55 protein-coding genes and 2 pseudogenes (1 of these 57 only partly in view) are annotated in these 55,041 nt (G+C 71.5%); 26 read left to right on the top strand and 31 right to left on the bottom strand.

Features of this window, described 5'->3' with window-relative positions; all coding sequences use genetic code 11:
• Window positions 1–148: 148 nt before the first annotated feature.
• The 3 genes from ACFTZC_RS32035 to ACFTZC_RS32045 form a co-directional block, all read right to left on the bottom strand.
• Window positions 149–2,413: an ATP-binding protein gene (locus ACFTZC_RS32035; RefSeq protein WP_382895656.1), complete on the bottom strand. Its 2,265-nt coding sequence runs from the start codon at window positions 2,411–2,413 to the stop codon at window positions 149–151.
• Window positions 2,410–3,087 carry a DUF4255 domain-containing protein gene (locus ACFTZC_RS32040; RefSeq protein ID WP_382895658.1) on the bottom strand — a complete coding sequence of 226 codons (678 nt, stop codon included), beginning with the start codon at window positions 3,085–3,087 and terminating at the stop codon, window positions 2,410–2,412. The genes ACFTZC_RS32035 and ACFTZC_RS32040 overlap by 4 nt, the downstream gene beginning before the upstream one ends.
• 252 nt (window positions 3,088–3,339) lie before the next feature.
• Window positions 3,340–3,978 (bottom strand): LuxR C-terminal-related transcriptional regulator, encoded by a 639-nt coding sequence (locus tag ACFTZC_RS32045; protein WP_382895660.1) that lies wholly within the window; start codon window positions 3,976–3,978, stop codon window positions 3,340–3,342.
• A gap of 116 nt (window positions 3,979–4,094) precedes the next feature.
• On the opposite strand from ACFTZC_RS32045, the gene ACFTZC_RS32050 reads away from it, so the two are divergent.
• Window positions 4,095–7,088, top strand: coding sequence for a LuxR C-terminal-related transcriptional regulator (locus ACFTZC_RS32050; RefSeq protein WP_382895661.1), 2,994 nt, complete (start codon window positions 4,095–4,097; stop codon window positions 7,086–7,088).
• A gap of 101 nt (window positions 7,089–7,189) precedes the next feature.
• The gene (locus tag ACFTZC_RS32055) at window positions 7,190–7,510 is read left to right on the top strand and encodes an antibiotic biosynthesis monooxygenase family protein (RefSeq protein ID WP_382895663.1); all 321 of its coding nucleotides are present in this window, start codon (window positions 7,190–7,192) and stop codon (window positions 7,508–7,510) included.
• Between the two features lie 7 nt (window positions 7,511–7,517).
• On the opposite strand, the gene ACFTZC_RS32060 is transcribed toward ACFTZC_RS32055, so the two are convergent.
• The 3 genes from ACFTZC_RS32060 to ACFTZC_RS32070 all read right to left on the bottom strand — a co-directional run bounded on the left by ACFTZC_RS32060 (window position 7,518) and on the right by ACFTZC_RS32070 (window position 10,259).
• A complete protein-coding gene (locus tag ACFTZC_RS32060) occupies window positions 7,518–8,594 on the bottom strand; it encodes a MerR family transcriptional regulator (RefSeq protein WP_382895665.1) in 1,077 nt (358 codons plus the stop codon).
• Window positions 8,595–8,768: 174 nt separating this feature from the next.
• Entirely contained in the window at window positions 8,769–9,545 is a 777-nt protein-coding gene (locus ACFTZC_RS32065; RefSeq protein WP_382895667.1) for a hypothetical protein, read from the bottom strand.
• A gap of 123 nt (window positions 9,546–9,668) precedes the next feature.
• On the bottom strand, window positions 9,669–10,259 hold the full coding sequence (locus ACFTZC_RS32070) for a TetR/AcrR family transcriptional regulator (protein WP_382895668.1): 591 nt from the start codon (window positions 10,257–10,259) through the stop codon (window positions 9,669–9,671).
• A gap of 189 nt (window positions 10,260–10,448) precedes the next feature.
• Between ACFTZC_RS32070 and ACFTZC_RS32075 the strand changes: the two genes are divergently transcribed.
• Window positions 10,449–11,171: an alpha/beta fold hydrolase gene (locus ACFTZC_RS32075; protein WP_382895669.1), complete on the top strand. Its 723-nt coding sequence runs from the start codon at window positions 10,449–10,451 to the stop codon at window positions 11,169–11,171.
• 88 nt (window positions 11,172–11,259) lie between these two features.
• Here ACFTZC_RS32075 and ACFTZC_RS32080 read toward each other — a convergent pair whose 3' ends face one another.
• Both ACFTZC_RS32080 and ACFTZC_RS32085 read right to left on the bottom strand, forming a co-directional pair.
• Entirely contained in the window at window positions 11,260–11,772 is a 513-nt protein-coding gene (locus ACFTZC_RS32080; protein ID WP_382895671.1) for a hypothetical protein, read from the bottom strand.
• A 113-nt stretch (window positions 11,773–11,885) separates the two neighbouring features.
• Window positions 11,886–12,008, bottom strand: coding sequence for a hypothetical protein (locus tag ACFTZC_RS32085; protein ID WP_382895673.1), 123 nt, complete (start codon window positions 12,006–12,008; stop codon window positions 11,886–11,888).
• Between the two features lie 330 nt (window positions 12,009–12,338).
• Here ACFTZC_RS32085 and ACFTZC_RS32090 point away from each other — a divergent pair, with 330 nt between their 5' ends.
• From ACFTZC_RS32090 to ACFTZC_RS32100, 3 genes are read left to right on the top strand one after another with little or no spacing between them, the layout of a single operon-like run.
• Entirely contained in the window at window positions 12,339–12,596 is a 258-nt protein-coding gene (locus ACFTZC_RS32090) for a hypothetical protein (protein WP_382895675.1), read from the top strand.
• Window positions 12,571–13,104: a DUF6879 family protein gene (locus ACFTZC_RS32095; RefSeq protein WP_382895677.1), complete on the top strand. Its 534-nt coding sequence runs from the start codon at window positions 12,571–12,573 to the stop codon at window positions 13,102–13,104. Before ACFTZC_RS32090 ends, ACFTZC_RS32095 begins: the two co-directional genes overlap by 26 nt.
• Before the next feature lie 27 nt (window positions 13,105–13,131).
• Window positions 13,132–13,995 (top strand): helix-turn-helix domain-containing protein, encoded by an 864-nt coding sequence (locus tag ACFTZC_RS32100; protein WP_382895679.1) that lies wholly within the window; start codon window positions 13,132–13,134, stop codon window positions 13,993–13,995.
• On the opposite strand, the gene ACFTZC_RS32105 is transcribed toward ACFTZC_RS32100, so the two are convergent.
• A complete protein-coding gene (locus tag ACFTZC_RS32105) occupies window positions 13,895–14,854 on the bottom strand; it encodes an AraC family transcriptional regulator N-terminal domain-containing protein (RefSeq protein ID WP_382895681.1) in 960 nt (319 codons plus the stop codon). The two genes, ACFTZC_RS32100 and ACFTZC_RS32105, sit on opposite strands and share 101 nt — an antisense overlap.
• Before the next feature lie 149 nt (window positions 14,855–15,003).
• On the opposite strand from ACFTZC_RS32105, the gene ACFTZC_RS32110 reads away from it, so the two are divergent.
• Entirely contained in the window at window positions 15,004–16,014 is a 1,011-nt protein-coding gene (locus tag ACFTZC_RS32110) for an aldo/keto reductase (protein ID WP_382895683.1), read from the top strand.
• A gap of 150 nt (window positions 16,015–16,164) precedes the next feature.
• Here the strand turns inward: ACFTZC_RS32110 and ACFTZC_RS32115 are convergent, their stop codons facing one another.
• Both ACFTZC_RS32115 and ACFTZC_RS32120 read right to left on the bottom strand, forming a co-directional pair.
• Window positions 16,165–16,596, bottom strand: a complete 432-nt coding sequence (locus tag ACFTZC_RS32115) for an ester cyclase (RefSeq protein ID WP_382895685.1) — start codon at window positions 16,594–16,596, stop codon at window positions 16,165–16,167.
• 155 nt (window positions 16,597–16,751) lie between these two features.
• On the bottom strand, window positions 16,752–18,005 hold the full coding sequence (locus ACFTZC_RS32120) for an ROK family protein (RefSeq protein ID WP_382895687.1): 1,254 nt from the start codon (window positions 18,003–18,005) through the stop codon (window positions 16,752–16,754).
• A 246-nt stretch (window positions 18,006–18,251) separates the two neighbouring features.
• Here ACFTZC_RS32120 and ACFTZC_RS32125 point away from each other — a divergent pair, with 246 nt between their 5' ends.
• Genes ACFTZC_RS32125 through ACFTZC_RS32140 form a run of 4 tightly spaced genes read left to right on the top strand, consistent with a single transcriptional unit; the run spans window position 18,252 to window position 22,786 of the window.
• On the top strand, window positions 18,252–19,163 hold the full coding sequence (locus ACFTZC_RS32125) for a carbohydrate ABC transporter permease (RefSeq protein WP_382895805.1): 912 nt from the start codon (window positions 18,252–18,254) through the stop codon (window positions 19,161–19,163).
• A 40-nt stretch (window positions 19,164–19,203) separates the two neighbouring features.
• A complete protein-coding gene (locus tag ACFTZC_RS32130; protein WP_382895807.1) occupies window positions 19,204–20,145 on the top strand; it encodes a carbohydrate ABC transporter permease in 942 nt (313 codons plus the stop codon).
• Between the two features lie 11 nt (window positions 20,146–20,156).
• A complete protein-coding gene (locus ACFTZC_RS32135) occupies window positions 20,157–21,530 on the top strand; it encodes an ABC transporter substrate-binding protein (protein ID WP_382895689.1) in 1,374 nt (457 codons plus the stop codon).
• A gap of 56 nt (window positions 21,531–21,586) precedes the next feature.
• Window positions 21,587–22,786: a Gfo/Idh/MocA family protein gene (locus ACFTZC_RS32140; protein WP_382895691.1), complete on the top strand. Its 1,200-nt coding sequence runs from the start codon at window positions 21,587–21,589 to the stop codon at window positions 22,784–22,786.
• A gap of 78 nt (window positions 22,787–22,864) precedes the next feature.
• Here ACFTZC_RS32140 and ACFTZC_RS32145 read toward each other — a convergent pair whose 3' ends face one another.
• Window positions 22,865–23,272, bottom strand: a complete 408-nt coding sequence (locus ACFTZC_RS32145) for a RidA family protein (RefSeq protein ID WP_382895809.1) — start codon at window positions 23,270–23,272, stop codon at window positions 22,865–22,867.
• Between the two features lie 103 nt (window positions 23,273–23,375).
• On the opposite strand from ACFTZC_RS32145, the gene ACFTZC_RS32150 reads away from it, so the two are divergent.
• Entirely contained in the window at window positions 23,376–23,756 is a 381-nt protein-coding gene (locus tag ACFTZC_RS32150) for a winged helix-turn-helix transcriptional regulator (RefSeq protein WP_382895693.1), read from the top strand.
• A gap of 67 nt (window positions 23,757–23,823) precedes the next feature.
• Here ACFTZC_RS32150 and ACFTZC_RS32155 read toward each other — a convergent pair whose 3' ends face one another.
• The 5 genes from ACFTZC_RS32155 to ACFTZC_RS32175 form a co-directional block, all read right to left on the bottom strand.
• Window positions 23,824–24,108, bottom strand: coding sequence for a hypothetical protein (locus ACFTZC_RS32155; protein WP_382895695.1), 285 nt, complete (start codon window positions 24,106–24,108; stop codon window positions 23,824–23,826).
• A 137-nt stretch (window positions 24,109–24,245) separates the two neighbouring features.
• On the bottom strand, window positions 24,246–25,661 hold the full coding sequence (locus tag ACFTZC_RS32160; RefSeq protein ID WP_382895697.1) for a PTS ascorbate transporter subunit IIC: 1,416 nt from the start codon (window positions 25,659–25,661) through the stop codon (window positions 24,246–24,248).
• 342 nt (window positions 25,662–26,003) lie between these two features.
• Window positions 26,004–26,288, bottom strand: coding sequence for a PTS sugar transporter subunit IIB (locus ACFTZC_RS32165; RefSeq protein WP_382895699.1), 285 nt, complete (start codon window positions 26,286–26,288; stop codon window positions 26,004–26,006).
• A complete protein-coding gene (locus tag ACFTZC_RS32170) occupies window positions 26,285–26,749 on the bottom strand; it encodes a PTS sugar transporter subunit IIA (RefSeq protein ID WP_382895701.1) in 465 nt (154 codons plus the stop codon). The genes ACFTZC_RS32165 and ACFTZC_RS32170 overlap by 4 nt, the downstream gene beginning before the upstream one ends.
• Window positions 26,750–26,778: 29 nt before the next feature.
• Entirely contained in the window at window positions 26,779–27,507 is a 729-nt protein-coding gene (locus ACFTZC_RS32175) for a GntR family transcriptional regulator (protein WP_382895703.1), read from the bottom strand.
• A 238-nt stretch (window positions 27,508–27,745) separates the two neighbouring features.
• On the opposite strand from ACFTZC_RS32175, the gene ACFTZC_RS32180 reads away from it, so the two are divergent.
• From ACFTZC_RS32180 to ACFTZC_RS32200, 5 genes are all read left to right on the top strand, one after another.
• The gene (locus tag ACFTZC_RS32180) at window positions 27,746–29,818 is read left to right on the top strand and encodes a transketolase family protein (RefSeq protein WP_382895811.1); all 2,073 of its coding nucleotides are present in this window, start codon (window positions 27,746–27,748) and stop codon (window positions 29,816–29,818) included.
• The gene (locus ACFTZC_RS32185; protein ID WP_382895705.1) at window positions 29,815–30,483 is read left to right on the top strand and encodes an HAD family hydrolase; all 669 of its coding nucleotides are present in this window, start codon (window positions 29,815–29,817) and stop codon (window positions 30,481–30,483) included. The genes ACFTZC_RS32180 and ACFTZC_RS32185 overlap by 4 nt, the downstream gene beginning before the upstream one ends.
• Before the next feature lie 175 nt (window positions 30,484–30,658).
• Window positions 30,659–31,696, top strand: a complete 1,038-nt coding sequence (locus ACFTZC_RS32190; RefSeq protein ID WP_382895813.1) for a PucR family transcriptional regulator — start codon at window positions 30,659–30,661, stop codon at window positions 31,694–31,696.
• A 183-nt stretch (window positions 31,697–31,879) separates the two neighbouring features.
• On the top strand, window positions 31,880–32,395 hold the full coding sequence (locus ACFTZC_RS32195; protein ID WP_365814715.1) for a hypothetical protein: 516 nt from the start codon (window positions 31,880–31,882) through the stop codon (window positions 32,393–32,395).
• Between the two features lie 201 nt (window positions 32,396–32,596).
• Window positions 32,597–34,063, top strand: a complete 1,467-nt coding sequence (locus ACFTZC_RS32200; protein WP_382895707.1) for a flotillin family protein — start codon at window positions 32,597–32,599, stop codon at window positions 34,061–34,063.
• A 121-nt stretch (window positions 34,064–34,184) separates the two neighbouring features.
• Here the strand turns inward: ACFTZC_RS32200 and cynS are convergent, their stop codons facing one another.
• The 3 genes from cynS to ACFTZC_RS32215 all read right to left on the bottom strand — a co-directional run bounded on the left by cynS (window position 34,185) and on the right by ACFTZC_RS32215 (window position 36,060).
• Window positions 34,185–34,628 (bottom strand): cyanase, encoded by a 444-nt coding sequence (cynS, locus tag ACFTZC_RS32205; protein ID WP_382895709.1) that lies wholly within the window; start codon window positions 34,626–34,628, stop codon window positions 34,185–34,187.
• 243 nt (window positions 34,629–34,871) lie between these two features.
• Window positions 34,872–35,054, bottom strand: a complete 183-nt coding sequence (locus ACFTZC_RS32210; protein WP_382895711.1) for a CsbD family protein — start codon at window positions 35,052–35,054, stop codon at window positions 34,872–34,874.
• Window positions 35,055–35,199: 145 nt separating this feature from the next.
• Entirely contained in the window at window positions 35,200–36,060 is an 861-nt protein-coding gene (locus ACFTZC_RS32215) for a helix-turn-helix transcriptional regulator (protein WP_382895713.1), read from the bottom strand.
• 490 nt (window positions 36,061–36,550) lie between these two features.
• Between ACFTZC_RS32215 and ACFTZC_RS32220 the strand changes: the two genes are divergently transcribed.
• Both ACFTZC_RS32220 and ACFTZC_RS32225 read left to right on the top strand, forming a co-directional pair.
• Window positions 36,551–37,390 (top strand): glycosyltransferase family 2 protein, encoded by an 840-nt coding sequence (locus ACFTZC_RS32220; protein ID WP_382895814.1) that lies wholly within the window; start codon window positions 36,551–36,553, stop codon window positions 37,388–37,390.
• A gap of 385 nt (window positions 37,391–37,775) precedes the next feature.
• Window positions 37,776–38,348 carry a dihydrofolate reductase family protein gene (locus ACFTZC_RS32225; RefSeq protein WP_382895714.1) on the top strand — a complete coding sequence of 191 codons (573 nt, stop codon included), beginning with the start codon at window positions 37,776–37,778 and terminating at the stop codon, window positions 38,346–38,348.
• Between the two features lie 19 nt (window positions 38,349–38,367).
• Here ACFTZC_RS32225 and ACFTZC_RS32230 read toward each other — a convergent pair.
• Window positions 38,368–38,603 (bottom strand): annotated as a pseudogene (locus ACFTZC_RS32230) (cupin domain-containing protein); the annotation flags it as partial.
• Between ACFTZC_RS32230 and ACFTZC_RS32235 the strand changes: the two are divergent.
• A pseudogene (locus ACFTZC_RS32235) lies at window positions 38,593–39,279 on the top strand (LysR family substrate-binding domain-containing protein); the annotation flags it as partial. The pseudogenes ACFTZC_RS32230 and ACFTZC_RS32235 overlap by 11 nt on opposite strands.
• 74 nt (window positions 39,280–39,353) lie before the next feature.
• On the opposite strand, the gene ACFTZC_RS32240 reads toward ACFTZC_RS32235, so the two are convergent.
• Entirely contained in the window at window positions 39,354–39,971 is a 618-nt protein-coding gene (locus tag ACFTZC_RS32240; protein ID WP_382895716.1) for a TOPRIM nucleotidyl transferase/hydrolase domain-containing protein, read from the bottom strand.
• A gap of 284 nt (window positions 39,972–40,255) precedes the next feature.
• Between ACFTZC_RS32240 and ACFTZC_RS32245 the strand changes: the two genes are divergently transcribed.
• Window positions 40,256–40,804, top strand: a complete 549-nt coding sequence (locus tag ACFTZC_RS32245; RefSeq protein WP_382895718.1) for a hypothetical protein — start codon at window positions 40,256–40,258, stop codon at window positions 40,802–40,804.
• A 172-nt stretch (window positions 40,805–40,976) separates the two neighbouring features.
• Window positions 40,977–41,438 carry a pyridoxamine 5'-phosphate oxidase family protein gene (locus ACFTZC_RS32250; RefSeq protein WP_382895720.1) on the top strand — a complete coding sequence of 154 codons (462 nt, stop codon included), beginning with the start codon at window positions 40,977–40,979 and terminating at the stop codon, window positions 41,436–41,438.
• Window positions 41,439–41,448: 10 nt separating this feature from the next.
• On the opposite strand, the gene ACFTZC_RS32255 is transcribed toward ACFTZC_RS32250, so the two are convergent.
• The 4 genes from ACFTZC_RS32255 to ACFTZC_RS32270 form a co-directional block, all read right to left on the bottom strand.
• Window positions 41,449–41,946 (bottom strand): GNAT family N-acetyltransferase, encoded by a 498-nt coding sequence (locus ACFTZC_RS32255; protein ID WP_382895815.1) that lies wholly within the window; start codon window positions 41,944–41,946, stop codon window positions 41,449–41,451.
• 119 nt (window positions 41,947–42,065) lie between these two features.
• Window positions 42,066–42,548 (bottom strand): hypothetical protein, encoded by a 483-nt coding sequence (locus ACFTZC_RS32260; RefSeq protein WP_382895722.1) that lies wholly within the window; start codon window positions 42,546–42,548, stop codon window positions 42,066–42,068.
• A complete protein-coding gene (locus ACFTZC_RS32265) occupies window positions 42,545–43,246 on the bottom strand; it encodes a SigE family RNA polymerase sigma factor (RefSeq protein ID WP_382895724.1) in 702 nt (233 codons plus the stop codon). The genes ACFTZC_RS32260 and ACFTZC_RS32265 overlap by 4 nt, the downstream gene beginning before the upstream one ends.
• 110 nt (window positions 43,247–43,356) lie before the next feature.
• The gene (locus tag ACFTZC_RS32270) at window positions 43,357–43,776 is read right to left on the bottom strand and encodes a hypothetical protein (protein ID WP_382895726.1); all 420 of its coding nucleotides are present in this window, start codon (window positions 43,774–43,776) and stop codon (window positions 43,357–43,359) included.
• A gap of 216 nt (window positions 43,777–43,992) precedes the next feature.
• Here ACFTZC_RS32270 and ACFTZC_RS32275 point away from each other — a divergent pair, with 216 nt between their 5' ends.
• Both ACFTZC_RS32275 and ACFTZC_RS32280 read left to right on the top strand, forming a co-directional pair.
• Complete coding sequence (locus tag ACFTZC_RS32275) at window positions 43,993–44,637, top strand: LysE family translocator (RefSeq protein WP_382895727.1); 645 nt, start codon at window positions 43,993–43,995, stop codon at window positions 44,635–44,637.
• 135 nt (window positions 44,638–44,772) lie between these two features.
• Entirely contained in the window at window positions 44,773–45,765 is a 993-nt protein-coding gene (locus ACFTZC_RS32280; RefSeq protein WP_382895729.1) for an ABC transporter substrate-binding protein, read from the top strand.
• Window positions 45,766–45,780: 15 nt separating this feature from the next.
• On the opposite strand, the gene ACFTZC_RS32285 is transcribed toward ACFTZC_RS32280, so the two are convergent.
• From ACFTZC_RS32285 to ACFTZC_RS32305, 5 genes are all read right to left on the bottom strand, one after another.
• A complete protein-coding gene (locus tag ACFTZC_RS32285) occupies window positions 45,781–47,172 on the bottom strand; it encodes a lysine N(6)-hydroxylase/L-ornithine N(5)-oxygenase family protein (protein ID WP_382895817.1) in 1,392 nt (463 codons plus the stop codon).
• Between the two features lie 82 nt (window positions 47,173–47,254).
• Window positions 47,255–49,009, bottom strand: coding sequence for a pyridoxal phosphate-dependent decarboxylase family protein (locus ACFTZC_RS32290; protein ID WP_382895731.1), 1,755 nt, complete (start codon window positions 49,007–49,009; stop codon window positions 47,255–47,257).
• A gap of 104 nt (window positions 49,010–49,113) precedes the next feature.
• Complete coding sequence (locus ACFTZC_RS32295) at window positions 49,114–50,523, bottom strand: diaminobutyrate--2-oxoglutarate transaminase family protein (RefSeq protein ID WP_382895733.1); 1,410 nt, start codon at window positions 50,521–50,523, stop codon at window positions 49,114–49,116.
• A gap of 155 nt (window positions 50,524–50,678) precedes the next feature.
• On the bottom strand, window positions 50,679–51,917 hold the full coding sequence (locus ACFTZC_RS32300; protein WP_382895735.1) for an alanine racemase: 1,239 nt from the start codon (window positions 51,915–51,917) through the stop codon (window positions 50,679–50,681).
• A gap of 184 nt (window positions 51,918–52,101) precedes the next feature.
• Window positions 52,102–53,208, bottom strand: a complete 1,107-nt coding sequence (locus ACFTZC_RS32305) for an alpha/beta hydrolase-fold protein (RefSeq protein ID WP_382895737.1) — start codon at window positions 53,206–53,208, stop codon at window positions 52,102–52,104.
• Window positions 53,209–53,516: 308 nt separating this feature from the next.
• Between ACFTZC_RS32305 and ACFTZC_RS32310 the strand changes: the two genes are divergently transcribed.
• The gene (locus ACFTZC_RS32310; RefSeq protein ID WP_382895739.1) at window positions 53,517–54,650 is read left to right on the top strand and encodes an LLM class flavin-dependent oxidoreductase; all 1,134 of its coding nucleotides are present in this window, start codon (window positions 53,517–53,519) and stop codon (window positions 54,648–54,650) included.
• Window positions 54,651–54,652: 2 nt separating this feature from the next.
• Window positions 54,653–55,041, top strand: partial view of an FMN reductase gene (locus ACFTZC_RS32315; RefSeq protein ID WP_382895740.1) — the 5' portion only. Its footprint extends 304 nt past the window's final position; the window shows 389 of its 693 coding nt (coding positions 1–389); it begins with the start codon at window positions 54,653–54,655; the stop codon falls past the right edge of the window.

The raw sequence follows: 55,041 nt of genomic DNA on the forward strand, positions 1-55,041 counted from the left end.
GTTCTCACTCCGGCCGCCGCCCCTTCCGTCGCTGTCCGGATGTCCGGGGCTCCGGGGCTCCCGGCTCCCGGCTCCCGGCTCCCGGCTCCCGGCTCCCGGCTCCCGGCTCCCGGCTCCCGGCTCCCGGCTCCCGGCTCCCGGCTCCGGACTACCAGTCCCCGCCGTCCAGCACCAGCCGGCCCGCCTTGCGGTACTCGCGCTGCGCGCCCGTCAGCAGGTCGCCGGTGGCGACGGGTTCGCCCCGTCCGGCCGCCGCGTACGCCGCCGTCACCACCGCGCTGCGGATCGAACCGCCCGCCAGCTCGAAGTCCTTCGCGCACGGGGTCGGATCGATGTCGTCGGCGCACGGGACATGCTTGAGGCTGTGGCGCCAGAGCGCGAGGCGCTGCTCGGGGTCGGGGAACGGGAAGTCGATGACCAGATCCAGGCGGCGCGTGAACGCCTCGTCGATGTTGCCGCGCAGGTTGGTGGTGAGCAGGGCGATACCGTCGAAGGACTCCAGCCGCTGGAGAAGGTAGGCGCTCGACATGTTCGCGTACCGGTCGTGCGCGTCCTTCACCTCCGAGCGCTTGCCGAAGACGGCGTCGGCCTCGTCGAAGAGCAGAACCGCGTCCGTACGGTCGGCCTCCGTGAAGATCCGCTCCAGGTTCTTCTCCGTCTCGCCGACGTACTTGTCCACGATCGACGAGAGCTGTACGACGTAGAGATCCAGGCCGAGTTCGGCGGCGACCACCTCCGCGGAGAGGGTCTTTCCCGTACCGGACCCGCCCGCGAACAGCGCCAGCACGCCCCGCCCGCGCCCGCCGCCCGCGCTGAGCCGCCAGTCGCCGAGGACCCGGTCGCGGTGGCGGGAGCGCAGGGCCAGTTCCCGCAACTGTCCCAGCGGCCGTTCGGGCAGGACGAGATCGTTCCAGGTGACGTCGGGGCGGATCCGCCGCGCGTGCTGTTCGAGGCCGGACGCCGACTGCTGACGCGCGGCGAGCCGGACATGCTCCGCCGACAGCGGGGAACCGTCGAAGTCGGCGAGGTCGTGCGCGGTGCGCGCCGCGCGGCGGATCCCCTCGTTGCCGAGCCGGTAGGCGGCGACGACGGGTGCCAGATCGAACTCCAGCTCCGTCCCGGACTCCGGAGGTCCGGTCAGCGCGTCCGTCCACGCCTCCAGGTTGCCGGTCCGCTGCCGGGGCGTGTCCAGCACCAGGGGCTCGCCGCCGGGCTCCCCGCCGTTGTACCAGCGCGGGTCGTACGGGCGGGTGCTCGTGAACACCACCGTCACATCGGCGACCGCCAGCGACCGCACCAGTTCGTGCGGATGCTCGGGGAGCGAGGTGACGACGACGGCCGAGCCGGACAGCCGCGCCTCGCGGAGGAGTTCCGCGAACGGAATGTCGATCTTCGGCGGGGTCTCCCCCTGCTGCCGCTCGCCCTGCGACCACTCCCACGCGCCCGGCAGGAGATGCATCGCCGGGATCCCGGCCGCGTCCAGGGCGGCAGTGGCGCAGGCCAGGCCCTCCCCCTCGCGGTGTTCCCGCAGATAGACCGCGCAGTGACTCACCGTGAGACGCCCGGCCAGCCGGGAGACCACCCGGCCCGCGCCCGAATCCGGGTCGGCGCCGGGACCGTACGCGGACGGGCGGCCCTCCCTGAAGGGCAGCGGCCGCACCACCCTGTCCAGGGCCGCGTCCGGGGTGTCGTCACCCAGCAGATGCGCCACCACCCGGTCGGGAACGCGCAGGTTGCGGCTGAGGAAGGGGCGCTCCGGCTCCTCCACCGTGATCAGCCCCAGCGCGACCAGCGGGGACGACGCCTGGAACCTGGACCGTCCGGCGGCCGAGTACGCCGGGATCCCGCACAGTTCGAGTGCGAGCCCGGTGGTGGCCCGGCGGCGGCTGACGTCGTCGTTGAGGTAGCCGTACAGCGCCTCGAAGGTACGGTCGAGGTCGGGCGCGAGGGCGATCAGCAGGATCGTGGCGTCGAGTTCGCTCAGGCGCAGCCGCCGCGCGAGCTGGTACAGCCGGTCGCCCTGTTCGGCGAACTCCCCCACGGGCTCCCCCGCGGGCTCCTCCACGGAGGCCGGTTCGCCGGCGGGGACCGATTCGCCCGCGGAGGCCGTTTCATCTGCGGAGGCCGGTTCGCCGGCAGAGGCCGGTTCGCCCGCGGAGGCCGTTTCAGCCCCGTCGGGGACAGAGTCCCCCGGCCCTCCTGTGCCTCCCGTGCCTCCCTGCGCTCCCGGCGCCCCCTGCGCCCCCTGCGCCCCCGGCAGCGAGAGCAGCCGCCAGACCGCCTCCTCCGACAGGTACAGCCCCCGCAGGGGATCCGTCGCCGTCGGGTCGTCGGCGCTGCGGTGTTCGACCAGCAGCGCCACCCGCTCGCGCAGCCAGGTCACCCGTCCGAACAGCGTGGACACCTCGTTCATCCCTTGTTCCCCCGGCCCACGCCGAACTTCGTCGGCCCGTCCTTCTTCTTCAGGTGCCGGGGAAGGTGGTGCCGCTCGCTCTGGGCGCTCTCCGGACCGCCGCCGATCGTCTTGACCCGTACGCCCGCTCCCTCGACGACCGGCGGGCCCGGGTCGAACTCACGGTAGGACGGGAAGGGCGCGGTGATCACCACGTCGAGCGACGGCTTGAGTTCGCCGCCGAGCGCCGACCAGATGTCCGCGAGCGAACGCGCCTCGGTGTGCAGACCCGCGACGGACACCGGGACGTGGAGACCGAGTTCGGCGAGCGAACCGGTCAGCTCCTCCGGGGAAAGCAGCTCACGAGGCAGGAGCGTGGCCAGTACGGCGGAGAGCAGACGGTGTTCGTCCTCCGGACGCTTGGTCCAGGCGGTGACGAGATACGCGAGCCGGAACCAGCGCGGTGGCGGTCGCCGCTTCACCACGATGCCCTGGTCGTCACGGACGGCGCCCGCGCCGCGCTCACGCCGCCGGGTGTCCTCGCGGATGTCGTAGAGATACGCGTCGATGGTCGGGGCGTTCTGGCGCGCCGCCCAGTCACGGGTCGGGGCCTCGAAGGTGACCTCGACACCCGAACCGGCGAGGGCTCCTCCGGTCAGCAGGCCCTTGAGGACATCGTCCACCTCGTGGATCACGGTCGCAGCCCTTCACGTCGCACATCGTCGCCGGTCGGTCGGCACCGCCGCCCGCCCAGGGGGTGACGGCAGGTTCGGAGAACAGTCCGCGGCCCTCGGACGAACAGTCCGCGGCCCTCGGCGCGCCGGTGTGACGGCACGGCACACCCCAGGCAATCGTGGACCGCGGGGCATCCGCTCCACGATGCACGCACGGGACGATCAAGGGGCAGGCTCCTCTGCCCCCGGGAACCTTGACTCAGGTCCGAACCATCAGATGTAGCCTTCCCGCAAGGCATAGGCCACGGCGTGGGCACGGTTGCGGAGTTGCAGACGGGTCGTCAGCCCGTGCATGACATTCTTGACCGTGCGTTCGGAGTACGACAGTTTGCTGGCAATCTCCCCGGTATCCATCCCCTCGGCCACCAGCCGGAGGACGTCCACCTCGCGCGGCGCCAGACCCGACGCGGGGGCGCCCGGCACGTTGGTGGTGCCGCGCTGCAACGTGCCGACCTGCGTGATCAGCCGTCCCAGCAGGTCGGACGGCAGGTCTCCTTCGCCGCGTGAGGCCGCCAGGACCGCCTGGAGGAGCCGGTGTCCGGTGGCCTCGCGGCGCCAGACGATCGCGCCGACCCCGCACTCGATCACCTGGAGCAGTTCGGCCTCGCGGATCAGACTGGTGACGAGGACCGCCCGGGTGCCGTCCGCCCTGACCAGCCGGCGCAGCCGGGACAGGGTGGGTTCGTCCAGCGCCTCGGCGAGCAGGACCGCGACCGTTCCCGGCCGTCCGGCGGCTTCTTCGACGAGCTCTATCTCCGGCTGCCTGCGGAGCTGGCTGGCCGCTCCGGCGAGGGAGAGCGGGTCCGATGCGTGGACCTCGACCGGGATTCTGGCCGGGGTACGGAGAACCATTCCCTTACGTCCTTGCGTTAGCGGAACAATCTCTTCCTACCGTCCCTCTCTCAGTGCAAGGGCCGCAACCGTGGCCCACCACGAGACCAACCACGAGATCGGCGGGAGGTTCACTCATGACCGCGGCATCGGACGCGCCTCTGGGCGCCGGGCCGGGCACCGGCCCGGACCACACCACCACCCCGTTCCCGAGGACACCCCCACCCCCACCCATGTCCCCTTCCATACCTTCCCCCTCACCCCGCTCCCCCTCCCCCCGTCCTCTCCACTCCCTCCCCACCCGCCCCACCCTCCACTCCTCCGCTTCCTCCCCCTGGCCGAGGCTGCTCGAACGCGAAGCCGCGCTCGACCTCCTCGCCTTCGAGGCCGGGCGCTCGCTGGACGGTTCCGGCCGGCTGGTCGTGTTCCGCGGCCCGACCGGCACGGGCCGCAGCACGCTCCTCGAAGCCGCGGCGGCACTGGGCACGAAGCTCGGTATGCGGGTGCTGCGGGCACACGCCTCCCCGGGCGGCTCCGAGGGCCCCTTCACCCTCGTACGCCAGCTCCTCTCCGTGGCCGACCGCTCCGCCCCTGACGAGGACGGCACGGGAGCGCTGTCCTCGGCCCGGCTGTGGCAGGTGCTGTGCGGGTACGCGGCCCTGTCGCCGCTGCTGGTCGTCGTGGACGACGTCCACCTCGCGGACCAGGCGTCCCGGCGCTGGCTGACGGAGAGCGCCCGCAGGCTGACCGGGCTGCCGGTGCTGATGGTGGTGACCGAACGCGGCCAGTACGACATCGCGCCCCCGTCACCGGGCCTCGCCCACGCGCTGCCGCCCGCGACGGTCGGCTCGCACGCGCTGGCGCCGCTGAGCCGGGCGGCGGCCGAGCGGCTGATACGCGGCGCCCATGCCGGGACCGGGGAGCAGGCCGGAGCCGCGTCCGCGGAGTGGGTGGAGGGCTGCGTACGGGCGGGCGCGGGCAACCCCCTGCTGCTGGGGGCCCTGCTGGACGATCTGCGGGCGGTCTTCCCGGACGCGCACGGAGATACGGAGGCGAAGCTGCCGACGAGCACCGCCGAGCTGTATCCGGGAGCCTTCGTCTCGGCCGTGTCGTGGTGGCTGGAGAGCGCGGGGCCCGGCACGGCCACCGTGGCCAGAACGCTGGCGGAGCTGGCGGGCGACGACGACACCGACGACGTGGGCGGCCTGCTCGCCGAGGTGACCTGGGCCGACCCGTCCCGCGTCGCCGGCTGGCTCACCGCCATGGTCCGGCTCGGCGTGCTGCGCCGCGACCCCGTCCACGGCGGCCCCCGCTTCGCCCACCCGCTGCTGCGCGAAGCCGTGCTCGACGGCTGGCCCCGCGCGCACCGCCAGGCCGTGCACCGGCGCGCCGCCGAGCTGCGCCGCCGCCGGGGCGACCGGGTCGGCGCCGTGGCCGCGCATCTGCTGCGTACGCCGTCGGACGGTTCGGCGTGGGTGCCGGGGACCCTGCTGGACGCCGCGTCCGCCGCGGCGCGGGAGGGCAGGACCGCCGACGCGGTCGCCTTCCTCCGCCGCGCGCTCGACGAACCGCTGCCGCGCGAGCGCCGGGCGGCGGTGCTGGCCGAGCTGGGCGCGCTGGAGTTCGCCACCGTACGGTCGTCGGGGATATCCCGGCTCGCCGAGGCGCTGCGCCTTCAGGAGCGGCCGCGGGAGCGCGTCATGACGGCGGTCACGCTGGGCACGGCGCTGGCCCAGGAGGGCGAGCCGCACGCGGCGTTCGACGTACTGCGCGGGCTGGGCGCCCTGGAGGACGAGCCCGTCCTGGCCCGTACGGTGCAGACCGCCGCCGCGCTCCTCTCCGACCACGACCGGGAGATACGGCGCCGCGTCTACGCCCGGCTGCGCGAGACCGCGGCGAACTCCCCGGAAGGGATGAGCCCGGCCGTACGGACCCTGCTCATCCGGTACGAGGCGACGGCCGGGCTGATCTCCGCCGACTGGGCCATGCGGCAGATCCGGCGGCTGCTGACCGCGCCGGAGGATCCGCTGCTGGTGCCGTACCTGCTGGGTACGGCCGCCTCCGTGGCCCAGTGGGCGGACGCCCGGGACGATGCGGAACGGCTGGTCAGGGCCGGGCTGACGGAGCACCGGCTGTCACCGCTGCACCCTGTCCACCCCTCCCTGGTGAACGTACGGGTGGACACCACCGCCGCGGGCGGCCAGTACGCGCGGGTGCTGGAGGAGACGGCCGGCGTGGTCCCGCCGCCGCCGGACACGCCGCGCGCCGGGCCCAGCAACTTCCTGGCGCACCGGGTGCTGGCGCTCGTCGAGCACCACCGTGCGGCGGAGGCGGAACGGCTGGTCGCGGGCGTCAACGTCAGTGAGGCGCACGACAGTTGGGAGCTGAACCGCTTCCTGTACGCGCGCGGCGTGCTGCGCGCCGCCACCGGCGACCACGCGGGCGCGCTCGCCGACTTCCTGGAGTGCGGCAGACGCCAGACCGGCCGGGACATCGAGAGCCCGGTCGTCACGCCGTGGCGCTCGGCCGCCGCCGAGTGCTATCTCGCGCTGGGCCAGCCGCAGGAGGCGCTGGCGATCGCGGAGGTGGAGCACCGGTACGCGACCGTGTGGAACACCCCCCGGGTACGGAGCCGGGCGCTGCGCGTCCTGGGCGCGGCCACGGGCGGCAGGCGCGGCCTGGAACTCACCGGCGAGGCCGTCGAGGCCCTGCGCAACACCCCGCTCGACACCGAACTCGTCCAGGCCCTCGTCGCCCACGGCCGCCAGCTCGTCGCCGCGGGCCGCCCGGGCCGGGCCCGCCCGCTGCTCCGCGAGGCCGCGTCGACAGCCGAACGCCTGGCGGTGCCACGTCTGTTGGCCACGGCGGAGACGGCACTGCGGGCCAGCGGCGCCCGCCGCAGGAACACCCCGCTCACCGGCACGAACTCCCTCACGGCGAGCGAACGCCGGATCGCGGCGCTGGCGGCGGACGGCAGCACGAACGCGGAGATCTCCGAACTGCTGCACCTGGCCAAACGCACCGTCGAGACCCATCTGACCAGCACCTACCGGAAGCTGGGCATCCGCAGAAGATCAGAACTCAAGTCGGCCCTGGCCCCGCTGCCCCCGCACCCCACGGAATCCCCTTAGGAGCATGGGCCGGTCACCGGACAGCAGGGTTCGGAGAGCCGGGTGCGGACAGAAAGGTGCGGACAGCCGGGTTCGGACAGCGAGGTTGTGAGCGCGGGCGAGTGCACGAGATCTACTACGCCGTGGTGTTCACCGCGGTGCGGACCGCCGGCGACAACGGCTACGCGGAGCGAGACGAGCGGATGATGAAACTCGCCGCCGACCAGCCGGGATTCCTCGGAGTCGACGCCGCCCGCGGCGCGAACGGCCTGGGGATCACCGTGTCGTACTGGAGGGACGAGGAGTCGATCGCCGCTTGGCGGGATCACGCGGAGCACACCCTGGCCCGCGCGCACGGACGCGAGCACTGGTACGCCTCGTTCTCGCTCCACGTGGCCAAGGTCGAGCGCGCCTACGGGTTCACCCGCCCGGCCGATCTGTAGGCGGGCGTCACCGAGCCGCCCTCTCCTCCCCTTCTCCCTCCGCCTCCCCCGCTTCCTCCCCGCGCGGGCTCGCCGCGACCGCCGCGGTGAACCACTCCCAGGCCGCGTCCGCGCCCTCCGGGTCCTCCTGCGGTGTCCCGTTGATCGTGGACACCAGCGACATGTACCGGCCGAACAGTCCCTGGAACAGGTCCTGGAACCCGGACATGGCGTCCTCGACGGCTTCGCCCCGCGGGTCGGCACGACCCGTGGCGAGGACCCATTCCCGTATCTCGGCTTCGTCCCGCTCCCCGACCGGTTCCCCCCGCAACCCGGCCTCCAACTCGGCGATCGAGGCCAGCAGGCGGGCAGCGATGTCCTGGGCCTGCGGAGACTCCGGGGCCAGCCCGAACCTCTGCGCCTCGTCGGCCTCCTGAAGGGCCTTCGCCTGTGTCTCGATCAACCGCTGCACGGCCGGTGTGGTCACGTGGCGTGCCCTGGCACCATGGGAAAAGGCGTGGTGGAAGAAGTGGCGCACCGACCGGCGGAACTCCCCGTCCCGCACCAGGTCGGCCAATTCGATCCAGGCTTCGAGCTGTTCGGCAGTGGGCTCCTCCGGCAGCTTCGGCCGCCACGCGCGCAACTGCTCGACATACGAGGGGTGCACGTCGAGGCCGTCGCTGATCTCGTTCCAGAACCCGTCGACGAGCTGATCGCGGTCGTCGTCGGACATGGAGACCAACTTGTGCATGAGACCCACCTGCTCGGTCGCGGTGTGCTGTTCGGCAATGGTCCGCAGGACGGCCCTGCGGGCGCGCAGACGGCGCATCTGCCCATCGACCAGCGCGAGATGCGCCGCGGCGAGATCGCCCAACGCCATCTCGCCGGCCAGCAGCCGACGGATGTCGTCCAGGCCCGCGCCGAGCTCCCGCAGGGTGCGGACGAGCTCCAGCCGGGCGATGGCACCGATGTCGTAGAGCCGGTAGCCGGCGGCCGTACGATCGCTGGGCGCGATGACCCCGGCGTCGGCGTAGTACCTGATGGCGCTGACGCTCAGCCCGGTACGGCGCGCCACGTCCCCGATCGCGTACAACTCGTCGTCCACGTCGGCCACTATGGAGTCTCAAGCGGCTGGAGAGTCAACGACCTCCGCACCCCTCCGGGGCACCGACGGCCGGCCCGGATCCGCGAAGGGCACCGTTCGCGCGGTGTGCTCGTCCGGTGGTGGGTGGGTCACCGGGCCCGCCCCCACGGCAACCCACCCCACCGCGTGGTCGCGTCAGTCTGCTGTGCCGCGAGGTTCGTCGCGGTCCCAGAGCATCCCGGCGACCGTGGCCGGCAGTGCTGTCGCGGCCCAGATGACCACGGTCGTCGCCACCGCCGTCCAGGCGTCCCAGACCTGGCCCGCGAGGATCGCCACGGTGATCGGCAGGGCCACCACGCCTATGCATTTCGCCGGACCGAACGCGACCCGGGGTGCGAAGGGGCGGCCGGCGGCGAGACAGCGGGCCCGCCCGGCGCCCCGGAACGCGGCGATGAAGGCCAGGATCGCCGGCCACGCGCAGGCCAGCGCGAGCCCGACGAGCATCGTGGCCTTCTCGTCCGGCAGCCCGGGCAGCGTCTCGCTGCGCCCGTCATGGCCGACGGCGACCTGGACGTTCCGCCAGGTGGTGACCTCCACCTCGTCCCCCGGCTTGACGCGCTCCGACAGGTCGCCGTGCGTATCGAGGTCCAGCGGCCGGTCGGCGGGGGCCGGAACCGGGCCCCGCAACCGCACCCGGAAGACCATCACCCTGCCGCTCTTGACCGGCTCGGCGGAGAGCACCGTTCCGCGGATCGTGCGCAGGCAGTCCGCCGTGTCCTCGGCCGCCGCCTCGCTGCCGCAGGGCCGCGCGCCCTGGAACGCCTCCTCATCGGCGACCCGTTCACGTACCGGAACACCCGCGGCCACGGCGAGCCCCAGCAGCACCACCCCGAGCAGCGCCCACGCCACCGCCCGCAGCCACGCCTCCCGCGGCCGGCCCGGTGCCGCCCGCCACGCCGTCCGTACCGTCATCCCCGTTGCCCCCTTGACTCCGAGGGCATTGAGCCACACCTCACCGACCCGGCAACAGGGAGGAGTACGGCAACAGCATCCCGGCCCCTGGCTGCCGGGATCCGGCAGCTTCCAGGCCGAGGATCAGCGCGGTCGGCGCAGTCCTGCGACGAGAAGCTCGACCAGCCGGCGTGCGTCGTAGCGGGGGTTGTTGCCGGCGCCCGCGCAAAGGCCCCCGACGCCACGCATGAGCTCATAGGCATCGAGGCCGGAGCGGATCTCACCGGAAGCGGCCGCGGCGTCGAGCAACTGGGCGCAGACGGGCTCCAGCCGGTCGAGGAAGTAGGAGTGCAGGGGGTCGAAGCAGGGGTCGTCGGACTGCAGCACGGCGGCCAGCCCGTGTTTGGTGACCAGGAAGTCGACGAAGAGACCGATCCACTGACCCAGTGCGGCGTGCGGCGTCGCGCTGCTCTCCAGCAGGGAGGGGCCGGCCTCGGCGAGGGCTTCGACCTGGCGCCGGTAGACGGCGATGATGAGGTCGGCGCGCGTCGGGAAATGGCGGTAGATCGTGGCCGTCCCGACGCCGGCCTTGGCCGCGACGTCGCGTACCGGAGCCTCCACGCCGGAGGCGACGAAGACCGCGGCGGCCGCGTCGAGCAGGGTCTCCGCGTTGCGCCGCGCGTCCGCCCGTTTGGGCCGGGCCGCACGCCCCGGGTCCTGATCGCTCCCGCTCATCGCATCCTTCCGCCAGTCTGCTCACCCACCCGCTGCCAAGTTTACTAAACGGGACACTGTCCCGTATCTTCAAACGGGACAGCGTCCCGTTTATTCGCGACGTCGGACCGGGACCCGGGAACCACCATGCCCACGGTCGGCGCGACGGGATCGCGCGCCGACAGGAAGCACCGGAATGGAGCGAGAGTCATGTCGACCTATCTACTGGTACACGGCGCCTGGCACAGCGGACAGTGCTGGGAGAGGGTGACCCCCTCGCTGACGTCGGCCGGGCACCGGGCGCTCGCGCCGTCACTGACCGGCTTCGGCGACACGGCGCATCTGCTCGGCCCCGAGGTAGGGCTGGACACGCACGTCGACGACATCGTCAGGCTGATCACCGAGGAGGACCTCACCGAGGTGGTGCTCGTGGGACACAGCTACGCCGGCCTGGTCATCTCCTCCGCGGCCAACCAGGTCCCGGACCGGATCGCACGCCTGGTCTACCTCGACGCGATGGTCCCGGAGGACGGCGAGAGCGCGCCGGACGTTCAACCCGCGACCAAGGCCACGATCGACCGCGCCCTGAACTCCGACAGCGGCTGGCGGGTTCCACCGCTCCCCGAAATGCCGGAGCCCTACGGCCTGTTCGGGGTCACCGACCCGGCGGACGTCGCCTGGCTGCGCACGATGCTCTCGGATCTGCCGGTGCGCTGCCTCCAGCAACCGGTGCGTCTGGACAACCCGGCCGTGAAGGCGATCCCCCGCACGCACATTCACTGCACCGTCCGGCCGGAAAGCATTCGCCAGCGCCCCGTCCCCGCGATACAGCCCAACGGCACCCCGGCGCAGATCCGGGAACTGCCGACCGGCCACGACTGCATGATCACCATGCCGGACGAACTCGCCGCGCTCCTTCTCGAACTCGGCTGACCCGTTTCATCCCGCGGGCCGTCCGCCGCATGAGCCTCTGCGCGGGCGGGCGGCCCCGGCTGTCCGTCTTCTCCGGGATGGCGTGTGCTCACACGGAGCTTGCCGCCCCGCCGGAGCCGAACCCGGAGCCGGTCCCGGTCCCGGTCCCAGCCTCGGCCCCAGCCCCAGCCCCGGACAGCGGACACACCCCTCGCACCTGACGCGCGAGCACCGGATCGTCGAACGAGAAACGGCCGACGTGGAGGCGGTCGTGCCCGTACATGTTCCGCCCGAGTTCCGTGGTCCCGTCGACCTCCAGCGACCAGGCGGCACCGTACAGTTCGAGCCCGCCGGGCTTGGGCAGGCTGCGCCCGCTCCACCCGACGCAGATCAACCAGCACGCCTCGGCGAAACCGGCCCCGGCGGCCGAACCGTAGAGCCGGGCGGGATCGTGCCGCGCGGCAGTCCCCATGAGTGACAGATCCGGCGCGGCGGGCGTGGGTACGTGGCCGATGACGGCGGTATCGCCGACATGGCCGGTGGTGGTGTAGGCGAGAACGGCATACCGGTCGGGCCAGGTGTGCAGCAGCGCCAGTACGGTCACCCGTCCGGTCCCCGTCATGATCCGTCCCACGTTTCTCCCTCTCTGATGAAGGAGCACCCCGGTCACGTCGGGACCCGACCACGGGGCGCTCCTCGCTGGTTCACCGGCCGCAGGCCACAGGGCCCGGGAGTTCAGGCCGCGTTGTCTCCGCAGCCCGAGGACGGATTGGACCCGCCACCGTCGCCGTCCTCGATATCGGTGTTGTCCGGGTCCGCCTGGACGAGCGGCCCGATTCGTGCGTGGATGATGGCCATGTGCCGTTCCCTTCTTCGCGACGGGCGGTGCACGGACCCGCTTCGGTCGCTGTCCTGCCAGGGAAAGAGCGACCGGAGCGGGCATCGAACGATGCGCGACGCCTGAGCAGCGCTCGGCCCGCGTCACAGGTCGACCCCACACTTTGCATCGATATGCACGTTCATGTCGGGGACCGTAGAGGTCCGTGCCACGCCATCTCAAGCAATGTGCATGGATGTGCACACAGCGATTTCACGTAGTGGTATGACTACTTAACGCCCTTGACGTGCCATCAGGTCAGCTTGAGAATCGTGCACATTGGCACACAATCCGAAAGGGAGCAGAGGACCATGGACTTACAGTTCATCGGCATCGACCCTGAAACAGAGCACGAGGGTTCACCCACCGCGTGGGTGGACATGGACACGGCGGACATCGTGGTTCAGAGCCACACGGCGGACGACGCCACGCGCCGGGAGTGCGCGGAGAACACCGCCCCCGGTCACGCGAAAGGGATCCCGGACCACGAGACGGTCATCCGCATTCCCGTCCACCTCGTCCCCCTGCTGAGGAAGGCGTGCGATGTCGCAGAACAAGCCCGACTTTAAGGAGCTCCTGGCCGCCACTCGGCATTCCGCCGTTCATCTGGAGATGCGCGACGTCTACGGCGTAGGCGACGAGTCCGCCGACTTCAGCGAGTGGAAGCGTTCCGGCCGACGGGACACCGACCCCGGGTCCGAGTACTGGGCTCCCTGGGTCGACCTGATCAGTGGTGCCACCGCCCGAGGGGTCGTCGTACGGCGTGCTCGCGTCGTCTCCGAACCGGTCACCGACTACATCCGGTACGAGCATGCCGGGGCCGGGGTCAATGTGCACGCGGGTGAGCAAGTGCGATGGCTGGCCCGGCGCAATGCCGCCACCCTGATGCTTCCCGGCAGCGATCTGTGGATCTTCGACAGCGCGACCGTGATGTTCAACCACTTCGGCGGAGAAGGGAATTGGGCGGAGCCCCGGATGGAGCTACGGTCGGAGGCGGACGTCGTCAAGCAGTGCGTCGACGCCTTCGAAGCCGTATGGGAGCGCGCCGTCCCGCACGGCGCGTACGAGATCCGCTGACGAACGAAGACCGGTAGGCCAGTTTCCGTGCCCATATCCCCGTCGTCCTCGGCCCAAGCCGCCCGCAAGAACGTTGCCCGGCGGCTGCGCGACCTCAGGAGGGACGCGGGACTCACGGGTACGGAGCTGGCCTCTGCGTGTGGCTGGCACCACGCGAAGACCTCTCGCATCGAGAACGCGCGGACTCCGCCGTCGCCGACCGATATCCGCCTGTGGTGCCGGGCCTGCTCGGCCGAGGACCAGGCGGAGGACCTGATCGCCGCGTCCCTGCACGCGGAATCGCTCTACACGGAGTGGCGGCGCCGGGCCCGTACGGGTCTCCGCCAGATCCAGGAGAGCGCCGTCCCGCTGTACAGGTCCACCAAGGTGTTCCGCGTCTACGCGAGAGCCCTGATGCCCGGAGTCCTTCAGACCGAGGGGTACGCACGCGCCCTGCTCGGCACGAACGCACGGCTCCTGGACGTCCCGGACGACGGCGCCGAGGCGGCAGCCGCCCGCGTGAAGCGGTCGCAGATCATCCACGAGGCCGGACATCGCTTCGTACTCCTGGTGGAAGAACACGTACTCCGCTTCCGACTGGGCGACAGCGACACGATGGCGGCCCAGCTCGGTCATCTCCTCGGCGCGGGCGCCCTCCCCTCCGTGTCCCTGGGAGTGATCCCGATGAGCACGGCACAACGGCCGTTGTGGGTACAGGAACCTTTCAGCGCCTTCGACGACACCCTCGTGGCCGTCGAGTTGCTGTCGGCGCGGGTGAACATCACCCAGCCCTCCGAAATCGCCCTCTATCTCAAGGCATTCGAGGAACTTCAGGCTCTGGCCGTGTACGGCGCCCAGGCGCGGGCCCTGATCGTGCGGGCGATCGAGGCCCTGGACCGGGACGACCGGTGAGCCGGGCGCGGAGCCGGGTGGCGTCCTGTCCGGGGGGAAGGCCGTAGGCGCTGCGGTACTCGCGGCTGAACTGGGTGGCGCTCACGTATCCGACCGCCTGTGCGATCTGGGCCGCGGTGGCGTCTCCCGCGACCAGGCGCCGCCGGGCCTCCTGCAGCCGCAGGTGCTTCTGGTACTTGAGCGGGCTCATGCCGGTGGCCGCCTTGAAGTGCCGGTGCAGGCCGGCCGGGCTCAGGTGCGCGACCGCGGCGATCTCGTCGATGCTGAGCGGCTCGGTGTAGTGCTCGCAGATCCACCGGGCCACCCGGCGCACCCGGCTCGTGGTCGAGTCGGCGAGCGACCACTGGCGCAGGACGGTGCCGAGGGAGCTACGGAGCAGCCGGTAGAGGATCTCGCTCTCGATCCGGGAGGCCAGGGGGCCGATGTCCTCGGGGGTGTCGAGGAGTTCGGCCCAGCGGGTGACCGCGTCGACGAGTTCCGGGGGCATCTCCGCGCTGATCTGCCCTGCCGCGGCCGACGGGACGGCCGGTCCGGTCCCGTCCAGTTCGATGATCAGGCCGGTGAGCGCCTGGCCGTCCAGACGCATGACGACGGACCGGTAGGGCACCTCCTCCAGGTCGACGACGACGGGCAGGTCGATCGTGGTGAGGAGCATGTCGCCGGCGCGTGCGACCTGGCAGAGGTCTCCCGCGGTGGTGCGTTTCGCACCGTCGGCGACGAAGCAGATCATCGGCTCGTACAGCAGGTCGGTGTGCTCGATGGGTTCGTCCACCGCGACGAGGGAGAGCCGGGGGATCTTGGTGTCCGAGTCGGGTACCCCGCAGTGCCGGTCGATGACAGTGGCCAGCCGATCGAGCACGGCACGCTCCGTTCCCGAGAGGATCAGGTCTTGAGGGGTCAGGTCTTGAGGGGTCAGGTTCTGAGACGGTCAGGTCCTGAGAGGATCAGGCAATTCTACGCGACCTGCGCCCCATGCCCTCCGCGCTCCGTGTGCCTAGCGTCGAGGGCATGGCACACGACACGACGAACCTCCCCCGCCGGACTCTGGGCGGCCAGGGGCTCCAGGCCGGGGCGATCGGCCTCGGCACCATGGGCATGACCATGGCCTACGGGGCCCCGGACGAACAGAGCGGCATCGCCACGATCCGCCGCGCCTACGAACTCGGCGTCACCCTCTTCGACACCGCGGAGCTGTACGGCCTGGGCACCGGCAGCAACGAACAACTGCTCGGCCGCGCCGTGAAGGACTTCCGCGACGACATCCTGCTCGCCACCAAGTTCGGCTTCGACCTCAGCGACCCGGCCAGGATCGGTGCCGCTTTCGACAGCCGTCCCGAGCACATCCGCGAGGTCGCCGAGAGCAGCCTCCGCCACCTCGGCACCGACCGCCTCGACGTGCTCTACCAGCACCGGGTGGACCCGGACGTACCCATCGAGGACGTGGCCGGAACCGTCGGGGAACTGATCGCCGAAGGCAAGGTGCGCCACTTCGGGCTGAGCGAAGCCGGCCCCGACACCATCCGGCGGGCCCACGCGGTCCAGCCGGTCTCGGTGCTGCAGACGGAGTACTCGGTGTTCGAGCGGGCCGTGGAGGCCGACGTCCTGCCGGTGGTCCGGGAACTGGGCATCGGCTTCGTGCCGTACTCGCCCCTCGGCCGCGGCTTCCTCACCGACGCCGTCAAACCGGCCGCCGACTACCCCGCCGACGACATGCGCAGCCAGGACGACCGCTGGCAGCCCGGCAACTACGAGAAGAACCTCGCCGCGGTCCGCGAGCTGACCGCCCTGGCGGAGGGCAAGGGCATCGCGGTCACCCAACTGGCCCTGGCCTGGCTGCTCGCGCAGGGCGACGACATCGTGCCCATCCCGGGCACCCGCAGCCCACGGCGCCTGGAGGAGAACGTGGCCGCCGCCCACGTCACCCTCTCGCCCGAGGACCTCCGCCGTATCGAGGAGGTCCTGCCGCACGGGTCGGCCGGATCCCGCTACTCCGCGGCCATGATGCCGGACTGGCGGTAACCGACGGCACGGGCGCCGGGCCCGGCCGCACCGCCGGACCGCCGGGCCGGCCCCGTCCGGACCAGCCGCTCCCTCCCCACTGCCCGCGCGGAGGGAGCAGTTCCGCATACCGCGGTTCGGGGGTACGTCGCGCAGGCTATGACCGCGTCCTCACGGAGCGCCCCCGGGGATCACGCCGAGCTGCCGCATCTGCGCGAAGACATCGACGACGCCCCAGACCTCGGCGATCCGGCCGCCCGCGAAGCGGAAGATGAAGATCTCGTCGTACCTGACGGACCTGCCGGTGGGCGGGAGGTCCCGGTACTCGCCCCGGTGGGTCCCGGTCACCGTGTTCCTGACGACGACCTTGTCCCCCTCGGCGATCACGTCCTCGATCTCGACACGGAGGTCGGGGAACGCGCGGAGGAGCACCGTCCACACGCGCTTGAGCGCCTGTACCCCCGTCGCGCCCATCGGTACGGGCGCGTGGAAGATCAGGTCCGGCGCGACGACCTCGTCGATGATCTTCGAAATGGCCTCCGCGTCACCGCTGTTCAGGACGTCGTGGAAGCGCCTGAACGTCGCTTTGTTGCTGTCTGCCATGGGGAAACTCCTCCGCCGTGCCGGTGGTTGCACATCCCTGACGGGACGGCCCGCCCCGATGTGACATCGGCTGTGGCCTCGACGGACACGCGTACGGATATGCATACGGATATGCGTACGGACGTGCACCTGCCCGCCTTACAGCGGTCGGTCCGTCACTGCGACGTCTTCGGCCGGCCCAGGACCAGGATCTGGATCGCCAGGACCGCCGCGCCCCGGGCCCAGTCGTTGAAGTCGGAGATCTTGGTCTCCAGCGCGACCGGTTCCGCGAGCGGGTGGCGGTTGGCGGCGATCGCCTCGTCGATCGCCGGATTCGCCACCTCGACCAGGCCCACGCCCTCCCCCGCGAGGAGGATCTTCTCCGGCATGGCGAAGTTGGCGATCTGCGCCACCACCGTGCCGAGCGCGCGCGCCGCCTCGTCGATCACGCGGGCCGCCAGGGGGTCCCCCGCGGCGGCGAGGGTGAGGATCTCGTCGTACGTGTGGTCCCGGCCGGTGGCCGCCGCGACCTGGTAGCGGATGCTCGGGATGGAGAGCAGCGAGACGGCGCTGCCGCGGTCGCCGTCCGGGGTGAGGGGGCCCTGCGGGTTGACGATCCAGCGGCGCCCGATGCCCCGGCCGTCGTCGCCGGAGCGGACCAACCGGCCGCCGATGACCAGGCCGTAACCGACCCCGGCGCCGATGGTGAGGACCGCGAAGCGGTCCAGGCCACGCCCCGCGCCGAACCACGCCTCGGACTCGACCAGCGCCGCCACGTCGTTCTCGACGACGACGGGCAGGTCCGTGCGCTGTTCGAGGAGGTCGGCGAAGGGGGCGCCCTCCCAGCCGAGGAAGGGGGACGTGACCACGCGATCGGGTCCGATGACATGGCCGCCGATGCCGACGCCGATCCCGGCCAGACGCGGGAACTCCACCGCGAAGTCCGTGGTCATCGTGTGCAGGAGGTCGGCCACGTCCACCGGCTCGCGGGTACGGAGGGAACGGGAGCGGGCGGCGACGACATCGCTCCTGAGGTTGGTCACCACCCCGTAGACCGTGTCCTCGGTGATCTTGAATCCGGCGAAGAAGCGGGAGTCCGCGACGACGTCCAGCGGCTGGGAGGGGCGGCCCTGCCGCGCGGCGGGGGAGGGAGAGAGGGGATCGGGAGGAGAAGGGGGAGAGGGGGGAGGAGAGAACGCCGGGGGCGGGGGCGGGTCCTCCACCAGCAGGCCCGACTCGATCAGCGGCTTGGTGAGCCGGGTGAGGCTGCCCGCCGACAGGTTCAGCTTCCTGGCGATCTCGCTGCGCGACACCGGTCCGTGCGTCAGCACCTCGATCGCCACCGCGCGCTCGGCGGGGCTCAGCGGTGCCCAACTGGCCGCAAGCATGCCCGTGTTCCCCTTGTTCCAGTCGCTCCCGGTGGAGTCCATGACGGTGCTCCCGCTTCATCGTAGCCAGGACCAGCACCCTCACTTTATTTCACCACGGAAGAAACAGAACCCCCGCACCGAAACTTCCGAGCCCGGGACCCGCAACTGCACACCCCTTGACGCGGTGATTCTTTCAGTACGAAAGTAACCCCCACCTCCGAGGACGAGTCATGGACAAGGGAGTCTCTGATGACTGTCGCCTCACACGGCGCGCCATCGGGCCGCGCGGCGCCCGGCACCAAGGTGATGCCGAAGACCGCGCAGACCAGGAACACCGAGGGCGGCGGGCGCCGGGACGGGCTCCTCGCGGCGGTCTTCATCGCCCCCGCCCTGCTCGGCTTCCTGGTCTTCCTGCTCTGGCCCACCCTGCGCGGCATCTACCTGAGCTTCACCCGCTACAACCTGCTGACGCCCGCCGAGTGGGCGGGCCTGGACAACTACCGCCGGATGATCGACGACCCCATCTTCTGGGGATCCCTGCGCGTCACCCTTGAGTACGTCTTCATCAACATCGGCGTCCAGACGGTCGCCGCCCTCTGCATCGCCGTCCTGATGCAGCGGCTGACCAATTCCTCCCTCCTGCGCTCCGTCGTCCTCACCCCGTACCTGGTCTCCAATGTCGTCGCCGGCGTCGTCTTCCTCTGGATCCTCGACACCCAGACCGGCATCGGCAACGAGATCCTGGGGGCGCTCGGCTTCGACCGCATCGCCTTCCTCGCGAGCCAGGAATGGGTCATCCCGAGCGTCGCGCTGATCAACGTGTGGCGCCACGTCGGCTACACGGCCCTGCTGCTCTTCGCCGGGCTCCAGGCCATCCCCGGCGATGTGTTCGAGGCCGCGCGGGTGGACGGCGCCGGTGAGGTGCGGATGTTCTGGCGGATCTCGCTGCCGCTGCTGCGGCCGGTCCTCGCGGTGGTCCTGATCATGACGGTCATCGGCTCGTTCCAGGTCTTCGACACCGTGGCGGTGGCCACGACCGGCCCCGGCGGCCCCGCCAACGCCAGCAATGTCCTCCAGCTCTACATCTACGACTCGGCGTTCGGGCGCTTCCAGTTCGGCTACGCGTCCGCCATGTCCGTGGCGCTGCTGGCCGTCCTCAGCGTGATCACGATCATCCAGTACCGGGTCACCCGGGCCGGCGAGACGGACCTCGGCTGATGCGCCCGCCCCCGTACGAAGGAGTTGTGCCGTGGCTGTCCTGACGCCCGCGCCGTCCGACGCCCCCGCGCCCGCACCCGCACCCCGGTCCGCGACGCCGGTACGCCGTCGGCCCTCGCCCGGCCGGATCGCCGCCTGGGCGGTGATGGTCGCGGTCGTGCTCATCACCGTGCTGCCCTTCTACTGGATCGCGCGTACGGCCCTCTCCTCGAACTCCGCGCTCACCACCGACCCGGCCGACCCGCTTCCCGTGGACTTCAGCTGGGGCGGATTCGAGCGGGTCCTCGGGTTGCAGAGCACGGAGGAGGCGCTCGCCCAGGGCGGTTCCGGCGGCTCCCTGAACTTCTGGCGCTACCTGGTCAACTCCACCTTCGTGGCCACGCTCGTGACGGTCTGTCAGCTGATGTTCTCCGCCATGGCCGCCTACGCCTTCGCCCGGCTGCGCTGGCGCGGCCGGGACCGGGTCTTCGGGCTCTTCCTCGCCGGGCTGATGGTGCCGTCCATCTTCACGCTCCTGCCGAACTTCGTCCTGGTGAAGGAACTCGGCCTGGTGGACACCCTCCTCGGGATCGCCCTGCCGACGATGTTCATGACGCCGTTCGCGGTCTTCTTCCTGCGGCAGTTCTTCATGAACCTGCCCCGGGAGCTGGAGGAGGCCGCGCTGCTGGACGGCGCGGGGAAGGTACGGATCTTCTTCCGGCTCGCCCTGCCCATGGCGTCCGCGCCCATGGCCACCCTGGGCGTCCTCACGTACATCACGGCGTGGAACGACTACTTCTGGCCGCTGATGGTCTCGTACAGCGACAGCTCGCGCGTCCTGACCGTGGCCCTGTCGGTCTTCCGGTCGCAGACCCCGCAGACGGGCACGGACTGGGCCGGGCTGATGGCCGCGACGCTGGTCGCCGCGCTGCCGATGCTCGTGCTCTTCGGCGCCTTCGCGCGGCGGATCGTCAACTCCATCGGCTTCAGCGGACTCAAGTGAGGCGGTACCAAGTGACCAGTTCACGCAGGCTGTCCCGGAGGTCGGCGGCCCTCGTCGGTGCCGTGTCCCTCTCGCTCCTCGCCGCCGGGTGCGGCGCGCAGGACTCGTCGTCCTCCGCCGCCTCGCGCGACACCGTCTCGTACTGGCTCTGGGACTCCAACCAGCTCCCCGGATACGAGGCGTGCGCCAAGGGGTTCGAGAAGGAGAACCCGGGCGTCCGGGTCGACCTCTCCCAGATCGGCTGGGACGACTACTGGACCAAGCTCACCGCGAGCATGATCGCGGGTACCGAGCCGGACGTCTTCACCGACCACATCACCAAGTTCGCGCAATTCGTCGACCTGGACGTGCTCGCACCGCTCGACGAACTGCCCGCCACCCGGGGCATCGAGGACTCCGACTACCAGCCCGGCCTCGGCGCCTCCTGGGTCGGCCAGGACGGCCACCGCTACGGCGCGCCCAAGGACTGGGACACCATCGCGATGTTCTACGACAAGAAGAAGACCGACGCCGCGGGCATCTCCGCGGAGACCCTCAACTCCCTCGACTGGAACCCCGTCGACGGCGGCACCTTCGAGAAGACCGTCGCCCGCCTCACCGTCGACGCCAAGGGCCGGCGCGGCGACGAGCCCGGCTTCGACCGGAACAACGTCAGGACGTACGGGCTGGCCAGCAACGACGCGGGCGAGGGCGACGGCCAGACGCAGTGGAGCGCCTTCGCCGCCTCGGCGGGGTGGAGCTACACCGACAAGAAGGCGTGGGGAACGCACTACAACTACGACGACAAGGCCTTCCAGTCCACGATCGACTGGTACTTCGGCCTCGCGAAGAAGGGGTACCTCGCCCCGTACACCGTCTTCTCCCAGTCCAACCAGGCCGATGTGCAGCTCGGTTCGGGCAAGGCGGCGATCGCGCTGCACGGCTCCTGGATGACCAAGACCATCTACGGCTTCAAGGGCATCGACGCGCGCACCGCCCTGACCCCCGTCGGCCCCTCCGGCAAGCGCGCCACGATGCAGAACGGCCTCGCCGACTCCCTCACCCAGCGCGGCGCGGAGAAGCCCGCCGCCCAGAAGTGGGTGGCGTATCTCGCCTCCGACGCCTGCCAGACGGTGATCGGGCAGCAGGGCGGCGTCTTCCCGGCCACCAAGGCGGGCACGGACGCGGCGATCGCGGCCTACCGGAAGGAGGGCATCGACGTCACGGCCTTCACGCGGCCGGTCGCGGACGGGACGACGTTCTCGTTCCCCATCACCAACTACGCGGCGGACGTGGCCGGGCTCATGCGCCCCGCCATGCAGAACGTGTACGCCAACGGCGCGCCGGTGGGCAGCCTCACCACGACCAACCGGCAGATCAACCTCATCCTCTCGCAGGGCGGCTGAGACACGGTCCCGGCCACCGGCCCTCTCGACGCAACAACAACCATGAAAGGTGTGTCATGTCCTTCTCCCTCGGCATTGTGGGCGCCGGCCAGTTCGCGGGGCAGTTCGCGAAGCTCTGGCGCCTCCACCCCGGCGTCGGCGACATCTTCGCGACCGACCTGCTCCCCGAGCGGGCCGAGAAGCTGGTCTCCGAGTACGACCTCGCCGGCACCCTGCCGTCCTTCGACGCCCTGCTCGACTCGGACGTCGACGCGGTGGCGATCTTCACCCAGCGCTGGACGCACGGCCCGCTCGTCGTCCGGGCGCTGCGCGCCGGGAAGCATGTGTACTCGGCGGTGCCGATGGCCGTCTCCGAGGAGGAGATCGCCGCGATCATCGAGGCCGTACGGGAGACCGGCCTGACGTACATGATGGGCGAGACCAGCCAGTACAACCCGGCCACCGTGTACGCCCGTGACCAGGTCGCGGACGGCGCCTTCGGCCGGATCTTCCACGCCGAGGGCGACTACGTCCACGACATGGACCTGGGCTTCTACGAGGCGTACCGGTACAGCGGCGGCGAGGAGTGGAAGTCGACCGCCAGCTACCCGCCCCTCCTCTACCCGACCCACTCGGTGGGCGGGGTGCTCGGCGCCTGGCGGACGCACGCGGTGAGCGTCTCGGCGATCGGGGTCAGGGACGAGCGGGGGGACGGGGTCTTCGACAAGGACGTCAGCCAGTTCGACAACGACTTCTCCAACGCGACGGCGCTGTTCGAGGTCGCGGGCGGCGGTTCCTTCCGTATCAACGAGTTCCGGCGCGTGGGCTACCCGTCGCACATCCGGGAGTCGCGCTTCCGGTTCTTCGGTACGGAGGGGAGCCTGGAGCAGCTCGCCACGGTCAGCCTGTGGCAGGACAAGGAGGGCGTCCAGGACGTCACGGACCACCTCCGGCCCAAGCCGACCCTCTCCCCCGACGACCCGTCGCTCGAACATGTCGCACCCGCGCTGCGGGACGCCTTCACGTCGGGCTCGGCGCCGGTGCACGACCGGTCCCGGCTGCCGGAGGAGTTCAGCAATGTCTCCAACGGCCATGAGGGAAGCCACCACTTCCTCGCGGACGACTTCGTGACCGCCGTCAGCACGGGCACCCTGCCGCCGGTCAACGCGTGGGTCGCGGCACGCTACACACTGCCGGGGATCGTCGCGCACGCGTCGGCGCTGAAGGGCGGGGAACGGCTCCCGATCCCCGACTTCGGGGACGCGCCCGAGCGGTAGGAGCCGCACGGGCAAGAAGATCGCGTACGGGGATCGCGTACGAGGTGAGCCGGCCGGGACGGGCCGGCTCACGCCCGCTCAGTCGAGGACCGCGGTGGCTTCGACCTCGACCAGGAGATCGGGTGCGGCCAGGGCGGCGACCCCGATCCCGGTGAGCGGCGGGACCGGGGTGACCCCCAGCTTCGCCGCCGCCCGGGCGATCCCCGCCTCGACCAGGGGCATCTTGTCCGGGGTCCAGTCGACGAGGTAGACGGTCAGCTTCGCCACGTCGCCGAAGGAGGCACCGGCCCCGGCCAGCGCGGTGCCGACGTTGAGGTAGCACTGCTCGACCTGCGCGGTGAGGTCGCCCACGCCGACGGTGGCCCCGTCGGCGCCCCAGGCGACCTGCCCGGCGACGAAGACCAGCCTCGATCCGGTCGCGACCGACACCTGACGGTAGAGGTCGACCTTCGGCAGTCCGTCGGGGTTCACCAGGGTGATGGTCATGCTGCTCACTCGCCTCTTCTGTGGTCTCTTGTGGTTACTCGGGAACCATAGGAGAGTGAGTGCTGACATGGAAGAACGCACTTTTCGGTGACTGGGGAACCAGATGGTGACCAAGCAGTACAGCGGCTCTCCCGACGAGGCCGACCTCAGGCGCGCGGACTCTCTGGCGCGGGAGATCTTCTCCGACATCGCCAACAAGTGGGCGCTCCTGATCATCGAGACCCTCGGTGAGCGCACCCTGCGCTTCAGCGAGCTGCGCGACGAGGTGGAGGGCATCAGCCACAAGATGCTCACCCAGAACCTGCGCCTGCTGGAGCGCAACGGCCTGGTCGTACGGACGGTGCACCCCACGGTGCCGCCGCGGGTCGAGTACACCCTCACCGAGCCGGGCCGGGCCCTGCGGTCCACCGTCGACGCCATGTGCGACTGGACCCACCGGTACTTCACCCACATCGAGGCGTCCCGCAGCGGCTTCGACGCCTGAGACGCCGTCCGGCGCCGTGTGGCGCCGTGCGGTGCCGTGCGGTGCCGTGCGAAAACTCCCGGACGGCTCAGCCCGCGGGCTCCCGCTCCTCGGACGTCGCCGCCCGGACCCGCGCCAGCCGGTCCGCGAGCGCGCGCAGCCCGTCGAGGCGGTGGGCGTCGTACGCGAGCGAGAGACAGGGCCCCCTGCGCGGAATGATCGTCACGCGCGGCCGCGCCCCGGCGCTGAACTGCAGCCGGGGCTCCTGCCAGATGTGATAGCGGTGGGTCCCGGAGAGACCGAAGACCTCCAGCACACTGCCGTCGAAGACGAGCAAGGCGTTGTCATTCGCTTGCGCTTCGTACCAGAGCATGCACGGGAGGCTAGACGAACGGCGGCCGAGCCCGGCAAGCGGGTCCGCCCCTCCCGGGATTCCCGGGAGGGGCGGACGCGGTCGGGAGCCGGGCAGAGCCACCGACACCGGGATCAACCCACCGATCGACCCACCGATCAGCTCACCGGCTGCCGCACCGCCTCCGCGTCCCCGTCCGCGTCCGTCGCGGGCTCGGCCGCGGCCTTCGCGGCCTCGCGGCGGGTGGCGAGCGCGCTGCCGACGAAGACCGCCACCAGCGAGGCGAGGATCAGCACGATCACCGCGGCGTGGCCGAACCGTACGGCGCTGCCGAGCAGGAAGCCGGAGACACCGAAGTCCGCGTCGGAGAAGGTGGAGTTGGCCAGGCCGACATCGCCCAGGAAGGGCAGGACGAGCAGCGGCAGGAAGGTGATCATCAGCCCGTTGGTCATGGCGCCGAGCACCGCGCCGCGCCGGCCGCCGGTCGCGTTGCCGATGACGCCGGAGGCGGCGCCCGTCATGAAGTGCGCGACGATGCCGGGGATGATGATCGTGCCGCCGACCGCGACGAGCACGCCCATGCCGATCAGGCCGCCGGCGAAGCTGGCGAGGAAGCCGATGAGCACGGCGTTCGGGGCGAAGGTGAAGACGATCGGGACGTCGAGCGCGGGCTTGGCGTTGGGGACCAGCTTCTCGGAGATGCCCTTGAACGCGGGGATGATCTCGGCGAGTACGACCCGGACACCGGCCAGGATGATGAAGACACCGGCGGAGAACTTCCCGGCCTGCATGACCGCCCAGAGCAGGAACCACTGACCGCCGCTCAGCTTGTCCTCGACGTAACCGGCGCCCGCGATCAGCGTCACGAGCAGGTAGATGACGCCCATCGACACGGCGATGACGACGGTGGTGTCCCGCAGGAAGCCGAGGTTCTTGGGGATCTTCAGGTCCTCGGTGGACTTCTTGGTGTCGCCGAGGAGCTTGCCGACCAGGCCGCTGGTGGCGATGCCGAAGTTACCGGTGTGGCCGAGGGCCACGTTGTCCTGCTTGGTGACGCGCCGCATCCACGGCTGCACCAGCGCGGGCGAGAGGGTGGTGACCAGGCCCTGGGCGAGGGCGCCCCAGAGCACGGCCTGCCAGGCGCTGAAGCCGTTGGCGATGAGGATCACGGCGATCATCGCGGAGAGGTAGAGCGCGACATGGCCGGACATGTAGATGAACTTGAACCGGGTGAAGCGCGCCAGCAGGACGTTGACGACCATGCCGAAGAAGAAGATCAGGGCGGCCTGCGAGCCGTAGTCGGTGAGGACCTTGCCGACGATCGCCTCGTTGTTCGGTACGACGCCCTGGACGCCGAAGGCGTGCGTGAACATCTCGCCGAAGGGGGTGAGGGCGTCCGAGACGACGCCCGCGCCCGCGGCCAGCACCAGGAATCCGACGAACGCCTTGATCGTGCCCTTGAGGGTGTCGGAGAGGGACTTGCGCTGGAGTACGAGCCCCAGCAGAGCGATCAGTCCGATGATGACGGATGGCTCACGGAATATGTCGAGCAGGGTGTTCAGAACGCTGTTCATGGCGGAAACGCCTCTCCACGGGCACGGCGGAGCCGTGATCGGTGTGGTGGGTCACTGTGATCGCTGCGGTGGTCCACGAGGGGGGTGGCTCACAACGGGGCAGGACGTCGGCGGTGGGTCTCCGCTGCACCGGACGCATGGCACATGGCGCACGGGCGCATGGCGCATGGTCCGGTCGAGGACGTTCCTGGGACGGTGGTGCGGTACGGGTGGGTGGTGCGGGTCGGTGCGGCGGGGGCCGGCGGTGTGCCGCGCGGGCCACGCCGACCGGAACGCGGAAGAAGCGGAAGGAGCGGTCCTACGGATGCTCAGGTCGGCCCGCTGCTCGGAGCGGCCCGTTGCTCAGAGCAGCCCGTGCCGCCCGGCCGCGGACTTGACCGCGTCGCGCAGCTCGTCCTTGTCGATGATGCTGTTGAGCACCACGACATCGCCGAGCCCCTGCGCGGCCTCCTCCAGATCCTTGGCGACGAAGAACACATCGGCGCTCTCAGGACCGGCCGAGCTGATGTCGGTGTGTTCCACCGTGACATCCGGGAGCTGGAGCTCCCGCACGATGTCCTCGATGTTCATCCGCACCATGAAACTGCTGCCGAGCCCGGTGCTGCACATGGCCAGGAACTTCGTCATTTCGAAGCACGCTCCTCGAATCGAGTGATCAGCTGGGTGACGTCGGCGGCGGAGCGCGCGTCGCGCAGCGCTTCGCGGGTCTCCGTGTCCGACAGGATGCGGGCCAGTGACGCCATGGCCTGGGTGTGCGCGGCGGTGTCGGCCGCCGCGAAGCAGAAGTAGAGGTCGACCGCGTGCTCGGGCAGGTCCAGCAGCGGCGCGGGCCGCTCGGTGAGCCGCAGCATCGAGATCGCGGTCCGTACGGCACCGGCCTCGGGGCGGGCGTGGGCCAGGGCGATCCCGTACCCGAGGTGGATGTACGTACCGCCCGCGGCGATCGATTCGATCATGGCGTCGACGTAGCCGGGGGTGATGTCACCGGCGTCGAGAAGGGGTTGGGCGACCTGGGCGACGGCCTGACGCCAGTCCAGGATCTCATTGGAGAAACGTATCTTCTCCTCGGTCAGCAGTTCGCTGAGCATGTGCGGCTCACTCCGTACGGTTACGTTGGCTACTCGGCGTCGGCGATGATGTCGAAGGACAGCTCCGCCGTCTCCGGCAGGAACTTCGACGTCCCGTGGATCACGGGTTTCCGGTTGAGATCGAACACCCGCGAGGTCGCGAGCAGCAGGGGCGACCTCGCCTCGACCCCCAGCAGTTCCGCCTCACGCCGGTCGCACGTGTGCAGCCCGACGACGATCTCGTTCCGCGCGAGCAGCACGTCGTGGTGCGCCCGCAGGTACGCGTAGAGCGAGGTGGTGGCGAAGTCCGCGGTCAGGACGTCCGCGAACCGCTCCTCCTCCACGTACGACTCCGCGAGGTGGTGCACCACACCGTTGACCCGGCGCAGCCGCTCCAGCCGTACGACCGACGCGGCCGGGCTGATGTCCAGCGCGGCGCCGAGGCGCGCGCCCGCCCGCATCCGCTTCTGGACGAGCACCTCGGAGGTGACGGTGTGGCCCTGCCGGCTCATCTGGGTGAAGAAGCCGGTGACCTCGCTGACGAACCGCTCGCGGTGCTTCAGCGCGTACCGCGGCCGGGTGACGAAGGTGCCCCGGCCGTGTTCACGGATGAGGTGTCCGTCATTGACCAACTCCTCGACCGCGCGACGCAGTGTGATGCGGCTCACCGCGTACTCCTCGCAGAGCGCGGCCTCCGGAGGAAGCTGCCCGCCCACGGGGAGACCGCTCACCCGGCGCAGCAGGTGATCCCGCACCTGTGCGTACTTGTGCTCGGCCATGCGTGGTCTCCTCGTCGAGTCCCTGCGTCATCAAGACGTCATAATGACCAGAACCCCAGAAGACGTCAATAGGCAATTTTCGCGTTACCCGCGGAATGCCTGACCTGAGGCTTTATCAGCTCAGGGGGAGGTCTTCGGCGGTGGGTTACGTTGTCCGAAGTCATCATGACGACATGATCTCCAAGGAGCTGCCGTGACCGCCCTCCCCACCGCCTCTTCTCCTTCCACTCCCACGCCCATCTCCCCCGCCTCCGTCCCGGTCCCCGTCTTCGGAGAGGCCGACCGGCGGGCGGTGGCCGTGGCGCGCGCCCTCGCGATGGACGCCGTGGAGGCCGCCGGATCGGGGCATCCGGGCACCGCGCTCGCCCTCGCGCCCGTCGCGCATCTGCTGTTCCAGCGGCACATACGCCACGACCCGGCGGACGCCGCGTGGGAGGGCCGCGACCGGTTCGTCCTGTCCTGCGGGCACGCCAGCATCCTTCAGTACACGCAGCTCCATCTCACCGGTTACGGACTGGAGTTGGCCGACCTCCGGCGCTTCCGCCAACTCGGCTCGCTGACCCCGGGGCACCCCGAACTCGGCCACACCACCGGCGTCGAGATGACGACGGGACCGCTCGGCCAGGGCGTCGCCACCGCCGTGGGCATGGCGATGGCGCTCAAGCGCGACGAGTCCCGGCTGGCCGACGGGATCCCGGACCGCACGGTCTGGGTCCTGTGCTCGGACGGCGATCTCCAGGAGGGCATCTCCTACGAGGCGGGCGCGCTCGCCGGCCGGCACCGCCTGGACAACCTGGTCGTCGTCTGGGACGACAACAGCATCCAGATCGAGGGTTCCACCGACCTGACGACCCGTGAGGACACGGCGGCGCGCTTCGCCGCGCAGGGCTGGTTCGTCCAGCGGGTGGGGCTCGGCGCGGACGGTGACATCGACACCGCCGCCCTCGACGCCGCGCTCACCGCCGCCTCCACCGGCGAGGAGCACGGCGGCCGGCCCAGCCTCATCGTGCTGAAGTCGCAGATCGCCTGGCCCGCGCCGAACGCCGTCAACACCCCCGCCGCGCACGGCGCTCCGCTCGGCGCGGCCGAAGTCGCCGCGACCAAGGCGCTGTTGGGTGTGGCGGCGGAGCCGTTCACCGTCCCGGCGGACGTCCTGGAACACACCAGGGGCGCCCTCGCCCGGGGGGCCGCGCTGCACCGCGCCTGGGACAAGGCGCTGGAGCAGTGGGCCCTGGCCCAGCCCGAACGCGCCGCCGCCCGCGCCCACGCGATCCGCCCGCTCGACCCGGCCGAGACCGCCGACGCGCTGCCCGCGTTCACGCCCGGCTCCGTGATCGCGCCGCGCGACGCGTCGGGCACCGTCATCCAGGCGCTGGCGGAGCGCCTGCCGCGGCTCTGGGGCGGCAGCGCCGACCTGAGCCACTCGAACTGTACGACGATCAAGGCCGGCGGCTCCTTCCTCCCCGCGGGCGAGGAGAGTCTGCCCGGTACCTCCGGTCTCGCCGGGCGCAACATCCACTGGGGTGTACGGGAGCACGCGATGGCCGCCGCGCTGAACGGCATCGCCGTCGTCGGCTACGACACCCCGTTCGCGGGCACCTTCCTGACCTTCTCGGACTACGAACGCCCCTCGCTGCGCCTCGCCGCCCTGATGCGGCTGCCGGTCGTCCACGTCTGGTCGCACGACTCCGTGGCGCTCGGCGCCGACGGCCCCACCCACCAGCCGGTCGAACACCTCGCCTCGCTGCGCGCCATGCCCGGCCTCTCCGTGGTCCGCCCGGCCGACGCCACGGAGACCGCGGCCGCCTGGCTCGCCGCGCTCGGCCGCCGGGGCCCGGTCGGCCTCGTCCTGGCCCGCCAGGGCCTGCCGGTGCTGGACACGGACCCGGCCGCCGTACGGGAGGGCGTGGCGCGCGGCGCGTACGTGGTGGCCGACGCGCCCGGCGCCCCGGACGTCCTGCTGCTGGCGAGCGGCAGCGAGGTCGCGCTCGCGCTGGCGGCCCGGGAGGAACTGGCCGGCCGGGGGATCGCCGCCCGCGTGGTCTCCGTACCGTGCAAGGACTGGTTCGCCGAACAGGACGCCACGTACCGCGACACGGTCCTGCCGCCCGCCGTCCGCGCCCGGGTGGTGGTCGAGGCGGCGACGGTCTTCGGCTGGCACGACCTGATCGGGGACGCCGGGCGGGCCGTCACCGTCGACGGGTTCGGCACCTCGGCGTCGGCGTCGGACGCCATGACGGCGATGGGCATGACCCGGGACGCGGTCGTCGCGGCGGCCCTCGACTCGCTCGGCGCGGCGGGGTCCCGTTGATCCCCGCGCGGGACACCGGCCTCGTCGTCTTCGACTGCGACGGCGTCCTCGTCGACACCGAGCGCATCGGCCCCGAGATCGTCGCCGAACTGGCCACGGAGGCCGGGTGGCCGCTCACCCCCGACGAGGTGCGCGAACGCTTTCTGGGCCGCCCCGAGCCGTACCTCCACGAACAGGTACGGGCCCACGCCCGCGCTCCCCTGGGCCCGGAGTGGCTGGACCTCTACCGCGCCCGTGTCCGTGACGCGTTCACGGCCCGCCCGTTCACCATGCCCGGCGTGCGGGAGCTGCTGGACGCGCTCGACGCCCGGCAACTCCCGTACTGCGTCGCGTCGAGCGGCGGCCACGACCGCATCGAGCACTCGCTCACGGTCACGGGCCTGTGGAATCGTTTCGCCGGCCGCGTCTTCAGCGCCGAGGACGTCCCCCGCGGCAAACCCGCCCCGGACCTCTTCCTCCACGCGGCCCACACCCTGGCCGTCCCCCCGGCCGCCTGCCTGGTCGTCGAGGACAGCCCGGCCGGCGTCACCGCGGCCCTGGCAGCGGGCATGCCGGTCATCGGTTACGCGGGCGGCCCCACCCCGCGCGAGGCCCTGGCCCATGCGAGCCACGGGGTGATCGACGACCTCCGGGTGCTGGTGGAGGAGGGACCGAACGGCCTGTAGGCCCGCCGGGCCGGCGCCCCGGCAGATGTCGGCTTCACTGCCCCGGCCCGCGGACGGAAGCCTTGACGCACCCTTGCGGAATCCTTGCTAGAAAGGCGGAGGCCGGTTCCGGTCATCTCAAGTCGTCGACAGACCGGGAGCGGGCGTGACAGGGCACGGGATACCCGACGAGTACATGGACGGATACGCCCGGATCCTGGTGGCCGTCGCCACCACCGGCCGACGGCTCAGCCGGGAGGAGCTGCTCGCCCGGCGGGAGCTGGGGGAGCAGGCCGCCGAGGCCGGGTTCGCGCTGCGCGCGCTCGTCGGGGCGCATCTGGCGGCGGCGCGCGCGCACTGGCCCGCCACCGGGGCCGACAGCGGCGCCGCGGACAGTGTGCTCGCCGCCGTCGAGCAGGCCGTGGACGCGTTCGCCGAGGGGTACGAGCGGGCGCAGCGGCTCGCGGTACGCCAGGAGGCGGCCGCGCGGCGGGAGTTCATCGACGACCTGCTGTACGGGCGCAGCGATCTGGGGCGGCTGGCGGAGCGCGCCGAGCGGTTCGGGCTGCGGCTGTCGTACGAGCACGCCGTGGCGGTGGCGGAGGGCTGGGTCGCCTACGACGAGGAGGACGCCGTACCGCGCTCCGTGGAGCAGGCCCTGATCGGGCGGTTCGGGGACCGCAGTGTGCTGCTGACGACCAAGGCGGGGCGGCTGGTCTGCATCGCCCCCGGTGACCAGGGCGAGGTCCTCTCGTACTTCGCCAAGCAGGCCTTCGCGGCCACGGACGGCGGCCGGGTCGCCGTCGGCCGGCCGCAGCCGGGGGTGGGCGGGGTGGTGCAGTCGTACGAGGAGGCGCTGAGCGTGCTCGACCTCGCCGAACGGCTCGATCTGGAGGGGCCGGTGCTGCGCGCCGCCGATCTGCTGGTCTATCCGGTCCTGACCCGCGACCGGCAGGCCATGGCGGACCTGGTCCTCAACACGCTCGGCCCGCTGGAGGCGGCGCGCGGCGGCGCCGAGCCGCTGCTCGAAACGCTCTCCGTCTACTTCGACGCGGGGTGTGTGGCGGCGGAGGCGGCGCGGCGGCTGTCGTTGAGCGTACGGGCGCTGACGTACCGGCTGGAACGGATCCACCGGCTCACCGGCGCCGACCCGGGCGATCCGGTGCACCGGTACACCTTGCAGACCGCGGTGATCGGGGCCAGGCTCATGGACTGGCCGGCCAAAACCTTCTGAAGCCTTCTGAAACCTTCTCAATCCTTCCGGGACCGATCGGGGCGCCGCCGGGGAACTTCCGCACACCTACCGGCATTAAGAACGCGTTAAGACTGCCGGAAAACGGCAATGTCGGGTTCCGGCCAACTATGCGACGATGGGGCCCTGGCCGAGGACATCGCGCCAGTGGGGGAGGTTGATCCGATGACCTTGTTTCTCGGTATCGGCATCGCGGGGATCGTGCTGCTCGTCCTTTCGCTGATCTTCGACGGGGTGCTCGAAGGGCTCTTCGACGGGGCCGGGGTCCTGGACGGGCTCTTCGACGGTCTGCTGTCGCTGCCCGTGATCGCCGGGTTCGTCTCGATGCTCGGCTTCGGTGGCGCACTCGTCCTCGGCACCACTCAACTCGGCACCGGCCCGGCCGTCGCTGTGGGGGCGGCGGCCGGTGTCGGTGCCGGCTGGCTGACGTGGAAGTTCAGCAGGGCGCTGATGCGTGACCAGACGGCCGTCACTCCGCGCGGCGACGACCTCGTGGGGTCGTCGGGCACGGTGGTCACGGCGATTCCGGCCACCGGCTACGGCGAGGTGCTGCTGCGGCTCGGCGGACAGCCGGTGAAGTTCTCCGCCAAGAGCGCGGAGCCGGTGGCGTACGGCACGGAGATCTGGGTGGAGGCGACGCTCTCCGCGAGCTCCGTCTCCGTACGGCCCGTCCAGCGCTGACCGGCAGCACCGACCGGCAGCGCTGACCCCGCAGCGCCGACCGGACCGTCCGGGTCGTCCGCGGGCGTCCCCCGTTCTGTACAGCGCGCGGCACTCGCGGTGCCCGCGGCGCATGCCGCACCCGCGGCGTCCGCCGCCGCACCGCCGCCGCGCGAACCGTTCCGATCTGCCGTCCCCCCGGGAGGCAAGGGAGAGAGCCCCATGAGTCCAGTCGTCATCGCCGTGCTGGGGATCGTCGTACTCGTCGTTCTGCTGGCCCTGGTCGTCATCACGCGTTACAAGGTCGCGGGACCCAGCGAGGCGTTCATCGTCACCGGCCGGCGCGGCAAGAAGTCGACCGACCCGAACACCGGCCGGATCTCCATCGACAACAGCGGCCAGAAGGTCGTGGTGGGCGGCGGCGTCTTCGTCGTGCCGTTCGTCCAGCAGAAGTTCACCCTGGACCTGTCCAGCCGCCACATCCCGATCGCGGTGCGCGGCGCGGTCACCCTGCGCGGGGTGAAGGCCAACCTCGAAGGCGTCGCCATCGTCAAGGTCGGCGGTACGGAGGACTCCATCCGCGCCGCGGCCCAGCGCTTCCTCCAGCAGCAGGGCGGCATCGTCGGCTTCACCCAGGAAGTCCTCTCGGGTGCGCTGCGTTCCATCGTCGGCCGGATGTCGGTCGAGGACATCATCCGTGACCGCGCGGCCTTCGCCGGCCAGGTCGCGGAGGAGGCGGAGGCGAGCCTCTCCGGGCAGGGCCTGGTGCTGGACGCCTTCCAGATCCAGGACATCACCACCGAGGGCTCGTACCTGGAGGACCTCGGCCGCCCCGAGGCCGCCCGCGCCAAGCAGGAGGCCGACATCGCGGAGGCGGTCTCGCGGCGCGCCGCCGAGCAGGCGCGGCTGAAGGCCGAGGAAGAGATCGCGATCGCCCAGCGGACCTTCCAGCTCAAGCAGGCCGAGATCAAGGCCGAGACGGACGAGGCGGTGGCCCGGGCCGCCGCGGCCGGTCCGCTGGCCCAGGCGGCCCGCGAGCAGGACGTGCTCATGGAGCAGGAGAAGGTCGCCGAGCGCCAGGCCGCGCTGACCGACCGCGAGCTGGACACGAAGGTGCGTAAGCCCGCCGACGCCGCGCGCTACCAGGCCGAGCAGGAGGCCGAGGCCCGCCGTATCGCCCTGGTCAAGCAGGCCGAGGCGGACGCCGAGCGCTCCCGACTCACCGGTGAGGGCGAGAAGGCGCACCGCGCCGCGCTCGCCGCCGCCGTACGGATCGAGGGCGAGTCGGAGGCCGCGGCGATCCTCGCGAAGGGCGCGGCCGAGGCGGAGGCCATGCAGAAGAAGGCGGACGCGTTCGCGCGGTACGGCGACGCGGCCGTCCTCCAGATGCTCGTCGAGGTGCTGCCGTCGGTGGTGGAGAAGGCGTCCGAGCCGCTGAGCGCGGTGGACAAGATGACGGTCATCTCCACGGACGGCGCGGGCCAGCTCGCCCGTACGGTCGCGGACAACGTCGCCCAGGGCGTCGAACTCCTCAGCTCCACCACGGGCGTCGACCTCGCGGAGCTGCTGAAGGGCCTGGCGGCGGGCAAGTCGCTGACGGGGGCGGCCACATCCGGCGCGACCCCGGCGGCGAACGGCACAGCGCCGAACGGCACGGGTCCGGACGGCCGTATCGAGGTCACGGACTGACGTTCCGTACGTAGCGTTCCGTACGGCGCTTCGTACGCGGCACGCGGTTGCGGCACGCGATTGCGGTGAGGGAAAGGCCCGGTCGGCGGGAAAGCCGGCCGGGCCTTTGTCCTCGGTAGCGCTACCACTGGTACGGGAGGTACTTCCCGTCGAGCGTGATGACCACCCGGTCCCCCGCCGGGTCGGGCACGCGCTTCACGTCCAGCCGGAAGTTGATGGCGCTCATGATGCCGTCGCCGCACTCCTCGTGGATCAGCTCCTTGATGGTCGGCCCGTACACCTGGATGACCTCGTAGAGCCGGTAGACGGTCGGATCGACGGGCACGGCCGAGTCGAGCGCGCCGCGCGTGGGCTGGAGCCGGAACGCCTGGACCACGTCCTCGCCCAGATCGAGGAGCGACGCGGCGGCCTCGGCCTGCTCCGTACTCATCGGATGCTGGCCGAGCAGCGCGGCGGTGGTCCAGGCCACGGGCCGGCCGACCGCCTCGGCGAGCTGCGCCCACGTCAGACCGAGTTCGGCCTTGGCGCCACGGACTGCTTCGGCTGCTTGCTGTTTGGTGAGCATGGGGGAAACGTAGGAGGACCTACGCGCCCACGCAACGGCGCCGTGCGCCCACGACAGCGGGCCGATGCCCCGGGGCCGGGGGCGGGCGGGGACCGCCACGGCCCGGGGAGCCGTACCGGCCAAGAAGCCGTGGAGGGCGATGGCCCGGCCGTCCGGGTCACCGAAGTGACGCCCGGCGGCCGGGCCATCGCCCGCGGACTCTGCACCGGCAGCCGCCTCTGCCGAAGGGGCCGGGCCACGCGCTCACCGCTTGAACGCGTCCTTGGCCTTGTGACCGGCCTCGCGCAGGTCGCCCTTGGCGCGCTCGGCCCTGCCCTCGGCGGTCAGCCGCTCGTTGCCGACCGCTCGACCGACGGTCTCCTTGATCGCGCCCTTGACCTGGTCGGCCTTGGCGGAGGTCTTCGAGGATTTCTTGTCGGCGGTCATGTCGCGCTCCCTACAGTGTCGAAATCGCTGACACCGGCCCGCCTGCCCGAGCACTCCAGGGGCAAACCCGGCCATCGGGCGACACGGGCCCCTGGAATCTGCCAACCCACGGGGCCCTGGGGCGTATCCGCGGAGTCCCGCCCGGTCACAGCTCCCGGCGGAAGTCGGCGAGGATCCGCTTCGTCCGCTGCGCCGACTCCGCGTGCGCGGCCATGCGGTCCATCGCCTCCTTGTGCTGCGACACCTCGCGGACACCGTCGAGGTAGAGCGCGCCGGTCAGATACTCGACGTAGACCATGTCGGGCATCTCGGGGACCGTGAAGCGGAAGAGGACGAACGGGCTGTACGTGCCGGGGTGGTGTCCGGCGGCGAACGGGGCCATCTGGAGTGTCACGTTCGGCAGTTCGGCGGCCTCCAGCAGCCGGTCGATCTGGGCGCGCATCGCGGCCGGCGATCCGACGCGGCGCCGCAGCACCGTCTCGTCCAGGATCGCCCAGAAGGCCGGCGCGCCGGGTCTGGTCAGCAGCGCCTGTCTCTCCATGCGGAGCGCGACATGGCGCTCGACGCGGGCCGGGTCGCTGCGTCCGACCTCGCCGTAGGTCAGGATCGTCCGGGCGTACTCCTCGGTCTGGAGGAGCCCCGGCACGAAGTGCGGCTCGTAGCAGCGGATGGTCCTGGCGGCCTCTTCGAGGCTGACATGGCCGCCGAACCAGCCCGGCAGTATGTCGTGGAAGCGCTGCCACCAGCCCGGCCGGTTGGCCTCCTCGGCGAGGTGGAGGAAGCCCGTCACCTCGTCCTCGGGGACGCCGTACGCGGCCAGCAGGAGCTGCACGTACGGGATCTTGAGCGCGACCTCGGCCATCTCCATCCGGCGGATGGTGGCCGGCGCGACGCGCAGCAGCCTGGCGGCCTGGTCCCGGCCGAGACCGGCCCTTTCGCGGAACGCCTGGAGCTGCTTGCTCAGGACGAGTTGGCCGATCGTCGGCGCAGACCGCGGCTCGCTCATGCCCCACCCCCGAGCTCCGGCATGCGGGCAGTGTGCCACAGGGAAGTGATCGTGGACACAGTGACGACGGAGATGAATTCGGGCTGTGGTCGACCGGTGATATCCGTGAACTTCCTGGGGTTGTTGAGGTCGTTCCGGGCAACGGCCGGCGCGTGGGGGCGGGCCCCGGCGACACGCCCGCCGGACGCGTACCCCGGCCCCGGCGCCCTCGTCGTATGTGTGACCGAGCACAGTGCCGCGGCTCCGCCCCCACAGGCCGCCTGGTACGGGCGTCACGGGCGCCAAGATGAACCTTCGGCGTCCGCCGGAACATCTTCGGGTGTCCGGGGAGTGGAGAGCGCCGGTTAGCATCGACGCACGGCCTTCGCGCCGCCCTCCGCCGTCCCGTGTGTCTGTCCGTCGTATCTGTCCGTCTGTCCGTCGTAGAGCGAACGAGTGCTGGAGTGATCTGGACGTGTCCCGACCGCGTGTGGGTGTGGCCGTACTGACCATGGGAACCCGGCCCGTCGAGCTGCGTGCCCTGCTGGACTCGGTGGCCAAGCAGCGGGAACCCGCCACCCGGATCGTCGTCGTCGGCAACGGCGCCCCGCTGCCGGAGCTGCCCGCGGGCGTCATCGGGATCGAGCTGCCGGAGAATCTGGGCGTCTCCGGCGGGCGCAACGTCGCCATGGAGAAGCTCCGCGAGGCCGGTGACGTGGACATCCTCGTCGACCTGGACGACGACGGGCTGCTCATCGAGGCCGACGTGTTCACCCGTATCGCCGATCTGTACGAGGGCCGGCCCCGGCTCGGCATCGTCAGCTTCCGGATCGCGGACGAGACCGGCTTCACCCAGCGGCGCCACATCCCCCGGCTGCGCGCGAAGGACCCGATGCGCGCCGGCGAGGTGACCACCTTCCTCGGCGGCGGGCACGCGCTGTCCATGGCGATGTTGGCGGAGACCGGCGGGTGGCCGGACGAGTTCTTCTTCACACACGAGGAGACCGACCTCGCGTGGCGCGCCCTGGACGCGGGCTGGACGATCCGTTACGAGCCGGAGCTGGTCCTCCAGCACCCGCGCACCTCCCCCGCCCGGCACGCCGAGTTCTACCGGATGACCGCCCGCAACCGGGTCTGGCTGGCGCGCCGCCATCTGCCCGCGGTCCTGGTGCCGCTCTACCTCGCCACGTGGATCCTGCTCACGGTGGCGCGTACGCGGTCGGTGAGCGGGCTGCGCGCCTGGTTCGGCGGATTCGCCGAGGGCGTACGGACGGCGTGCGGGACGCGGCGCCCGATCCGGTGGCGCACGGTGGGCCGGATGACGGCACTGGGCCGTCCACCGGTGATCTAGAGCCTCTCGTACGTACGGGTCCGGGGAGACCGGGAACTCGCCGGACCTCCGCCGTGCCCCGATCTGCCCCGATCCGCCCTGCCCTGCCCCTCCTTGCCCCTCCCTTCCCCTCCCTGCCCACGTGACGGACACCCGTACGTGACTGTGTCCCAAGGGCACGGTTCGGACTGGTGTTGATCGGCGCGCACATCGCCGACGGGACGGCACGAGGAGCCGTCGCCGGCTCAAGGGGAATCAAGGGAACGCACGAGGGCCTGAAGCACTCGACCGCCCGCCGGCCCGCGACCTTCGCCGACAACTCTCATCGTCTTGACAAATTTTTTTGTCGGATGGATTCTGAGTGCCTCGCAGAGATGAACCGCACGCCAGAATCCGAGGAACCAGCATGCGTACGCTGATCAGCTCCGCCTTCATCTCGCTCGACGGCGTCATGGAGGCCCCGGGCGGCGAACCCGGCTACCGCAACTCCGGTTGGACCTTCAAGGACGTCGAGTTCGTCCCCGAAGCGTTCGACATCAAGGAACGGGAGCAGCAGGAGTCCACCGCGGTTCTGCTGGGCCGGGCCAGCTACGAGGCGTTCAGCCCGGTATGGCCCGACATGGAAGACTTCGCCCGCTACAAGATCATGCCGAAGTACGTCGTCTCCACCACCCTCACCGAGGACAGACTCGTCCCGAACTGGGGCGAGACCACCATCCTGCGCACCCTCGACGAGGTCGCCGCCCTGAAGGAGACCGAAGGCGGCCCGATCATCGTCCACGGCAGCGTCGCCCTCAACCACAGCCTCGCGGACGCGGGCCTGATCGACCGCTACCACCTGCTCGTCCACCCGCTGCTGCTCGGCGCGGGCAAGCGCCTGTTCCCCGCCACCGACATGGACACCCAGAAGCTCAAGCTCGTCGAGCACGCCGTGTACGCCAACGGCCTGCAGCTGAACGTCCTCGACGTCGTCCACTGACCGACCGGGCCTCGCGGTGTCACTCCTCCGTTCTCGCCGCGTAGTCGGTGGCCGGCACGGTGGCATAGCGGCTCATCGTGCGGGCGGTCGCCTCCGGGGTCAGTCCCTGGCCACCGGCGATCATGTCCCGCAGGTCGCGGAAGTACTGCACGTACAGGTCGGGGGTGAACGTGCAGAGCATGACGGCCGGTTGGTCCGTCGGGTTGGCGAAGGTGTGCGGGGCCCCGGCGGGATCATCACGAGCGTGCCCGCGACCCCGGCCGGGGCGACTCTGCTGGACGAGGCACGCACCCTGCTCGACCGGGCCGACCGGGTACGCGTACGCGTGGCCGCCGCGGTCGGCGCCGCGACCTTCACCGTCGGCATCCTGGGCGATGGCACCGACCGAGGCGCAGCGCGGCTGGCCGCCGCGCACCGGAGGCGTCACCCGGGCATCGAGGTCGTCATCCGCGAGACCGACCTGACCGATCCGACCTGCGGGCTGCGCGCCGGGCTGGTCGATGTCGCCCTGACACGCGGGCCGTTCGACGGGACGGGCCTGGCGGTACGCGAGCTGCGGACCGACCCGGTGGGCGCGGTGCTGCGCGCCGACGATCCGCTGGCCCGCCGCGAGCACCTGAAGCCGGCCGACCTGGCCGACCGGCGCTGGTTCCGGTTCCCGGAGGGCACCGATCCGCTCTAGTCGTACTGGAACGGCGGAGTCCCGCGCGAGGGTCCGGTGGTACGGGCCGTCCAGGAGTGCCTTCAGGCAGTGATCTGGAACGGTACGGTCGGACTGACCCCGTTCGGGCACGACCACCCCTGGGAGCTGGCCGTGGTGCCGCTGCTCGACATGGCGCCGAGCCGTGTGGTGGCGGCGTGGAACGAGGGTGACGAGAACCCGCTGATCCGCTCGTTCATCCGGGCCGCGACGACCGCGTACCGCGGCTGAGGGCACGCGCGGGGCACCGCCAGGTCCTCCCGGATGCCGTGAAGTCCCTGCCGTGCAGCAGTGTTACGCCCCGCTCAGAGGGCGGCGAGGAGTCCGTCGAGCGGTGCGGGGACCCGGCCCGGGTCGAGAGCGTCGACGAGGACGTGGCCGTACTGGATCTTGCGGCCCTTCTTGGTACCGAAGAAACGCCGCAACTGCTGCTGTGCGGGGCGGCCCTGCTGCGCGGGCTGGCGCAGGAAGGTCTGCAGGGGGCGCAGGTCGCCCTCCGCCCGGACGATTTCCTCCACCCGGGCCGCCCCCAGCGCGCGGATGAGCTCGTCCTCAAGGTCCGCCGCGCAGACGAAGATCCCCGCCTGTGCGGCACCGGCCCGTTCCAAACCGCGGGCGTAGTAGGGACGTTCCGCCTCGTCGCAGAGCCCGGTGAGGCGGAGGCCCAGACCGGGCGGCCCGAGGAGGCCCGCGAAACGCCCGACGCTCATCGCACCGCCCATCGAGAGCACGCAGACCCCCTCGGCCGCCAGGTCCCGCCCACGGCTCGCGGCCAGCGTGTCCACCGCCGCGACATCGCTCGGCCCTTCGAGCAGAACGGCCGTCGAAACACCCAGCCGCGCCGCCAACTCCCGCGCGGGCTCACCGGGGCCACCTGCTGCCCACGCGGTGACCGCATCCCGGAACGCCCCCATGTCAGCCATGGGAGAATTCTCCGCCCTTTCCAGCCACCGGGATAGGCATTTTCCGCCGAGCCCCCACCCACGATCCCGCACCGCCAGGCCATTCCCCCGGGAGACCCCGAGCGAGCCGTACGACCCGGTGGGGTGTTGCGTGGGAACGGGGCACGGGATTGTCAGACCCCGCTGCCATGATGCGGGCCATGACGGCAGCCAGGAATTCATCCCCTTCCACCGCCCCCGCAGCCACCATGGACGCCCTGTTATGGCGCTGGGTGGATCACGTCAATCGGGGCGGCGGGATAGGAATGACGCGGCCGGAATGGTTCGCGTGTGCCGGAGAGCTGGAACTGGCGGAGGACGTCACCTGGTACGGGATGGCGACCGAGGGCAGGTGGGTCCACAGCAAACTGCTCTCCGGTCCCAGCAGGGCTCCGGTGTACGCGGGCTTCTACTGGTCTCAGGTGGACGACGAACCGGCGGTGGCCCGGGTCAGCATGGTCGTCCTGCCGCTGGCCGATCCTGCCCGGATCGTCGCGGCTGACTGGAACGACGGGTACAACGGTTACGAACCGCCGCCGCTGGACGATTACGCCGTCCTCTGCAGCACCGCCTTCGACCCGACGCACGTCAGAGGCCGCGATGCCGAGGACGATCTCCGCGAGGCCGAGCGGATCATCACGGCCGGCAACGGCGAGGGCCGCCGGGTCAACTACGCCGAGATCGTCACCGATCCGGACCGCGCCGGCAACGCCCTGTTCTTCCCGGTCGACGGGGAGGAACGAAACGGCTACGAGGCAGTGGAGGATGACGGAACAGTCGTCTGCCTCACCTTCGTCGCCCACGACTGGCCCTAGGGTCTTCGTCTGGATCACGGTGGTCGGGGCCGGTGCGGATCGCTGGCCCGCCGGCGGTCCTGAGCCCCGGAGTTGGTCGCCCCGGGCCGGAAGCTGAGGGGTTCATCGGTCGCTGGGCGTAGGTCCTGCGCCTCAGGCGCGCCGGACGCCCGCTTGGCTAAGGTCGGTCCTCATGGAGACCACGGGAGTCGTTCGCCGCCGGACGGCGGAGCGTGTGCGCGACGCTCTGGAGCGGCTCGCTGCCGAGCGGGACGTATGGGTGTCGACGGCTCACCCTGATCACGGGCCGCATCAGGTGCCGCTGTGGTTCTTCTGGGATGGACGAGCAGTGTGGATGTGCACCGGCGCCACTTCCGTGACCGCGCGGAACGTCCGCAAAGAGCCGCGCGTGCGCCTGGCGCTACCGGACACCTTCGACGTGGTGCTCCTCCAGGGTGAGGCGGAGTGCTTCCCGGACCAGGAGGTGCCCGGAGACGCGGCGGAGGCGTTCGCCGACAAGTTCGCGTGGGACCCACGCGTGGAAGAGGGCTCCTTTCTGTATGTGCGCGTGCTCGTGAGGACCGTGCGCGCCTGGCGCGGTGAGCCGGAACTACGCGGGAGGGTCATCATGCGCGACGGGATGTGGCTGGCATAGCGGCTGTCCCTCACCGACACGCCTCGCCCGGATCACGGGGGCGGGCGGGAACCTCGAAGACGAGTTCACGGCCGTCCTCCTCGTCCCACTGCTCTCCGACCTCGACGAAGCCGAAGCCCGAGATCGTGGCCAGAGAGGCCACGTTGTCGGGGCTGATCGTCGCCCGCACCGTCGTGACCGTGGCTTCGGCCGCAGCCCGGCGGACCAACTCGACCAGCGCGGATCGGGCATATCCCTGGCGACGGAAGTCGGGAGCGACGGAGTAGCCGATCTCGACCGTGCCGGTTTCATCAGGCGGTCCGTGGAACCCGGCATGTCCGACGACGAGACCGTTGTCGCCGACGATCGCTTGTCGCACCATCCACCGCGCCTGGCCGGGATCGGCGGCCATCTGGTCGAGCCGGTACCGCCACAGCCACCGTGCTCTGCCGGTCACGAAGTACTCGGTCAGCGAAACCCCGGCCACCCTGCCGGCTTCGGACAGGTCACCATCGAGCAGAGCGGACATCGCCCCGCCGGACAGCTCGACAAAACGTACGCAGGCTTTATCGGTCACCTACGGATGCTCGCCGACCGGCCCACAGGGCGTCCAACGAATTCGGAGCACAGGTCCGGGGACGCCTCGCGCTAGTCGGAAGTGGGGGGCGCGGGGGCGCCGGTCGGTACGGGGGCCTCTCCCCTCCGGGCCGGTACGTCCGGCGAGGGTTCCACCACCGACGTGTCGGCCGACGACGGTATCGGGACCGGTACGCGCGACGGGTCCGGGTCCGGGTCCGGGTCCGCGGTGTGCGAGGACTCCGTCGGCTGCGTCGACCTGTTGGGACCGGCCGGCTCCTGTGTCCGGCCCTGGTCCCTCGGTACGAGGACGAGTACGGCACACGCCACCACCGCGGCCAGACCGAACGCCAGCAGCGCGGTGCGGCGCATCCGTACCGGGAGTACCGAGGCCAGGAAGCGCCGGCGCGGGTACGTGGACGGCGGGGAGGCGCGGCGCAGATCGCCGGGTCCGACCGTACGGGCCCCGGCCTCCAGCGCCTCCCGCAGCCTGCGTTCGAGCGCGTCGGGGCCGGGGCCCGGCCGCTCGCGGCGCGTGGGGGTCGTCGGGGTCATGCGGCTATCTCCAGCTTCCGGCCCAGGGCGTCCAGGGCCCGGCTCGCGGTGGACTTGACGGTGCCGCGCGACACACCGAGGGCCTCGGCGATCTGGGCCTCGGTGAGATGGGACCAGTACCGCAGGACCAGCACCTCGCGCTGGCGCCGGGTGAGTGAGCGGAGTGCTTCGAGCACCTCCCGGTGCTCCTCGTGCAGGAGAACGTACTCCTCGGCGGCCGGGGCGTGGCCCTCCCGTTCGGGCACGTGCGCGCGTACGGTCCGGCGGCGGCGCAGCACGGAGCGCGCCGCGTTGACCACGCACGTACGGAGATACGCCTCCGGGTCGTCCAGGCCGGTGAGCCGTTCCCCGTACCGGCGGAACAGCGCGGCGAAGGCGTCCTGCACCACGTCCTCGGCCGTGGGGAGGTCGTCCACGAGGAGCAGGGCCAGCCGGACGAGCTGGAGCCGGCGGTGGTGGTAGAGGTCGTCGATGGTCGGCGCGCCGTCCCCCATGCCGACGCCCATGCCGACGCCGATGCCGACGCCCGTACCGGTGTCGGCGCCCACGCCCGGGGTGGTGTGCTCCCGTTGCTCCCGTGGCCGGGAAAGGCTGCGCAGGAGCGCCCGCCATCTCCGGCGCGGCGGGGCCGGGGCCGAGACCGGGGCCGTACACACCGGACCGGCCTGACCGAACGGGTACGCCGCCGCTGTCGTCATGGGGCTCCTGCGCAGAGGGGGGTGGGGGGTGGGTGTGGGGGGGCAGGGCCGCCGGGTGATTGGTCCGGCAGCCCCTGTCGGGTGTGGAGCGGCGGTGACCGCCGCGCCGGCTACCCCCGTGCGGCCTGCGGGTACGGGACCCCGTTCGCGTCCGCGGGGACCGGGACGGGGGCCGGTGCGTCGGCCGGCGGGACCGGCACCGGGACCTCCGTCTGCTCACCCGGAACGGGGACCGGGACCTCGGTCGGCGGAACCGGCACCGGGACCTCCGTCTGCTCACCCGGAACGGGGACCGGGACCTCGGTCGGCGGAACCGGCACCGGGACCTCCGTCTGCTCACCCGGGACGGGGGCCGGGGCCTCCTCGGGCGCGACGGGGGACGGTACGGGCGCCGCCGGGCCCGACTGGGCGGCCATCGCGCCGCCCGCGGAGAGCGCGACCACGGCCGCGGAGGCCCCCAGCACCATGCGCATCCGGCTGCGGAGCGCGGCTCCTCGGACGGGACGCGGGGAGCGGTGACGGTTGGACATGTGTTCCTCGAATCAACTCGGGTGGTGACTGGACTCGGGTACTGACTGGACTGGAGGCGCCTCCACCCGGACAGACGTGCGGCCCTGCCCGAGGTTGCGGGTCGGACGAAAAACTTTTCCCCGGATCCGAATGCAGCTCTGGATGTAGCAGCACTACATCCATCCATGAAGAACTGTTCGCTGGTGCTGAAGAGACTCGTCTTCGATGCTGGACGCATGATCGGAACGAACGCGGTCCTCGGCGTCACCGTGGTAGCCCTCGGCATGGTGCTCACCCCCGGGCCGAACATGATGTACCTGGTCGCACGGAGCATCACGCAGGGCCGGCGCGCGGGGGCGATCTCCCTCGCCGGGGTCGCCGTCGGCTTCCTCGTCTACCTCGGCGCCGCCAACCTGGGCCTGTCGCTCGTCTTCCTCGCCGTGCCCGAGCTGTACCTGGCCGTGAAGCTCGCGGGCGCCGCCTACCTGGCCTGGCTCGCCTGGAAGGCGCTGAAGCCCGGCGGTCTCTCCGTCTTCGCCCCGCAGGAACTCGCGCCCGACTCGGCCCGGCGGCTGTTCTCGATGGGGCTGCTCACCAATCTGCTCAACCCGAAGATCGCCGTCATGTACCTCTCGCTCATCCCGCAGTTCATCGACATCGGGGCGGGGCACGTCCTGTTCCAGGGGTTCGTCCTCGGCGGCGTCCAGATCGTGGTGAGCCTCGCCGTGAATCTGCTCATCGTGCTCGCCGCCGGGACCATCGCGGTCTTCCTCGCCCGGCGTCCCGGGTGGCTGCGCGTCCAGCGGTACGTGATGGGCACGGTCCTGGGCGCCCTCGCCGTCAAACTGGCGACGGACCGCACGCCCGCCGTGGCCACGTGATCAAGCGTGATCCGACGCGATCCGGCGTGATCCGGCGTGATCCGAAAGGACTTGTTGCGCGCGCGACCCGATGGTTAGGTTTGCCTTACTTGGTCCGGGGCAGAATCCGGGCTGCCGTCGAGGAGGCCCACCACCGTGCCGACCACCGTGTCCACCGCCCTCACCCGCCGTATCAGCGTGGCAGCCGCCGCCACCGCGCTCGCCGTCACCCTCACCTCCTGCGGCGGCGACGGAGAACCGGCGGGCAAGGGCCAGGGCACGAACGCGGGCGCCGGCACGCACACCGTCGAGACCGTCATGGGCGACGTGCGGGTGAAGGACGCGCCCAGCCGGGTCGTCGTCCTCGACACCGACGCGCTCGACTCCGCCGTCACCCTCGGGATCACCCCGGTCGGCGCCACCACCGTCGTCGACCGGGCCCCCTTCTCCACGTACCTCCCCGCCGACCGGCTGAAGGACGTCACGTCCGTCGGGCTGATCGCGCAGCCCAACCTCGAAGCGATCAACGCCCTGAAGCCGGACCTGATCCTGAGCAGCAAGGTCCGCGACGAGAAGAACTACCAGGCGCTCTCCGCGATCGCCCCCACCGTCTTCTCCGACACCACCGGCCCCTCCTGGCGGCAGAACTTCGAGCTGCACGCGGACGCGCTCGGCAGGAAGAACGAGGCGAAGAAGGTCGTCTCGGAGTACGAGGCGCACGTCAAGCGGGTGACCGAGGCGCTCGGCGGGGCCGCGGAGGCGCGGCGGCTCAAGGTCGGCTTCGTACGGTTCATCGAGGGCGCGGACACCCGGCTCTACCTCAACGACACGTTCGTCGGCTCCCTCTTCAAGGACCTCCAGGTCGGCCGCCCCGCCAACCAGGACAAGGACGGCTTCTCGCTCGACATCAGCCCGGAGCAGATCGACCGGGCCGACGCCGACGTCATCTTCTACTCCGTCTACGGGGACGCGAAGAAGGCCAAGGAGACCGAGACCACCGCGGGGCCGCTCTGGAAGAACCTGGACGCGGTGAAGAAGAAGTCCGCCTTCAAGGTCGACGACAACCTGTGGATGCTCGGCATCGGCTACACCGGCGCCGGCCAGGTCCTCGACGCCGTCGAGAAGAGCTATCTCTCCGCGGAACGGTGACCGTCGGGGGACGGTTCACCGGGGACTCCCCTCCGGCCCCCCGGGAGCCCCCGGGCCCGGGGTTCCGAAGGTCGTCCACGCCGCCCGCTCCGGCACCCGCAGCACCGTACGCCCCGCCACCGCGTTGAGGATCGTCGCCGCCCGCCACGCGCCCAGGGTCAGATCCGGGGCGCCGACGCCGTGCGTGTGCAGTTCCGCGTTCTGGACGTAGAGCGTGCCGGAGACCCGCGGGTCGAGCGCCACCCGGTAGTCGCCGTCGATGCGGTAACGGCCCCGTTCGTCCCAGTCCACCAGCTTGGCCAGACCGTCCAGGAAGTCGGGGCGCGCCGCCTCGTACCCGGTGGCCGAGACGACCGCCGACGTACGCACCTCGAACCGCTCGTCCTGCTCCGTGTGGCGGCAGGTCAGCACATAACCGTCGGCGCCCCGCTCCGCCGCCTCGACCGCCACGCCCGGATGGAGCGCGGCGCGCGGCTCCGTGCCGCCGATCGTCCGCTCGTACAGCTCGTCGTGGATCTCGCCCAGCGTCTCCTCGCTGACGCCCTTGTAGAGCTGCCACTGCTCCCGTACGAGCCGCTCGCGGCGGGCTTCGGGCAGGGCGCGGAAGTAGCGGATGTAGTCGGGCGTGAAGTGCTCCAGGCCGATCTTGGAGTACTCCATGGGCGCGAACGCGGGTGTACGGGCCAGCCAGCGCACGTACGGGCCGCCCGCGCCGCCGCCGTCCTGGTGACGCAGCAGGTCGAGGACGACCTCGGCGCCGGACTGGCCCGCCCCGACGACCGTCACATCGTCCAGACCGGCCAGCCGGGCCCGGTGGGCGCGGTACTCCGCGCTGTGCAGCACCCGCGGCCCGTCCCCCGTGCCGCTGTCGGTGTGTGCGTCGAGATACGGGCGCAGGGGCTCCGGGACGACCGGGTTCGTCCCGACCCCCAGGACGACCTGCCGCGCCCGTACGGACGAGACCGTGCCGGCGGCCGAACGGTGGGTCACGAGGAAGACATCGGCGCTCTCGTCCCACGCCAGCTCCGTGACGCGCGCGTCGAAGCGGCAGGACGGCAGGTTCTCGGTGACCCAGCGGCAGTAGTGGTCGTACTCGCGCCGGGGTATGTGGAAGCGCTCGGAGAAGAAGAACGGGAACATCCGGTCGTGTTCCCGCAGATAGTTGAGGTACGACCAGCGGCTCGTCGGGTCCGCCATGGTCACCAGGTCGGCGAGGAAGGGGACCTGGAGGATCGTTCCTTCCAGCAGCAGCCCCGGATGCCAGGAGAAGGCGGGCCTGGCGTCGAGGAAGAGCGTGCGCGGCCCGCCCCCGGGAACGCCGTCCGCGAGGGCGGCCAGGGAGAGGTTGAACGGGCCGATCCCGACACCGACCAGGTCGTACACATCGTGAGAGGTCGTCAACGCAATTCCTCCATAGGGGAGTTGATGAACCCGGTGAGGTTCGGGACCGGGACCGGAGGCAGCGCTCCGGCGGTCTCCGGTGCCGGCCTCACCCCACCACACCTGCCTCTTCCGGCTCTCCCGCCCCTTCCGTCTCTTCGGCCTGCCCGGCGGCGACGACCGCCGTCAGCAGCCGGTCGACGTCGTCGGCCGTGGCGTGCGGGTTGAGCAGGGTGAGCTTGAGCCGTACGCGGCCGGGGCCCTCGCCCGGCAGCTCCGTACGGCCGACGACGGCACGGCCCTCGCGCAGCAGCCGGCGCCGCAGCGCGGCGTTGATCGCGTCGCTCCGCTCCCCGTCCCCGACCTCTGAGGTCGGCACGTAGCGGAACAGGAAGGCCGTCAGCACCGGTTCGGAGTGCAGCTCCAGCCGCGGATGTTCCCGTACGCTCCGGGCGCCCGCGACCGCCAGCTCCCGGCAGGCGTCGACCAGCCGCCCGAGCCCGTCCCTGCCGAGCGCCCGCAGCGTGACCGCGATCTTGAAGGCGTCGGCGCGCCGGGTCGTACGGAGCGACAGGCCGAGCAGGCTCGGATAGCCGGCGTCCTCGTCGTCCACCGGGTTGAGGTAGACCGCCCGGCGCGCGAGCGAGGCGTACGTCTCCGACGCGCGAACCAGGAAGATCCCGGCGGCGGCCGGCTGCCAGCCGAGCTTGTGCCAGTCCAGGGAGACCGAGTCCGCGAGCGCGAGCCCGTCCAGCAGCGGCGCGAGCCGGTCGGAGAGCAGGGCGCCGCCGCCGTACGCCGCGTCGACGTGCAGCCAGGCGCCGTGCGCGGCGGCGAGGGCGGCGCACGCGCGCAGCGGGTCGACGGCGCCGGTGTCGGTGGTGCCCGCGGTGGCGACGACGGCGACGGGCAGTTCGCCGCGCTCGGCGCAGCCGTCGAGCGCGGCGGCCAGCGCGGCCGGATCCATGCGCAGTTCGTGGTCGACGGGAACGGCGAGCACCGCGTCCTCGCCGAGCCCGAGGAGGGCGGCGGCGCGCTGTACGGAGAAGTGCGCGGCGGCGGAGGCGAGGATGCGCGGGCGCCCGGCGGGGCCCGGCCCGGCCACGCCGGAGCGCTGTGCCACGCCCGGAGGTTCCGCCACGCCGGAGAGTTCGATCTGGCGGCCCGTCGCGGCGCCGAGGACCCGGTCCCTGGCGAGCATCAGGCCCATCAGGTTCGACTCCGTACCCCCGGAGGTGAGCACCCCGGCGGCGCGCGCGTCGTCGTACCCGACGAGCCGTGCCATCTCCTGGAGCAGCAGCGTCTCCAGGGTGGTCGCGGCGGGCGCCTGGTCCCAGGAGTCCTGGGAGGGGTTGAGCGCGGAGACGGCGAGATCGGCGGCGACGGCGATCGCGAGGGGCGGGCAGTGCAGATGCGCGGCGCACGCGGGGTCGGCCGGGTCGGCGCTGCCGTGGGCGAGGAGTTCGGTGAGCCGCGCCAGCGCGGCGGCGCCCCCGGGCCCCGCGGCGGCCGCCGGGCCGCCCGCTCCCCCGGCCGCCGGCCCGTCCGCCGTCCCGTCCTCGGTCGCGGAAGCGCTCGCGGACTTGCTCGCGGACGCGCTCGCGAGGGCTTCCGCGACCGAAGCCGCGATGGCCTCGGGGCGGCCGGGCGCGACGGGTCCGTCGCGCCGCTTGGCGCCCTCGGTGAGGGCGGCGAGGACGGTCGCGACCAGGGGTTCCAGGGCGTGGGAGCCGCCGGGCCCGCCGGAGAGCGGCGCCCAGCCGCCCTCCCCGTCCACCTCGGTCGCCCCGTCCACCTCGGTCGCCCTGTCCGCCCCGGTCGCCCCGTCCGCCCCGGTCGCCTCGCCCGCCACCCGTGCCTGCATTTCCGTCCGCGTCCCCGTCTGCGATTCCGTCCCCGTCCCCGTCCCGGTCCCGATCCCCGTCCCTGTCCGCGTTTCCGCCCGCGTATCCGCCCGCGTTTCCGTCGTCATGTCTGCCGTCCCTGGCCCGCGGCCCGGCGCGTCGCGTCCTTCGTGGCCGTCGCGATCGCGTCCGCCAGCCGGTCCACCACCGCCTCCGCCTGCTCGTCCGTGATCACCAGCGGCGGCAGCAGCCGTACGGTCGCGTCGAACCGCCCGCCCAGCTCCACGATCAGCCCCCGGTCCAGACAGGCCGCGCGCACCCGCCCGGCCAGCTCCGGGTCGGCGGGACGGGCGCCGCAGGAGTCCGACGGGCCTTCCGGGTCCACCAGTTCGACGCCGATCATCAGGCCGCGCCCCCGTACGTCGCCGATCGCCGGGTGTTCCGCGCGCAGGCCGTCGAGCCGCGCCGTCATCCGGGCGCCGACGGTCGCCGCGCGTTCGCTCAGGCCTTCGGCGGTGACGAACCGCAGCGTCGCCGCGCCCGCCGCCATGGCCAGGGTGTTGCCGCGGAAGGTGCCGGTGTGGGCGCCGGGCAGCCAGCCGTCGTAACTCTCGTCGTACACGATCACGGCCAGCGGCAGCCCGCCGCCGATCGCCTTCGACATGACCAGCACGTCCGGGGTGATCCCGCTGTGCTCCACGGCCCAGAAGGCGCCCGTGCGCCCGACGCCCGTCTGCACCTCGTCCACGATCAGCGGAATCCCGCGCTCCCGCGTGATCCGCCGCATCTCGCGCAGCCAGGAGTCCGGCGCGGGCACCGCCCCGCCCTCGCCCTGCACCGCCTCGACGATCATCGCGGCGGGCGGGACGACACCGCCCGCCGGGTCGTCGAGCAGCCGCTCCGCGTACGTGGCGGCGAGGGCGGCCCCGCGCTCGCCGCCGATGCCGAACGGGCAGCGGTACGCGTACGGGTACGGCAGCCGCGTCACCTCGGCCCCACCGCCCGCGACCCGCTCCTTGACGGCGACGCTGCCGGTCACGCCGAGCGCGCCCGCCGTCATGCCGTGGTACGCCCCGGTGAACGCGAGCAGCCCGCTCCGCCCGGTCGCGGTCTGCGTCAGCTTCAGGGCCGCCTCGACCGCGTCCGTACCGGCGGGTCCGCAGAAGTGGACCCGGGCGCGGTCGGCGAGGCCGGGCGGCAGGGTGGCGAAGAGGGCGTCGGTGAAATCGTCCTTCTCGGGGGTCGCCAGGTCGAGGACGTGCAGGGGCGCCCCGCTGTCCATCGTGCGCCGGACGGCCTCCAGGGTGACGGGGTGGTTGTGACCGAGCGCGAGACTCCCCGCGCCGGAGAGGCAGTCGAGATAACGGCGGCCGTCCGTCCCCTCGACGGTCATGCCCGAGGCGCGGGCGGGCACGATCGGGAACGAGCGGGCATAGGTACGTGCCGAGGACTCCCGGGCGCGCTGGCGCCGCAGGATGCCGTCCGCGGCCGCGGCGGCGGCCGGGACGGGCAGGGTGACGGGGGGCACGGTCATGACACGACTCCGGAGGTACGAGGAGGGCAGACGGAGCGGATACGGACGCGGGTACTGATACGGACGCGGACGCGGATACAGATGCGGATACGGATACGGATACGGATACGGACGAATACGCGCGTGCCGACAGGTACGCACACGCGAATACGGGCTCAGAGCAGATAGCGCTCGGCGACGGGGTGGCCGAGGAAGGCGTGCGGGGCGAACTCCCAGCCGTACGAGCCCGCGTAGGGGAAAACGATCAGATCCCCCGCGCGTACCCGGTCGATCAGGACATCACGCAGAAGGGTGTCCTCGGGGGTGCACAGCTCACCGACGACGGTCACGCGCGTGTTCTCGGCCACCGGGCGGGGACACTCCTCGTCCCACCGCTCGACGGGCAGTACGGCCACGTTGTGGACGGCGTCCCGGGATATGGGGAGCTGGAAGTGGTGGATGCCGCCGCGCAGCACCGCGTACGTCACGCCGTACGACGTCTTGACGTCGGTCACCTCGGCCGCGTACCAGCCGCAGTCGGCGACGAGGAACCGGCCGGGTTCAAGGATCACCTTCACCCCGGCCGGAGCCTCGGTACGCCGGACGAGTTCGCCGAACCGGACGACGTCGAAGGGGAGTTCGCCCCCGGCGGGGACGCCGATGCCGCCGCCGACATCGACGTGCCGCAGCTCGATCCCCGCCGCCCGGGCCGTCGCCGCGCTCCACTCCACGCACCAGCGCAGATAGTGGGCGTGGGCCTCGGCGTCGAGGTTGCCGGACGCGGCGTGGATGTGGAAGCCGACGAGGTCGATACCGGGCAACGCCCTTGCCTCGCACAGCACTTCGGGTACGTCGGGCTCCGCGACGCCGAACTGCGACACGACGCCCCGGGCCAGCGGCGTCCCGGCCGGGTTGACGCGGAGCGCGACGCGCGCGGTGACCCCCTCGGCGACGGCGATCCGGCTGATGCGGTGGAGTTCGAGGACGCTCTCGGCGTTGATGGCCTCGACGCCGGCGCGGACGAGGGAGGTCAGTAAGGAGACGGGCTTGGCCGGGCCCGCGGCGACGACCTGGACGGCCGTGCCGGCCGGGAGGTCGGCGCACGAGCCCGCGTACAGGGCGAGTTCGAGCTCCGCGGCGGACGCGACCTCGAAGCCCTCGACGTACGGGGCGAGCGCCTCGACGATGCCCGGGTACGCGTTGGCCTTGACCGCGTAGTAGACGGACGCCCACTCCGGCAGCGCGGCACGCAGCTCGCGGGCCCGCAGCGCGGCGATCTCGCTGTCGTACACGTACGACGCCACCGGCTCCCCGGCCGCGGCCAGTTCGAGCAGCCGGTCACGGACCGGGGCGGGAAGGACGTCGACCGGGTACGAGGAACGCGGCGCGGCGGAGGGCGGGAGCTGTACGGTCACGGCTGGCACTACCTCGGAGTGGGGGGTGCTGCGGAAGGGGCACATGCCCAACAGCTTGCACCGCAAAGGTTTTGCTGAGGAGCCGTCAGGGACTCCCACCGAAAGGTTAGGCGAGCCTAACCTACCTTCCCATTCCACAGAGTGCCGAGCGCCCCCACCGCGCAGGGACGGGGGACCTGAAACGCTACCCGACGGCCCCGGGTACCGGGCCCCGCATGTGGGCGCTGATCCACTGGATCAGACCGCCGTCGACCAGGTTCGGCACATACGTACGCGCGTTGTGCCCGCCTCCCCGGATCACGCTGAGCCTGGTCCTGACCGGCCCCTTCGTGTACGTCCGCACGAAGCCCTCGACCTTCGGCCGGGCCCGGGCGTCCGAGCCGGCCGTGCCCACCTGGACGGCGAGGAAGACGTCGGGACCCCCGGCCCTGATCAGCTCCGCGGCGAGGACCCGCGGGTCGTTCGCCCGCCGCTGCCGCTCGTGCCCGGCCCACAGCCGGGAGTCCGGCACGATGTCCGGGCCGGAGGCGATGGCCGCCTTGAACCGGCGGGGCTTCTGGAGCACGGACTTCAGGGCCGCGAATCCGCCGGTGGACGACCCCATGACCGCCCAGCCGTCGCGCGAGCGCAGGGTGCGGAAATTGGCCCGGATGAGGTCGGGGACGTCCTCCGTCAGCCACGTTCCCATCTTCGGCTGCCCGGGGATGTCGCTGGCGTCCCAGTACAGCCCGCCGGTGTCGGGGCGGGGGTTGAGCACCGGCATCGCCAGGACGAAGGGCAGGCTCCGGCCCTCCTTGGACCACCTGGCGATGCTCGCCTCCAGCTTCAGATCCGTGCCCATCCAGTAGTTGACGGGGTAGCCGGCGCCCCCGGGCAGCGCGATCAGCACCGGGAACCCGCTCCGCGCGTACGCCGGGTCCTTGTACTGCGGCGGCGCCCAGACCCAGACCCGCCCCGTGAATCCGGACTTCCGCCCCTTCAGCGTCGTGACGGCGATCTTGGACCCGTCCTCGGGCACGGTGGCCGCCACGGAGAAGGCGGCGGCGGGGCCGGTCGGCATCCGCACCTCGGAGGCGCCGGGCGCCACCCCGGGACGCCGGCCGCCGTCACCGCCGCCCACGGTCGGGGCCGGGGACAGGGGCACGTCCCCGTCCGTGGCGAAGCTGATCGGGTCGCCCGTGTCGGAGAAGACCCCGAGAGCGTCGAGCACAGGCCGGGCGAGCAGCCCGAGCGCGAGGGCCAGGACCACCCCGAGGGCCCACAGGCCGCGCCTGCGGCGGAAGTGCGACATCGGCGGTTCTCCTCGGGGCGCGCCAGTCCGTTCCGTTCCGTTCCGTTCCACCCATCGAGAGGGGCATCGCATGCCAAAGGGTTCCATATCGACCAGATCGATACGACAAATCTACGCAAAGTTACCTGTCACGGCCGGGCGGCGGAACCGGAATGGATCCGGAATAGATTCCGCACCCCTCGCCGTTATAAGGTTCGGAAAGAAAAGTTGAATCTTCAACCAAAGGGTTGGAGTACCGAGCCGGTCCACAGTCCGCCAAGGACGCAAAGGACGTAGCGGCGAGAGGCGAGAGGCGAGAGGTGAGCTCGATGCAGTTCGGGATCTTCACAGTCGGCGATGTCACGACCGACCCGACGACCGGACGTACGCCGACCGAGCACGAGCGGATCAAGGCCATGGTCGCCATCGCGCGGAAGGCCGAGGAGGTCGGGCTCGACGTGTTCGCCACGGGTGAGCACCACAACCCGCCGTTCGTGCCCTCCTCGCCCACCACCCTGCTCGGCTACATCGCGGCCACCACCGAGCGTCTGATCCTCTCCACCTCCACCACCCTCATCACCACCAACGACCCGGTGAAGATCGCGGAGGACTTCGCGATGCTCCAGCACCTGGCCGGCGGTCGCGTCGACCTGATGATGGGGCGGGGGAACACCGGGCCGGTCTACCCCTGGTTCGGGGAGGACATCCGGCAGGGCATCCCGCTCGCCGTCGAGAAGTACGCCCTGCTCCACAAGTTGTGGCGCGAGGACGTCGTGGACTGGGAGGGCAAGTTCCGTACGCCGCTCCAGGGCTTCACCTCGACGCCCCGGCCGCTGGACGGGGTCCCGCCGTTCGTCTGGCACGGGTCGATCAGGTCGCCGGAGATCGCCGAGCAGGCCGCCTACTACGGGGACGGCTTCTTCGCCAACAACATCTTCTGGCCCAAGGGGCACTTCCAGAAGCTGATCAACCTCTACCGCAGGCGGTACGCGCACTACGGCCACGGCACCCCGGAGCAGGCGATCGTCGGCCTGGGCGGCCAGGTGTTCATGCGGAAGAACTCGCAGGACGCGGTACGGGAGTTCCGGCCGTACTTCGACAACGCGCCGGTGTACGGGCACGGTCCCTCCCTGGAGGAGTTCACCGAGCAGACCCCGCTCACCGTGGGCAGCCCGCAGGAGGTCATCGAGAAGACGCTGTCCTTCCGGGAGAGCTTCGGCGACTACCAGCGCCAGCTCTTCCTGATGGACCACGCGGGACTGCCGCTGAAGACGGTGCTGGAGCAGCTCGACCTGCTCGGCGAGGAGGTCGTCCCCGTCCTGCGCAAGGAGTTCGCCAACCTGCGACCGGCCGGGGTGCCGGACGGACCGCTGCACCCGGCCGTCTCCGCACCGGAGAAGACCGTCACCGACAAGAACGTCACCGTGAACGACCAGGCCGTGGACGAGAAGAAGGAGGTCTGACGATGACCACCGCGCCGCTCGCCTCCGTCACCGCGGAGCCGTTGAAGCTGGTCGCCGTCTCGGCCGGTCTCGGCAAGCCGTCCTCGACGCGCCTGCTGGCCGACCGGCTGGCGGAGGCGTCGGTGCGCGCACTCGCCGCCGAGGACCGCAAGGCCGAGATCCAGGTCGTCGAGGTGCGCGAACTGGCCGTCGACATCGCGAACAACCTGGTCACCGGCTTCCCTTCGGCCGCGCTCGGCGCGGCGCTGGCCGCGGTGAGCGGCGCGGACGGGGTGATCGCGGTGACGCCGGTGTTCGCCGGTTCGTACAGCGGGCTGTTCAAGTCGTTCTTCGACCTGGTCGAACCCGACGCGCTCACCGGGACGCCCGTGCTGCTCGCGGCCACCGGCGG

It is taken from the genome of Streptomyces sp. NPDC056987, from assembly GCF_042673865.1.
In the GTDB taxonomy this organism is placed as follows: Bacteria; Actinomycetota; Actinomycetes; order Streptomycetales; family Streptomycetaceae; genus Streptomyces.

Bases quoted from the DNA above. Each gene is read 5' to 3' on its own strand.
- ACFTZC_RS32035 (WP_382895656.1), bottom strand. From the start codon at position 2,413: ATGAACGAGGTGTCCACGCTGTTCGGACGGGTGACCTGGCTGCGCGAG.
- ACFTZC_RS32125 (WP_382895805.1), top strand. From the start codon at position 18,252: ATGCCGAAGACCGCGCAGACCAGGAACACCGAGGGCGGCGGGCGCCGG.
- ACFTZC_RS32310 (WP_382895739.1), top strand. From the start codon at position 53,517: ATGCAGTTCGGGATCTTCACAGTCGGCGATGTCACGACCGACCCGACG.
- ACFTZC_RS32075 (WP_382895669.1), top strand. From the start codon at position 10,449: ATGTCGACCTATCTACTGGTACACGGCGCCTGGCACAGCGGACAGTGC.
- ACFTZC_RS32145 (WP_382895809.1), bottom strand. From the start codon at position 23,272: ATGACCATCACCCTGGTGAACCCCGACGGACTGCCGAAGGTCGACCTC.
- ACFTZC_RS32165 (WP_382895699.1), bottom strand. From the start codon at position 26,288: ATGACGAAGTTCCTGGCCATGTGCAGCACCGGGCTCGGCAGCAGTTTC.
- ACFTZC_RS32110 (WP_382895683.1), top strand. From the start codon at position 15,004: ATGGCACACGACACGACGAACCTCCCCCGCCGGACTCTGGGCGGCCAG.
- ACFTZC_RS32270 (WP_382895726.1), bottom strand. From the start codon at position 43,776: ATGTCCAACCGTCACCGCTCCCCGCGTCCCGTCCGAGGAGCCGCGCTC.
- ACFTZC_RS32265 (WP_382895724.1), bottom strand. From the start codon at position 43,246: ATGACGACAGCGGCGGCGTACCCGTTCGGTCAGGCCGGTCCGGTGTGT.
- ACFTZC_RS32210 (WP_382895711.1), bottom strand. From the start codon at position 35,054: ATGACCGCCGACAAGAAATCCTCGAAGACCTCCGCCAAGGCCGACCAG.
- ACFTZC_RS32150 (WP_382895693.1), top strand. From the start codon at position 23,376: ATGGTGACCAAGCAGTACAGCGGCTCTCCCGACGAGGCCGACCTCAGG.
- ACFTZC_RS32305 (WP_382895737.1), bottom strand. From the start codon at position 53,208: ATGTCGCACTTCCGCCGCAGGCGCGGCCTGTGGGCCCTCGGGGTGGTC.
- ACFTZC_RS32115 (WP_382895685.1), bottom strand. From the start codon at position 16,596: ATGGCAGACAGCAACAAAGCGACGTTCAGGCGCTTCCACGACGTCCTG.
- ACFTZC_RS32080 (WP_382895671.1), bottom strand. From the start codon at position 11,772: ATGACGGGGACCGGACGGGTGACCGTACTGGCGCTGCTGCACACCTGG.
- ACFTZC_RS32245 (WP_382895718.1), top strand. From the start codon at position 40,256: ATGACGCGGCCGGAATGGTTCGCGTGTGCCGGAGAGCTGGAACTGGCG.
- ACFTZC_RS32290 (WP_382895731.1), bottom strand. From the start codon at position 49,009: ATGCAGGCACGGGTGGCGGGCGAGGCGACCGGGGCGGACGGGGCGACC.
- ACFTZC_RS32070 (WP_382895668.1), bottom strand. From the start codon at position 10,259: ATGAGCGGGAGCGATCAGGACCCGGGGCGTGCGGCCCGGCCCAAACGG.
- ACFTZC_RS32195 (WP_365814715.1), top strand. From the start codon at position 31,880: ATGACCTTGTTTCTCGGTATCGGCATCGCGGGGATCGTGCTGCTCGTC.
- ACFTZC_RS32250 (WP_382895720.1), top strand. From the start codon at position 40,977: ATGGAGACCACGGGAGTCGTTCGCCGCCGGACGGCGGAGCGTGTGCGC.
- ACFTZC_RS32275 (WP_382895727.1), top strand. From the start codon at position 43,993: ATGATCGGAACGAACGCGGTCCTCGGCGTCACCGTGGTAGCCCTCGGC.
- ACFTZC_RS32155 (WP_382895695.1), bottom strand. From the start codon at position 24,108: ATGCTCTGGTACGAAGCGCAAGCGAATGACAACGCCTTGCTCGTCTTC.
- ACFTZC_RS32085 (WP_382895673.1), bottom strand. From the start codon at position 12,008: ATGGCCATCATCCACGCACGAATCGGGCCGCTCGTCCAGGCGGACCCG.
- ACFTZC_RS32215 (WP_382895713.1), bottom strand. From the start codon at position 36,060: ATGAGCGAGCCGCGGTCTGCGCCGACGATCGGCCAACTCGTCCTGAGC.
- ACFTZC_RS32090 (WP_382895675.1), top strand. From the start codon at position 12,339: ATGGACTTACAGTTCATCGGCATCGACCCTGAAACAGAGCACGAGGGT.
- ACFTZC_RS32220 (WP_382895814.1), top strand. From the start codon at position 36,551: ATGGGAACCCGGCCCGTCGAGCTGCGTGCCCTGCTGGACTCGGTGGCC.
- ACFTZC_RS32240 (WP_382895716.1), bottom strand. From the start codon at position 39,971: ATGGCTGACATGGGGGCGTTCCGGGATGCGGTCACCGCGTGGGCAGCA.
- ACFTZC_RS32140 (WP_382895691.1), top strand. From the start codon at position 21,587: ATGTCCTTCTCCCTCGGCATTGTGGGCGCCGGCCAGTTCGCGGGGCAG.
- ACFTZC_RS32120 (WP_382895687.1), bottom strand. From the start codon at position 18,005: ATGGACTCCACCGGGAGCGACTGGAACAAGGGGAACACGGGCATGCTT.
- ACFTZC_RS32170 (WP_382895701.1), bottom strand. From the start codon at position 26,749: ATGCTCAGCGAACTGCTGACCGAGGAGAAGATACGTTTCTCCAATGAG.
- ACFTZC_RS32050 (WP_382895661.1), top strand. From the start codon at position 4,095: ATGACCGCGGCATCGGACGCGCCTCTGGGCGCCGGGCCGGGCACCGGC.
- ACFTZC_RS32160 (WP_382895697.1), bottom strand. From the start codon at position 25,661: ATGAACAGCGTTCTGAACACCCTGCTCGACATATTCCGTGAGCCATCC.
- ACFTZC_RS32190 (WP_382895813.1), top strand. From the start codon at position 30,659: ATGGACGGATACGCCCGGATCCTGGTGGCCGTCGCCACCACCGGCCGA.
- ACFTZC_RS32225 (WP_382895714.1), top strand. From the start codon at position 37,776: ATGCGTACGCTGATCAGCTCCGCCTTCATCTCGCTCGACGGCGTCATG.
- cynS (WP_382895709.1), bottom strand. From the start codon at position 34,628: ATGCTCACCAAACAGCAAGCAGCCGAAGCAGTCCGTGGCGCCAAGGCC.
- ACFTZC_RS32065 (WP_382895667.1), bottom strand. From the start codon at position 9,545: ATGACGGTACGGACGGCGTGGCGGGCGGCACCGGGCCGGCCGCGGGAG.
- ACFTZC_RS32095 (WP_382895677.1), top strand. From the start codon at position 12,571: ATGTCGCAGAACAAGCCCGACTTTAAGGAGCTCCTGGCCGCCACTCGG.
- ACFTZC_RS32175 (WP_382895703.1), bottom strand. From the start codon at position 27,507: ATGGCCGAGCACAAGTACGCACAGGTGCGGGATCACCTGCTGCGCCGG.
- ACFTZC_RS32295 (WP_382895733.1), bottom strand. From the start codon at position 50,523: ATGACCGTGCCCCCCGTCACCCTGCCCGTCCCGGCCGCCGCCGCGGCC.
- ACFTZC_RS32260 (WP_382895722.1), bottom strand. From the start codon at position 42,548: ATGACCCCGACGACCCCCACGCGCCGCGAGCGGCCGGGCCCCGGCCCC.
- ACFTZC_RS32200 (WP_382895707.1), top strand. From the start codon at position 32,597: ATGAGTCCAGTCGTCATCGCCGTGCTGGGGATCGTCGTACTCGTCGTT.
- ACFTZC_RS32045 (WP_382895660.1), bottom strand. From the start codon at position 3,978: ATGGTTCTCCGTACCCCGGCCAGAATCCCGGTCGAGGTCCACGCATCG.
- ACFTZC_RS32255 (WP_382895815.1), bottom strand. From the start codon at position 41,946: ATGTCCGCTCTGCTCGATGGTGACCTGTCCGAAGCCGGCAGGGTGGCC.